Annotated in this window: 48 protein-coding genes and 1 pseudogene (2 of these 49 cut by a window edge); 41 read left to right on the forward strand and 8 right to left on the reverse strand. The window is 45.6% G+C overall.

What is annotated here, in order from left to right; all coding sequences use genetic code 11:
* The 6 genes and pseudogenes from CZ379_RS02125 to CZ379_RS02150 form a co-directional block, all read left to right on the forward strand.
* On the forward strand, window positions 1-572 hold the 3' portion of the coding sequence (locus tag CZ379_RS02125) for an ABC transporter permease (RefSeq protein ID WP_110930094.1). The gene continues 1,825 nt to the left of window position 1, outside the view; the window shows 572 of its 2,397 coding nt (coding positions 1,826-2,397); its start codon lies beyond the left edge, outside the window; it ends in the stop codon at window positions 570-572.
* 135 nt (window positions 573-707) lie between these two features.
* Complete coding sequence (locus CZ379_RS02130; RefSeq protein ID WP_110930095.1) at window positions 708-1,865, forward strand: radical SAM/SPASM domain-containing protein; 1,158 nt, start codon at window positions 708-710, stop codon at window positions 1,863-1,865.
* 18 nt (window positions 1,866-1,883) lie between these two features.
* Entirely contained in the window at window positions 1,884-2,984 is a 1,101-nt protein-coding gene (locus CZ379_RS02135) for a radical SAM/SPASM domain-containing protein (protein WP_110930096.1), read from the forward strand.
* 73 nt (window positions 2,985-3,057) lie between these two features.
* A complete protein-coding gene (locus CZ379_RS02140) occupies window positions 3,058-4,245 on the forward strand; it encodes a radical SAM/SPASM domain-containing protein (protein ID WP_267890468.1) in 1,188 nt (395 codons plus the stop codon).
* Window positions 4,246-4,287: 42 nt separating this feature from the next.
* Entirely contained in the window at window positions 4,288-5,982 is a 1,695-nt protein-coding gene (locus tag CZ379_RS02145) for an ABC transporter ATP-binding protein (RefSeq protein WP_110930098.1), read from the forward strand.
* 214 nt (window positions 5,983-6,196) lie between these two features.
* Window positions 6,197-7,146, forward strand: a pseudogene (locus CZ379_RS02150) (beta-ketoacyl-ACP synthase III).
* A 583-nt stretch (window positions 7,147-7,729) separates the two neighbouring features.
* Here the strand turns inward: CZ379_RS02150 and CZ379_RS25860 are convergent.
* On the reverse strand, window positions 7,730-8,587 hold the full coding sequence (locus tag CZ379_RS25860; RefSeq protein WP_199925412.1) for a hypothetical protein: 858 nt from the start codon (window positions 8,585-8,587) through the stop codon (window positions 7,730-7,732).
* Window positions 8,588-9,531: 944 nt separating this feature from the next.
* On the opposite strand from CZ379_RS25860, the gene CZ379_RS02160 reads away from it, so the two are divergent.
* From CZ379_RS02160 to CZ379_RS02215, 11 genes are all read left to right on the forward strand, one after another.
* The gene (locus CZ379_RS02160; protein WP_110930100.1) at window positions 9,532-10,524 is read left to right on the forward strand and encodes a beta-ketoacyl-ACP synthase III; all 993 of its coding nucleotides are present in this window, start codon (window positions 9,532-9,534) and stop codon (window positions 10,522-10,524) included.
* Window positions 10,514-11,914 carry a YheC/YheD family protein gene (locus tag CZ379_RS02165; protein ID WP_110930101.1) on the forward strand — a complete coding sequence of 467 codons (1,401 nt, stop codon included), beginning with the start codon at window positions 10,514-10,516 and terminating at the stop codon, window positions 11,912-11,914. Before CZ379_RS02160 ends, CZ379_RS02165 begins: the two co-directional genes overlap by 11 nt.
* The gene (locus tag CZ379_RS02170; protein WP_110930102.1) at window positions 11,911-12,915 is read left to right on the forward strand and encodes an NAD-dependent epimerase/dehydratase family protein; all 1,005 of its coding nucleotides are present in this window, start codon (window positions 11,911-11,913) and stop codon (window positions 12,913-12,915) included. Before CZ379_RS02165 ends, CZ379_RS02170 begins: the two co-directional genes overlap by 4 nt.
* Window positions 12,878-13,741: an MBL fold metallo-hydrolase gene (locus tag CZ379_RS02175; RefSeq protein WP_110930103.1), complete on the forward strand. Its 864-nt coding sequence runs from the start codon at window positions 12,878-12,880 to the stop codon at window positions 13,739-13,741. Before CZ379_RS02170 ends, CZ379_RS02175 begins: the two co-directional genes overlap by 38 nt.
* Before the next feature lie 11 nt (window positions 13,742-13,752).
* Entirely contained in the window at window positions 13,753-15,135 is a 1,383-nt protein-coding gene (locus tag CZ379_RS02180; RefSeq protein ID WP_110930104.1) for a F390 synthetase-related protein, read from the forward strand.
* Window positions 15,107-16,264, forward strand: coding sequence for a GNAT family N-acetyltransferase (locus tag CZ379_RS02185; protein WP_110930105.1), 1,158 nt, complete (start codon window positions 15,107-15,109; stop codon window positions 16,262-16,264). Before CZ379_RS02180 ends, CZ379_RS02185 begins: the two co-directional genes overlap by 29 nt.
* Window positions 16,265-16,285: 21 nt before the next feature.
* A complete protein-coding gene (locus CZ379_RS02190; protein WP_110930106.1) occupies window positions 16,286-17,137 on the forward strand; it encodes an SDR family oxidoreductase in 852 nt (283 codons plus the stop codon).
* The gene (locus tag CZ379_RS26520; protein WP_234404780.1) at window positions 17,092-17,547 is read left to right on the forward strand and encodes a DUF6508 domain-containing protein; all 456 of its coding nucleotides are present in this window, start codon (window positions 17,092-17,094) and stop codon (window positions 17,545-17,547) included. The genes CZ379_RS02190 and CZ379_RS26520 overlap by 46 nt, the downstream gene beginning before the upstream one ends.
* A 992-nt stretch (window positions 17,548-18,539) precedes the next feature.
* Complete coding sequence (locus CZ379_RS02205) at window positions 18,540-19,568, forward strand: hypothetical protein (RefSeq protein ID WP_234404781.1); 1,029 nt, start codon at window positions 18,540-18,542, stop codon at window positions 19,566-19,568.
* Window positions 19,569-19,622: 54 nt separating this feature from the next.
* A complete protein-coding gene (locus CZ379_RS02210) occupies window positions 19,623-19,838 on the forward strand; it encodes a hypothetical protein (RefSeq protein ID WP_110930110.1) in 216 nt (71 codons plus the stop codon).
* Between the two features lie 622 nt (window positions 19,839-20,460).
* Window positions 20,461-20,901, forward strand: a complete 441-nt coding sequence (locus tag CZ379_RS02215; RefSeq protein WP_110930111.1) for a DUF1569 domain-containing protein — start codon at window positions 20,461-20,463, stop codon at window positions 20,899-20,901.
* Window positions 20,902-21,089: 188 nt separating this feature from the next.
* On the opposite strand, the gene CZ379_RS02220 is transcribed toward CZ379_RS02215, so the two are convergent.
* Window positions 21,090-22,337 carry an erythromycin esterase family protein gene (locus CZ379_RS02220; RefSeq protein WP_110930112.1) on the reverse strand — a complete coding sequence of 416 codons (1,248 nt, stop codon included), beginning with the start codon at window positions 22,335-22,337 and terminating at the stop codon, window positions 21,090-21,092.
* Between the two features lie 200 nt (window positions 22,338-22,537).
* Here CZ379_RS02220 and comI point away from each other — a divergent pair, with 200 nt between their 5' ends.
* The 6 genes from comI (at window position 22,538) to CZ379_RS02245 (ending at window position 26,532) form a co-directional block, all read left to right on the forward strand.
* On the forward strand, window positions 22,538-22,633 hold the full coding sequence (comI, locus tag CZ379_RS26525) for a competence inhibitor ComI (RefSeq protein WP_019639195.1): 96 nt from the start codon (window positions 22,538-22,540) through the stop codon (window positions 22,631-22,633).
* A gap of 337 nt (window positions 22,634-22,970) precedes the next feature.
* Window positions 22,971-23,585: a bis(5'-nucleosyl)-tetraphosphatase (symmetrical) YqeK gene (gene yqeK / locus CZ379_RS02225; RefSeq protein WP_110930113.1), complete on the forward strand. Its 615-nt coding sequence runs from the start codon at window positions 22,971-22,973 to the stop codon at window positions 23,583-23,585.
* Window positions 23,586-23,623: 38 nt separating this feature from the next.
* Entirely contained in the window at window positions 23,624-24,541 is a 918-nt protein-coding gene (locus tag CZ379_RS02230; protein WP_110930114.1) for an AraC family transcriptional regulator, read from the forward strand.
* A gap of 315 nt (window positions 24,542-24,856) precedes the next feature.
* Window positions 24,857-25,558: a DUF2628 domain-containing protein gene (locus tag CZ379_RS27115; RefSeq protein WP_199925414.1), complete on the forward strand. Its 702-nt coding sequence runs from the start codon at window positions 24,857-24,859 to the stop codon at window positions 25,556-25,558.
* A gap of 104 nt (window positions 25,559-25,662) precedes the next feature.
* Window positions 25,663-25,872 (forward strand): hypothetical protein, encoded by a 210-nt coding sequence (locus CZ379_RS02240; RefSeq protein ID WP_110930116.1) that lies wholly within the window; start codon window positions 25,663-25,665, stop codon window positions 25,870-25,872.
* A gap of 129 nt (window positions 25,873-26,001) precedes the next feature.
* Window positions 26,002-26,532: a hypothetical protein gene (locus CZ379_RS02245; protein WP_110930117.1), complete on the forward strand. Its 531-nt coding sequence runs from the start codon at window positions 26,002-26,004 to the stop codon at window positions 26,530-26,532.
* Between the two features lie 65 nt (window positions 26,533-26,597).
* Here the strand turns inward: CZ379_RS02245 and CZ379_RS02250 are convergent, their stop codons facing one another.
* Together CZ379_RS02250 and CZ379_RS02255 are read right to left on the reverse strand one after the other, a co-directional pair.
* Entirely contained in the window at window positions 26,598-27,332 is a 735-nt protein-coding gene (locus tag CZ379_RS02250; RefSeq protein WP_110930118.1) for a GTP cyclohydrolase II, read from the reverse strand.
* Between the two features lie 32 nt (window positions 27,333-27,364).
* A complete protein-coding gene (locus CZ379_RS02255; RefSeq protein WP_110930119.1) occupies window positions 27,365-28,459 on the reverse strand; it encodes an LLM class flavin-dependent oxidoreductase in 1,095 nt (364 codons plus the stop codon).
* Between the two features lie 261 nt (window positions 28,460-28,720).
* Between CZ379_RS02255 and CZ379_RS02260 the strand changes: the two genes are divergently transcribed.
* Both CZ379_RS02260 and CZ379_RS02265 read left to right on the forward strand, forming a co-directional pair.
* Window positions 28,721-29,233, forward strand: a complete 513-nt coding sequence (locus tag CZ379_RS02260) for a GNAT family N-acetyltransferase (protein ID WP_110930465.1) — start codon at window positions 28,721-28,723, stop codon at window positions 29,231-29,233.
* 43 nt (window positions 29,234-29,276) lie between these two features.
* Window positions 29,277-29,570: a hypothetical protein gene (locus tag CZ379_RS02265; RefSeq protein ID WP_110930120.1), complete on the forward strand. Its 294-nt coding sequence runs from the start codon at window positions 29,277-29,279 to the stop codon at window positions 29,568-29,570.
* A 147-nt stretch (window positions 29,571-29,717) separates the two neighbouring features.
* Here the strand turns inward: CZ379_RS02265 and CZ379_RS02270 are convergent, their stop codons facing one another.
* Window positions 29,718-30,860, reverse strand: a complete 1,143-nt coding sequence (locus tag CZ379_RS02270; RefSeq protein WP_110930121.1) for a family 8 glycosyl hydrolase — start codon at window positions 30,858-30,860, stop codon at window positions 29,718-29,720.
* Window positions 30,861-31,239: 379 nt separating this feature from the next.
* Between CZ379_RS02270 and CZ379_RS02275 the strand changes: the two genes are divergently transcribed.
* From CZ379_RS02275 to CZ379_RS02295, 5 genes are all read left to right on the forward strand, one after another.
* A complete protein-coding gene (locus CZ379_RS02275; protein WP_110930122.1) occupies window positions 31,240-33,282 on the forward strand; it encodes an RICIN domain-containing protein in 2,043 nt (680 codons plus the stop codon).
* A gap of 62 nt (window positions 33,283-33,344) precedes the next feature.
* Window positions 33,345-35,339, forward strand: coding sequence for an RICIN domain-containing protein (locus CZ379_RS02280; RefSeq protein ID WP_110930123.1), 1,995 nt, complete (start codon window positions 33,345-33,347; stop codon window positions 35,337-35,339).
* 614 nt (window positions 35,340-35,953) lie between these two features.
* Entirely contained in the window at window positions 35,954-37,498 is a 1,545-nt protein-coding gene (locus CZ379_RS26535; RefSeq protein WP_234404782.1) for a xanthine permease, read from the forward strand.
* 18 nt (window positions 37,499-37,516) lie between these two features.
* The gene (locus CZ379_RS02290; RefSeq protein WP_110930125.1) at window positions 37,517-38,680 is read left to right on the forward strand and encodes an ankyrin repeat domain-containing protein; all 1,164 of its coding nucleotides are present in this window, start codon (window positions 37,517-37,519) and stop codon (window positions 38,678-38,680) included.
* 7 nt (window positions 38,681-38,687) lie between these two features.
* Entirely contained in the window at window positions 38,688-39,932 is a 1,245-nt protein-coding gene (locus tag CZ379_RS02295) for a Zn-dependent hydrolase (protein WP_110930126.1), read from the forward strand.
* A 65-nt stretch (window positions 39,933-39,997) separates the two neighbouring features.
* Here CZ379_RS02295 and CZ379_RS02300 read toward each other — a convergent pair whose 3' ends face one another.
* Both CZ379_RS02300 and CZ379_RS02305 read right to left on the reverse strand, forming a co-directional pair.
* Window positions 39,998-41,611 (reverse strand): response regulator, encoded by a 1,614-nt coding sequence (locus CZ379_RS02300; RefSeq protein ID WP_110930127.1) that lies wholly within the window; start codon window positions 41,609-41,611, stop codon window positions 39,998-40,000.
* A gap of 39 nt (window positions 41,612-41,650) precedes the next feature.
* The gene (locus tag CZ379_RS02305; protein ID WP_110930128.1) at window positions 41,651-43,447 is read right to left on the reverse strand and encodes a sensor histidine kinase; all 1,797 of its coding nucleotides are present in this window, start codon (window positions 43,445-43,447) and stop codon (window positions 41,651-41,653) included.
* Between the two features lie 281 nt (window positions 43,448-43,728).
* On the opposite strand from CZ379_RS02305, the gene CZ379_RS02310 reads away from it, so the two are divergent.
* The 7 genes from CZ379_RS02310 (at window position 43,729) to CZ379_RS02340 (ending at window position 53,679) form a co-directional block, all read left to right on the forward strand.
* Window positions 43,729-45,072, forward strand: a complete 1,344-nt coding sequence (locus CZ379_RS02310; protein ID WP_110930129.1) for an ABC transporter substrate-binding protein — start codon at window positions 43,729-43,731, stop codon at window positions 45,070-45,072.
* Window positions 45,073-45,163: 91 nt separating this feature from the next.
* On the forward strand, window positions 45,164-46,102 hold the full coding sequence (locus tag CZ379_RS02315; protein ID WP_110930130.1) for a carbohydrate ABC transporter permease: 939 nt from the start codon (window positions 45,164-45,166) through the stop codon (window positions 46,100-46,102).
* Window positions 46,103-46,116: 14 nt separating this feature from the next.
* Window positions 46,117-46,956 (forward strand): carbohydrate ABC transporter permease, encoded by an 840-nt coding sequence (locus CZ379_RS02320; protein ID WP_110930131.1) that lies wholly within the window; start codon window positions 46,117-46,119, stop codon window positions 46,954-46,956.
* Window positions 46,957-47,201: 245 nt separating this feature from the next.
* Window positions 47,202-49,085 carry a DUF2264 domain-containing protein gene (locus CZ379_RS02325; protein WP_110930132.1) on the forward strand — a complete coding sequence of 628 codons (1,884 nt, stop codon included), beginning with the start codon at window positions 47,202-47,204 and terminating at the stop codon, window positions 49,083-49,085.
* A gap of 578 nt (window positions 49,086-49,663) precedes the next feature.
* On the forward strand, window positions 49,664-51,628 hold the full coding sequence (locus CZ379_RS02330; RefSeq protein ID WP_324616330.1) for a hypothetical protein: 1,965 nt from the start codon (window positions 49,664-49,666) through the stop codon (window positions 51,626-51,628).
* Window positions 51,629-51,727: 99 nt separating this feature from the next.
* Window positions 51,728-52,858 (forward strand): glycoside hydrolase family 88 protein, encoded by a 1,131-nt coding sequence (locus CZ379_RS02335; RefSeq protein ID WP_110930133.1) that lies wholly within the window; start codon window positions 51,728-51,730, stop codon window positions 52,856-52,858.
* 353 nt (window positions 52,859-53,211) lie between these two features.
* Window positions 53,212-53,679 carry a DUF2691 family protein gene (locus tag CZ379_RS02340; protein WP_110930134.1) on the forward strand — a complete coding sequence of 156 codons (468 nt, stop codon included), beginning with the start codon at window positions 53,212-53,214 and terminating at the stop codon, window positions 53,677-53,679.
* A 125-nt stretch (window positions 53,680-53,804) separates the two neighbouring features.
* Here the strand turns inward: CZ379_RS02340 and CZ379_RS02345 are convergent, their stop codons facing one another.
* On the reverse strand, window positions 53,805-53,978 hold the full coding sequence (locus CZ379_RS02345; RefSeq protein ID WP_407668590.1) for a hypothetical protein: 174 nt from the start codon (window positions 53,976-53,978) through the stop codon (window positions 53,805-53,807).
* A gap of 305 nt (window positions 53,979-54,283) precedes the next feature.
* On the opposite strand from CZ379_RS02345, the gene CZ379_RS02350 reads away from it, so the two are divergent.
* The 4 genes from CZ379_RS02350 to CZ379_RS02365 form a co-directional block, all read left to right on the forward strand.
* Window positions 54,284-54,523, forward strand: coding sequence for a thioredoxin family protein (locus CZ379_RS02350; RefSeq protein ID WP_110930135.1), 240 nt, complete (start codon window positions 54,284-54,286; stop codon window positions 54,521-54,523).
* 118 nt (window positions 54,524-54,641) lie between these two features.
* A complete protein-coding gene (locus tag CZ379_RS02355; protein WP_110930136.1) occupies window positions 54,642-55,256 on the forward strand; it encodes a MarR family winged helix-turn-helix transcriptional regulator in 615 nt (204 codons plus the stop codon).
* 175 nt (window positions 55,257-55,431) lie between these two features.
* Window positions 55,432-56,904 (forward strand): aminotransferase class I/II-fold pyridoxal phosphate-dependent enzyme, encoded by a 1,473-nt coding sequence (locus CZ379_RS02360; RefSeq protein WP_110930137.1) that lies wholly within the window; start codon window positions 55,432-55,434, stop codon window positions 56,902-56,904.
* Between the two features lie 15 nt (window positions 56,905-56,919).
* Window positions 56,920-57,671, forward strand: partial view of a serine hydroxymethyltransferase gene (locus tag CZ379_RS02365; protein WP_110930138.1) — the 5' portion only. It continues 496 nt past the right edge of the window; 752 of the gene's 1,248 nt are visible here — the first part of the coding sequence; the start codon lies at window positions 56,920-56,922; its stop codon lies beyond the right edge, outside the window.

A 57,671-nucleotide genomic window follows, 5' to 3' on the forward strand; every position in this document is an offset into this window, starting at 1 on the left:
TGGAGTCAATCACCCCCTTTAATCCGAATCAAAGCTATGAAGTGATTCTTACAGAAGATACGAATGAACAATTGGTGAAGGATGAACTACAGAAATTAATTCAAAATAAGGACACTTTAAAGTTAAATTCATTTTCTGACATGGCGAAGTCCAATAAGGCGGCTTTTCGGACGATCACGATTGTTGTGTACACTTTTATGATATTTATAGCTTTATTTAGTGTTATTAATTTGTTGAACACGGTGATGACCTCAATTAATGCGAGAAAAGTCGAATTGGGAATCATGCAGGCCATAGGTATGGAATATAAGCAATTATCCGCCATGTTAGGTTACGAAGCTGGCTTTTTCATTATGGGGAGTTTCGTGATTTCTCTTATTATAGGGAACCTTGTTGGATATGGGCTAAGCGAATCTTTAGGAGACGTGGGGGGGCTTTCTTTTATACAATATCATTTTCCGTGGAGTCCCATTCTCATGTATTTATTAGTTATGCTGCTGATTCAAGCTGTTGTCCTTAAATTCGTGAGAATTTCAACAGCGAAGAAGACGGTAGTCGAAAGATTACGGTAAGGGAGGCTTGAGCCTAAAGCATAGGATTTGCACTAACCAACTAGACCGCCTTTGGGTACATTTAAACAAAAACTATTTCTCCTAGCACAATACAGGCATACACTTAAAACAAACTCGAATGATAGGAGAATGCATATGGAGTGCACCTTAAATCTGGCGGATAGCTGCAATCTTCAATGTACTTATTGTTATGAGGGCAATGATAAACGAGCTGCGGTTCTAAGCGAAGCAGTGATGCGGGAAGCCATCGATTTTATGGTGATGAATAACCCTGCGGAAGAAAAAATTCACCTAAGTTTATTGGGGGGGGAACCGTTATTAAACAAAAAGGTTTTCCTCCGGCTCTTCGAATATATAGACCAGAAGCATCGTGAATACAAAAAAATGTTTGAGTTCGAGATGACGACCAATGGCATTTTGCTCGACGATAGTATCATTGAAATTGTGAAAAATAACAACTTCAAGCTTTTCGTCAGCATTGATGGAGATCAAGAGACGCATGATTTAAACCGAGTGAGCCGGAGCAAGAAAAACTATTACGATACGATTTTGCGCAATATTCGCAAGCTTATCGAGCAAAAGGTACCCTTTGGCGTTCGGATGACGGTCACTTGCAACAATGTTCATTCTTTCCACCGGAATGTTCTTTATTTTCACCATATGGGCGTAAAACGAATCCATGCCGCTTACGATGATTTCGGAGCATGGACGCCGGAAACAATCCAGGAATTGGACGAACAGATGGAGCTTCTGGATGACTTTTACCTGAATTCGGTAGTAAGCAGCCCCGATTGTGTCTTTAATCTGCATGATCTTAAACTAACGACGTTTTTTGCTCACAGGAAGCCTTTGTTTTGCTCGGCAGGCTCGATCGGGCACTTTACAGTGAACAGCAGTGGAGACATATTTCCGTGTGGGTATGTGTTAAATGATATGAAATGGAACATCGGAAATTTTAAGGAAGGGCTAGATCGAGCAAAACTAATTCGTTGTATCAAGGCAGCCGTAAAGCCTTCGGAAAAATGCAAGGAGTGCGATATCGCCTTTACGTGCAGCGGACGGAAATGCGGATTCCAAAACTACCGGCTAACGGGTTCATTAAACATTCCGTCGGATATTACGTGCGAATTGGAACGAATTCTGTTTAAACATAATTACCGAGTCATAAAAAAGATGTATGAGCTGAAAATCCCCAGATTGATGAAATACTTTGAAATCGCAGAGGCCCATCAAATCAAAATTGGAAAAACGATGGAAAGGATTATTCAGGAAGCTGTGGCTGCCAAATTATAAACAAAGGGGTATTCTGCCATGTATTCAATGACGCTGGAGGTTAATCAGAAATGCAATCTGAAGTGCAAATACTGTTACTTAGGTGATAAAGCAGGATCGGTTATGACTTTGGACACGGCTAAAAAAAGCGTGGATTTGGCCTTTGCACAGATGGATGTTCATCGAGATCGTAAAATCTGGTTTGACTTTATCGGCGGGGAAGCGCTGATCGATTTTCCTCTGCTGAATGAAATCCTGCTGTATATCCAGGATAAAAACAAGGACAAGCAGTATCATGTGAAATTGTCGATGACATCGAACGCCACCCTTCTCAATTCTGAAATTATTGAATGGCTGGTAGACAACAGCTTTGATCTAAAAGTAAGTATTGACGGGAACAAGGAAGTCCATGATCTGAACCGGATTACGATTCATAACCGGGGATCATTCGATGCTATTTTGAATAACTGGCAGTATATCCGGGAATTTGAACGAAAATCGGGCAAATATACTCAGGCGACCAATGTCATTTCAAGAAATAATTATATACACTACGGTGAATCCGTAAAGTTTCTGGTTGAACAGTTAGGTATAAAAATCGTCGATACAGCCATCGATTTGTTCGTTGACTGGACAGAGGAAGAACTGGCTGTGATTGGAGAGGAAATCTACAAGGTATTCGCCTTTTATGAACAATGCGCTGGAGAGAATAGAGCTTTTGGATGGAGTTTTATCGATGAAGTATTTAGTTCCGTTCAAAAAAGGCGGAAGTTTTATAGTTGCGGGGCCGGGATCATTAGCCTGTATGTTAGAACAGACGGAACCTTTTACCCGTGCCACGCCTATATGGTTGAAGAAGAAAGCCTGGGAAGTGTTCATCAAGGCCTGAACCGAAGTAAAATCAATGACCTGAAGAATTTGAACAATATTGACAACGAGACCTGCCATAGATGTGACATTTACGACATATGCGGGGCAAAAAGCTGTATCATGCAAAGCCTAGAGACGAATGGCAATGTGAACATGCCGGATCCTACACTTTGTTATATGCAAAAATTCAAAACTTCTTTCTATTATGACAACATTGACCGTTTGAAAAAAATAGTCGAAGGAAGTCATGCCTATGAACACGAGCTATAACACCCCAATCAAAATCGTTAGGAAGAACGGGAAAGTGCTGCTGCTAAATCCCGAAAATTCACATTGGGTCAAAATGAGCGGGCACGTATTTGATAAATATAGCACCGATTGGGATTACTTTAGCGAACAGCTAAGCCAAAGATTTGGATTATTCGAACCAAAATCCAAAACACAGTCGATTAATAACGTATATTACTCGGTAACGGGCAAGTGCAATTTGAATTGTGATTTTTGCAGTATGAAATCAGGAACCCATGTCAGCACTGATGAGGATCTTTCCTTGGAAGAGATATGCACGGTCATGATTCCTAGAATCCGGGAAATTAACCCTAAAGTAGTCATCATCACTGGAGGGGAGCCTTTTATAAGAAAGGATATCCTCGATATAATAAAGGCTTTTAGCAATACCTTTGGAAAGGAACGCATCCTTCTTCAAACCAATGGTTTGCTGCTTCATAAGAAGCTTATTCATAGCTTCACACCTTACGTTGGAGCCGTAGAGATTAGCATAGAAAATATTTTCGAAAACGAAAAATTAATGAAGCGGATGATTAACAACTTTGACCATATTATTGATAATGGCTGCGGTCTGAAGTTCTCCTTCGTTATTAACCAACATACCGCACCGTATCTACGAAATGCGATTGCTATGATATATAAGTATGACGCGGCGTGCCTGATCAGATTTGTAAGCAACGTTGGCCGTGCTGCAGACTCCCCTAACACCATGAGTTACGCTGAAAAAATAGATATTTATCGGGATATGGTCGAATACATCTTGGAGCAGGAGTATTTTAACGAAAACATCAGCAACATGTTTTTTAGCACGATTCAAATCAAAACGGAGTGTGGAGGTTACGGGCGAACATGGGGGATTCACGCGAACGGTGAAATCCGAATGTGTTCAAACCTTCATGATGCGGACTTTAATATTGGCAACATCAGGGAGCATACTCCTGATCAAATCGCTGAACAGTTAAGTCTTAAGAAACGGAATGAGAGCATGCAGGCTCTCTTCCTTGTCAACAAACGGGAAAGGTGCAACATTTGCGATATCCAATATTTTTGTACGGGTCCCTGTGCCGCCGAAATCGTGGAAAAGGAGAAACAAGCTGAAGACCTCTATGACGATTGCCAATTAAAAAGTTTACTAGTCAATTTTATGTTGTATCACTATGATCGAACGAAAGCGAGCAAGGAGAATTTTAGTACTTTCCTAAATTATTTAGACGAGGAAAGAAAGGCTCAAGCAATAACGTAAACGGAAGTATTCGCTACTTATAGAGGAAAGGTTGTTTCTTCTATGAACAATTCCTATATCGCTTTTTTAAACAAATATTTGTTTAGAGAGAAAAAGATCATCTTGATCGTATTGACCGTTACGGTACTTCAAAGCTTGATTACCGTTTGCATTCCACTAACATATAAAGAGCTGATTGATCAAGCATTTCCGAAACGGGACTTTCATTTGTTCATCGTTTGCGTTTCGGTTATGCTTATTTTATTTTTTGTGAACTGTTTTCTCAATATTGTGAAGGATTTCTTATTGGCCAAGATCGTTGAACAATTGAGCTTTTCCTTGCGTAGAGAACTTAATGACAAGCTCAGTCGGTTGCCCTATTCATTTTTTGATGACTACAAGCTTAGTGACATCCTGTCCCGGTATAATAAAGAGATCGATACGATCAAACAGAATTGCGGATATATGACCGTTAGCATTTTCAGTAATGCGCTGACCGCGATTTTTGCTTGCGGGATGATCCTGTTTTTTGATTGGAAACTGCTCGCCGTTTCTGTGCTTATCATTGCGTTTTATGTCTGGGTGAATAGATATTTCGGAAAAAAAGTGAAGGATTATGCGGAAAAAGCGATGCAAAGCAATGAGCAGTCTATGAATCATATGGTGGAAACATATAACAATGTGTTGATTACGAAAATTTACAACGTCTTTAGATATATCGAAAAAAAATATGTCACGGCCTACCAGAGGCAATATGACCATCAAATGAAGCTAGAATTAGCTTATTCGATGAATGTAAATATAAGCAGTATCATGGTATATCTGTTATCTGGAGCCATCTGGTTGATTGGCGGATTAGGAATTTTTGCGAATAAATATACAATTGGTTTGATTGTTTCGCTTATTAATTATCAAAATATGCTGCTAGGAGCAACGCGTTTTTTTAGTGAATTCAACAACAGTTATCAAGGGGCAATCACCGCGATTGGAAGATTGGAGGAAATTTTGAACAAAGCCGAAGAGAAGACGGGAGGAGCCGCTCCGCCTCAGCATATTTCCGAAATTATCATTGACCAGGTGTCCTTTGCTTACGATGGGATAGAGAAGCAGGTACTGACGAATGCTAGCGGCATAATAAAGAGGGGCGAAATTACGGCTTTTGTTGGGCCAAGCGGATGCGGGAAATCAACCGTGACCAAGCTGCTGCTAGGGCTATATCAACCACAGCAAGGCTGCATTCGGATTAATCAGGACAGGCTAGATGACCTCGATTTAAGTCTATATCGTAAACGGACAGCGTATATACCGCAGGACTCCTTATTTTTCCATGATTCGGTACTTAACAATATTAGCTTTGGAGCAGACATTCCTTTAGATTTGCTGGAGAAATACAGCAAAACAATAGATTTGTTTGACGAAATCATGGAATTTCCCGACCGATGGGATACGGTTTTGAGCGCCGGGGGCAACAATATTTCGGGCGGGCAAAAAAAACGTCTCGATATTTTAAGGGCTTTAGTAAGAAATGCCGACATCATCATTTTTGATGAGCCGACCGCATCTTTAGATTTGGATAGAAGGACTGCATTCTTAGACCTCCTTAAAGCGATTAAAAAAGAGAAAATCATTATTTTGATAACGCATAACATGGATGAGGCATATTACTTTGATAAAGTTTATAGTGTAGTGGAGAGAGGTATTTTGAATTATGCATTGGAAGAATTAGAAATAAAGACTGCGGGAATGAGTACCACTTGAGCATTCGGGTTCATTTCCTGCCTATGAAGACCTTTTCGGAGACTCCACTTTCGTGGAGTCTCCTTTTGTCGTTTCCTCCATTTTACAAATAGGCTATAATCTTGGGAAGGGTGTAGAAAATTGTAGAAAGTTGTAGGAATATAGTCGGGCCTGAGCGGGTCTAATTTGAATTTCATAGAGTAGCTACAAGTTCTAGCAACAGGAGGTTGATGTGATGCAGGTTCGGAAGATTAAGATTGTAGGAACCGGTAAATATTTGCCGGAGCAAGTGATCACAGCAGAAGATATAGATAAGAAATTAGGGGTGCCCAGCGGATGGGTGCTGAAGAAAACAGATGTTAGAGTTAGACATGTTGTACAAGACGAAACCGCTTCTCTCATGGGAGCAAGGGCAGCGGAGGCTGCATTAGAAGATGCTGGGCTTACTTTTTCGGATATCGACTGTCTTGTATCCACGAGCGGCACCGTGGAGCAGTCCATTCCGTGCACGGCTTCTTTAATCCAAAAGGCATTGGGGCAAGAGCATTCTGGGGTTCCTGCATTTGATATAAACTCCACATGTTTAAGCTTTTTAACTGGACTGGATGTTATGTCTTATATGGTAGCGGCAGGGCGTTATCAACGTGTTCTGCTCGTAGCGTCTGAAATTGCTTCGATTGGCTTGGATTGGTCTCATAAAGAAAGCGCAGCTTTGTTTGGGGATGGGGCTGCGGCCGTGGTGATCAGTAGGGCAGAGGAGGATGAACCCTCTCAGATTATCTGTTCCTCGATGCAAACGTTCAGTGCGGGAGCTCATCTCTCCCAGATTAGAGGCGGAGGGACGAAAATTCATCGCCGGCATACCGATCAGCTAGAGCCGGATGGACGAGCGATTTATAAAATGGCGTCACAAATAATGCCGGATTTTGTCAGATGGCAGATCTGAAGCTTGTCATTCCACATCAAGGCAGCGCCATGGCTATGCGGTTGATATCGAAGAAGCTAGGGATAGCGGAACACCAATTAGTGAATATTTCACCAACGCACGGAAATACGATTGCAGCATCGATTCCGATGGCATTGCATGAAGCCATCAAGCAAGGGCGGATCAAGCGGGGAGAGCGGATGTTATTGTTAGGCACATCCGCAGGCTTCTCTGTCGGAGGAATGATCCTTAAATACTAGCTCAAGGCAAAGAAGGAGAGCTGAAGAATAAGGGCGGTATCAGCGTATTTTGCTGACAGTTGTCACTGGACTAATTGTTGTCTGGAGCTAAGGTGGAGTGAGATAAAAATACAAAAACAGTAATAGGAATAGTGAACATCTCTAATAGAATGTTCATTATTATTTAATCGTTGCTGTTTAGTATTCTCTTAAACAGAAAGAGTGTGAAAGCTATTAATGCTAAACCTAAAGATATTTTAAAGTATGGATATATTTGACTTGCCTTTAAAGTGAAAATACTGAGATATGATACATCTGTCGCCCCTTGTATTGTCTGCACGTATCCAAATAATAGTAAAATTGAGTTTAAAACAAATAAATAACTCATCATTAATAGTAAATCTCTGATTTTGTCATTACTTCTGAATAAAAAGATTAATTGAAAAAAAAGGCATATAAATATCACAAAAAAACCCAACATATTTAAATATCTCCTTTATCATTTTTGTGACTATGATACTTGTAATGAAATATAAAGGTAGAATAACAATTATGTTATTCTACCTTTGCTTATTCTAATTATAGTAATAGTTTTTATAAAATATCAATTGGAAGATCCATATGAAAAATACATATTACTAGTTTTTTGCCCTACCGCAGAACTATAAATACTTTGGGCATTCCAAACATAATATGTCCATTTTAGATTAAGTTTCTTTTGAGCATTAGTACTATAATGACCAACGCTAAAATTTACGTCAAATGTATGCGAAGGAGTTTTAAGTATATTATTTTTTGATAATTGAACCTTTGTTTGTCTTACCTTATTTGTTCCACTATTATCAAAGTTTTTAAGAGGTTTTGAAGTATATTGAGTGGTATTCGTATAAGTTGGCGAGAACGATAAACCAGTCCCTGGAAGTGAATAACTCCAACTTAATCCGAGATTAATACTACTAGAATTTTGCCAGCTTCCATCCCATTGCTGATATCTGAAAACATCACCAGGATCTGTATATGCTTCTAGAACAGTATCTTGAGACACACCAATTTCAAAGTTAGACGTGTTAGAATTAACATTTGGGACTTGAGTTGAATATGTTCTTGTTGATAGTGGGTATATTTTTGTACTAAATACCCCATCACTACTTATTGAAGCTGGTCCTTCAACGTATGTTCTTACTACCATTTCTTCATTTACAGTACCGACTCCAATAGCATAGCTTAATGAGTATGTTTTATCGGATACACCGCTTGTTACAGCAAATTTAGCAATGGGGCTACTTTCGGAAGATTTAATTGGATTTAGAATTTTACTGAACCAAAATATATCAGTGTATTCTCCTTGATTTAATTCTGACACATTATTAAATTGTTCAGATAAATTAAGAGTACTGTTATCAATAGTTGATTCAACTACTGTAAAATTACGAGTGCCTTTTTCAAGTAAGTATAGTTTCAAGAGAGTATCATTATCAGAATATTGTCCATAATTAAGAGTGATGTTAGAATTTGGTGCACTATCTATTCCAAAAAAGATAACATCATAATTTCCTGAGGTATCTACTAAATTTCCAACAATTAATGTATTAGTGTAGTCAGCTTTCTTTAGAGTACCATCTAAATTAAGCTAGTAAAGTACTGACTGTAATTTTTATTGTTCTCATATAAAACTCCTCCTTTTTCTACCTCCACCCAATATTTTGTGGTAATGGAAATATTATTACAGACTATAACATATATGTTTATTCTTGTATATAGATTAATTAGAAGAATATGGGTGATTACCGCAGTTTGTTGTCAGAAGGGGGATATTGTTTATATTTCAGATAAATATTGTAAATACACTAGTGGCACACTACGTCGTAGAAAATCCCACTTAACTTAATTGGTAGGTAGGATATTTTGTATATGTCTTACTTGTCCACAAAACATATCCACTTTTACACTCTTCACAAACCTTGTGAAAGTGTGAAAGCCTTATGGATAAAGGATCTCATGTTTTTTTAACGAATTATACATATTACCTTAAGAGTTATCTAAGCAGGTCGCGTTATAGATACAACAACGTTATGTGAAACCTCCGAAAATTAGAAACTAAAGGAGGATATAATGGAAAATTTGAACTTTATTGTCATGGTAGCAGAATTTACTTACTAGTTTTTTCGGAAGGTAATGGCGCTGGCTGGTTAGTATCATGTAAAAAAATTTTAACAAACAACTTAAATCCGAGACTCCACTTTCGTGGAGTCTCCTTTTGTCGTTTCCTCCATTTTACAAATAGGCTATAATCTTGGGAAGGGTGTAGAAAGTTGTAGAAAGTTGTAGGAATATAGTCGGGCCTGAGCGGGTCTAATTTGAATTTCATAGAGTAGTTACAAGTTCTAGCAACAGGAGGTTGATGTGATGCAGGTTCGGAAGATTAAGATTGTAGGAACGGGTAAATATTTGCCGGAGCAAGTGATCACAGCAGAAGATTTAGACAAGAAATTAGGTGTGCCGAGCGGATGGGTGCTGAAGAAAACAGATGTTAGAGTTAGACATGTTGTAAAAGACGAAACAGCTTCTTTCATGGGGGCAAGGGCAGCGGAGGCTGCGTTAGAGGATGCTGGGCTTGCTTTTTCAGATATTGACTGTCTTGTATCTACGAGCGGTACCGTGGAGCAATCCATTCCATGCACGGCTTCTTTAATCCAAAAGGCATTGGGACAAGAGTATTCTGGAGTTCCTGCATTTGATATAAACTCCACATGTTTAAGTTTTTTAACTGGACTGGATGTTATGTCTTATATGGTAGCGGCAGGGCGTTATCAACGTGTTCTGCTCGTAGCGACGGAAGTGGCTTCGGTTGGCTTGGATTGGTCTCATAAAGAAAGTGCGGCTTTGTTTGGGGATGGGGCTGCGGCTGTGGTGATCAGTAGGGCAGAGGAGGATGAACCCTCTCAGATTATCTGTTCCTCGATGCAAACGTTCAGTGCGGGAGCTCATCTCTCCCAGATTAGAGGCGGGGGGACGAAAATTCATCGCCGGCATACCGATCAGGTAGAGCCATTCTTATTTGAAATGGATGGACGAGCGATATATAAAATGGCGTCACAAATCATGCCTGACTTTGTCGATGCTTTATTCCAAGCAGGGAGCTGTCAGATGGCAGATCTGAAGCTTGTCATTCCACATCAAGGCAGCGCGATGGCTATGCGATTGATATCAAAGAAGCTAGGGATAGCGGAGCACCAATTAATGAATATTTCGCCAACGCACGGAAATACGATTGCAGCATCGATTCCGATGGCTTTGCATGAAGCCATCCAGCAAGGGCGGATCCAGCGGGGAGAGCGGCTGTTATTGTTAGGAACATCCGCAGGCTTCTCTGTCGGAGGAATGATCCTTGAATACTAACTCAAGGCCAAGAATACGAGAGGAAGAAGAGCGGCAAGGGTGGCAGGGAGAACTAGAAGGGGCGGAAAGGCAAGCAGGCCAAGAGAGGCAAGGAAAGCAAGAAAGAGAAAAAAGCCAAGAAAGGCAAGGAGGGCAAGCAGGACAAGAAGGACAGCATCAGCGGATTTTGCTGACAGGCGGAAGAGCGCCGGCTACCTTGGATTTAGCTCGTCAGTTTACTGCGGCGGGGCATAAGGTGTACATGGCCGAGAGTTGTCCGGTACACCTTGGTTATCATTCGCGCGCGATCGTTCGAAACTATGGTGTGCCTAAGCCTAATGAGGATCCAGATGGATATATTAGCGCACTCCTAGAAATTATTATGCTAGAAAAGATAGATTGGCTGATTCCAACTTGCGAGGAGATATTTTTTGTTGCCCGAGGCTTAGAGCGTTTAAGCCAGCATTGCCTAGTTTTTACGGACTCACTAAACAAGCTGCGGCGCTTACATAGTAAATGGGAATTTATTGGCCAGGCGAGGGAGTATGGCTTATTGGTACCGGAAACAAGCCTATTAACCTCTCAAGAAGATGTGGAGGCCGCCTTGGCTGTCCCGGGGAAATGGGTTTTTAAGCCGGTTTACTCCCGTTTTGCGGCAAAGGTTTTCATGGTGCAAACGAGGGTAGCGAGTACAGTTGCTAAGGGCGAGAAGAACAAGGAGCCAGATGATACAGAAATACCAGATGAAGCTGAAGTATTGGAAAAAATAAAGCATCTCTCTCCACAGCAGCCTTGGGTTGTACAGCAATTTATAGAAGGAACAGCCTATTGCAGCTACAGTATAGCCAAGCAAGGGAAACTGACGGCTCATGCGGTTTATCCCGTGAGATTTACGGCTGGGCCTGGTGCTTGTATTAGCTTCGAGGCTGTACATCACCCAGACATTGACCGCTGGGTACAACACTTCGTTCGTTTGGAACAATTTACGGGGCAAATTTCTTTTGATTTTATCGTCACCGATGCTGGCCAAGTCTACTCTATTGAATGCAACCCAAGAGCAACAAGCGGAATACACCTATTCGGAGCGGAGGATCAGCTTGATCAGGCGTTTTTTCATCATAAAGAGGGGTCAGAGCAGATTATCACCCCGCGCCCGGGTCATAAAGCCATCATTTCCTTAGCGATGTTGTCCTATGGATTGTTGTCGATTCGTTCCTGGTCAAGATTCAAGGAGTGGCTTCGTTTGTTCATGGGTGGTAAAGACGTGGTGTTCCAATTTCGAGATCCGCAGCCGTTTTTTCAGCAGTTTAGGCTTCTTTGGTGGAATGTAAAGGTAAGCAGGCAGCAGCATATCTCGATATTAGAAGCATCAACGAATGATATTGAATGGAATGGTGAGGAAGAGAAATGAGTTCAAGCGTATTAGTGACAGGCGGGACGGGATTTCTCGGCAGGAGCTTGGCACAAACCTTAAGTAAGCTGGGTTATCAGGTTACAGCGACTGGACGAAATGAATCCATAGGGGAGGAATTGAAAAACGAAGGTATCGCTTTCATCCCCTGTGATCTTGCGGACACCGAGCGTATCGTCCAGCTATGTGCTGGACAAGACTTTGTGTTTCATTGCGGTGCATTGTCTTCTCCTTGGGGGAAATACAGTCACTTTTATGATAGTAATGTGATCGGTACCCGAAATATATTGGAAGGCTGCCGGCAGCATCAGGTGGGCAGGTTGATCTATGTGTCGACACCGAGCTTATATTTTGATTATACCGATCGCTTGAACGTATCAGAGTCAGCTCCGCTTCCGGATCAAGCTGTGAATGCGTATGCCGCAACGAAGCGTTTGGCCGAAGAAGAAGTGGATCTTGCCTTTGAGGCAGGACTTCCCGTGATTACCATCCGTCCTCGTGCGATCTTTGGCCCGGGGGATCAGGCGATACTTCCGCGGCTGCTTCAAGCGAACCGCAAAGGACGCGTTCCCTTAATTCATGGCGGCCAGGCTCTGATGGATTTGACCTACATCGATAATGTGGTTGATGCGCTAATCCAATGCATGTCCTCCCCTACATCGACGCTAGGCAAAAAGTACAATATTACCAATGGCGAGCCGGTAGCTTTGATGGATTTACTTCAGCACTTATTTGCTAAGCTGGAGGAACCATTTCGCGGAAAACATATTTCCTATCCTCTGGCCTACGGGGCAGCCGCCTTGCTAGAGTGGAAAGCCAACCTGACAAGGAGTAAAAAGGAACCTCTGCTCACTCGCTACACGGTGGGTCTATTAGGGAGGACGCTTACGCTGGATATATCTGCGGCGAAAAAAGATCTGAACTATACACCACTTAAAAGTATTGATGAAGGGATATCCGAATATGTCACATGGATCAAACAACGAGACTCACTTATTTAGCACCCGCGTCAAATTGACCCTGTTTTCGGCGGGGAGTTGCTCCCAATCTGAAAAAATAACGATCCGTGGCGGAGAGCGGCGGACGATTCAAATTCCTGCCCTGTTTGCCTGCATGGAGCATCCGAGGCTAGGCCCGATCTTATTTGACACGGGGTATTCGGAACGATTCTTCGAAGCAGCAGGTCGTTTTCCTTATTCGCTATATCGAAGGGCGACCCCTGTTTCTATCACAGAAAGGGAGACGGCGGTCTATCAATTACAAGAAGCGGGGATTCAATTAAGTGACATTAAGTATGTCGTTCTATCCCACCTTCATGCAGATCATATTGGCGGGGTTTGTGATTTTCCTGGGGCTTCGTTTATTTATTTAAAAGCAGCTTACGATAAAATGAAGCACCGCAGAGGATTAGCGGCGGTTCGGGCAGGCTTCCTGCCGGACTTATTACCGAGTGATTTTGAGGAGCGTTCTCTACCGGTAGATGAACAACAACGAATCTCGCTGCCCTCTAGTTTTCCATTTGAGCGGGGCTTAGATCTTTTTGGCGATGGAAGTGTGATTGCCGTGGACTTGCCAGGACATGCTGCCGGTCAAATTGGCGTTCTACTTCATACTGGGGATCAGCCATATTTTTTATGTGCGGATGCGGTATGGTCCAGTCGAGCGTATCGTGAATCCCGGCCTCCACATTGGCTTGCTGGCCTGATTATGGATGATCGTCAGCAGTATCAAGAAAGCTTCCAGCGCATATGCCAATTCCACAAGCAGCACCCAGAATATCGAATTATTCCATCCCATTGCAGCGAAATCGGGGAATCTCTTAAATAGGGGAGGGAGTCATGTTGATTGACAAAGGAGCTATTGTATACCACTACTTGCGGACAAAATTTCGTCAATGGCCAGCCAGTCGTCAAGGGGTTGAACAGTGGCAGGAGGAGAGAGTACGAAGCCATGTTCGTTTTGTCCGCAAGCATTCTGCTTTTTATCGCGAGCTTTGGAAGGATTATACGGATGCCCAGTGGCGGCAATTTCCGATCATGGATAAAGAGCTGATGATGGAGCATTTTGACCCTTTAAATACGGTGGGAATCACGAAAGAAGAAGCTTTTGCCGTTGCGTATCAAGCGGAAAACAGTCGGGATTTTGCACCTACCATCGGTTCGATTACGGTCGGACTCTCATCGGGGACATCTGGAAATCGCGGTATTTTCCTTGTCAGTCCTCAAGAAAGAAGGGCATGGGCTGGAACAGTCCTCGCTAAAATGCTGCCTAATTCATTGCTGCAAAAGGAGAGTATTGCTTTTTTCCTGCGGGCGAATAGCAATTTATATGGCAGTGTCGGCAGTAATCGGCTTCAATTTCATTATTATGATTTGTTAAGTCCAGTTCAGGAGCATATTGAACGATTGAACGAGCAGCGTCCAGGATTAATAGTCGCTCCGCCATCGATGCTCCGGATTTTGGCTCAAGCTAGACAACAAGGGAATTTGCGAATCAACCCCCATAAAATCATCTCTGTTGCTGAAGTGCTGGATCCGTTGGATCGGAAGCCAATAGAGACGCAGTTCGAACAAAGGGTTCATCAAGTCTATCAATGCACGGAAGGTTTTCTGGCTTGTACTTGCTCACATGGTACTCTTCACCTGAACGAGGATATTGTTATCATTGAAAAAGAATATTTAGATCGGAAGCTTGGTCGATTTGTTCCGATTATTACTGACTTTTCGCGAAGGACTCAACCGATCGTGCGCTACCGCTTAAATGATGTTCTCACCGAACGTGCGGAGCCTTGTCCGTGTGGTTCTCCTTTTCTAGCATTGGAGTCCATAGAAGGACGCTGTGATGATATATTTTATGGCTACAGTTTGCATGACAACAGGCTAAAGCCGATATTTCCTGACTTTATTAGCAGAGCGATTATTCATGCCTCCGAGCAAGTGCTTGAATATTTAGCGATTCAACATACGCCTGACCGCGTTGAAATTTTCTTGAGGGTCGATGAGGCGGGCTCCAGGTCTGCACAAATTGAAGAGCACATCACTCATGCCATGAATGATTTACTTCTTAAAATGAATTGCAAGCCGCCGACCATTGAATTTAGTGTATATGATCAGGATGTTTACGCTAGATACGATAAGCAGGGAGAGCTGACAGAGTTGAAAAAACTGCGCCGAGTGGAAAGGAGATTTCAGCTTGGAGAGGATACAGATCCGTTTATATGATGCAGATACCATAGACGATCTGCCATGGCCGGACACCGAAGATGGGCAGTACGCTAAACAGTTTCTTTTGCCGTTCGTGAAGCGCCAGCCCTCGCATTATATGAACAATGTTCAAGCTAAATATATGGCGGTATCTCTTGATGGTATCGTGCTTCCTATTTCAATAACCGAAACACAATATGACAATTCCTATGTATGCTCTCCTTATACGCATTATGTAAGCTATGCTAAGCAAGAGCTCGTACTGCTCCAAAGTGCACTGCTGCGTAAAGGTTTGTCAGCCCTGCTCGGCGGATTAGGGCAATTTTTTAAAGCGAGCCAGATCAATAAGGCGGTTCATGTAAATAACTGGTTGGTCTCAACGAATTTATATCCCCAATTAACACCTGATCAACTAAGGGCGCTTCATTCTTTTTTAACAGAGCAGTTCCCTGACTATGCGATCATCTATCGATCCCTTAATGAAGCGAACCATGAGGAGTTTATTCAGGAGTTACGCCGATTAAATTATAAAATGGTAGCCTCCCGCCAAATCTATCTCGTTCATCCTAGCCAGTCTGCCTCGTTAAGTTCCAAGTCACGCAAGCTGTTAAAAAAGGACTATGCATTGATCGATCGTCATGGCTATGAGATGTTAGATAATGATCAGTTGTCAGATCAAGATATTTCGCGAATATTGGAGCTGTACAGTGCTTTGTATTTGCAAAAATATTCGATGTACAATCCACAATTTAACGAAGATTTTATCGCTCTCGCGATTAAGAATAAAATTCTTCATCTTCAGGCGCTTCGGAAAAATGACCGCATTGATGCCGTGATAGGTTATTTTTGCCGCAACGGAGTCATGACTACCCCATTGCTTGGTTACGATCTTTCTTTGCCAAGAGAAGTTGGTTTGTACCGAATGTTGTCTGCACTTTTATTCTACATTGCGCTAGAGAACGGTCATTTATTAAACAGAAGCTCTGGTGCTGCTCATTTCAAAAGGAATCGAGGTGCTGCGGCTGAGATCGAGTACTCGGCTGTTTACGATAGACACTTACCGTTTCGCCGGCGGCTTTGCTGGTCCTTCCTGCAAACCGTTATTAACAAAATTGGAATTCCTTTGATTCGAAAATATAAACTCTAACTATAAAGGAGGCTGCAGGACATGATGCATAACAGACCGATTGCCTTGGTGACGGGAACATCCAGCGGCTTTGGGTTACTGATCACGCTGGCATTAGCCGGAAGCGGCTACCATGTCATTGCCACGATGCGCAATATCACGAAGCAGGATGCATTGATGCAAGCTGCTGAACAAGACGGTCTAAGCCAGCATATAGAGTGCTTACCCCTTGATGTGAGCGATCAGCAAGCGATTCGTATGACCGTGGATGAAGTAACGAAGCGTCATGGGCGCATTGATGTGCTTGTGAATAATGCCGGCATTTCACTTGGCGGCTTTGTGGAAGAGGTTCCGCTAGAGGACTGGATGCATGCCATGGACACCAACTTTTTCGGTCTTGTTGCTCTGACTCAAGAGGTATTGCCACATATGCGATCGAGAAAATACGGGAAAATTATTAACATCAGCAGCATTAGCGGCAGACTTGGCTTTCCAGGTTACGGGCCTTACGCGGCTTCAAAGTTTGCAGTGGAGGGATTCAGTGAATCGCTTCGATTAGAAATGCTGCCGTACGGCGTTTACGTTTCCTTAGTTGAACCAGGCGCATACAAAACCGCGATTTGGTCCAAAGGCTTCGATTATATTTCGATGAGGGCAAGGAAAGATTCACCCTATCAGGAGCCTCTTGCAGCCATTCTGGCCTACAGCAACAACGTAGCTAACAACGCCAGCGATCCGCAGGATGTGGCTAGGACGGTGGTGCGGATCGCTCAAGCTCGCTACCCCAAATTGCGTTACGTGTTAGGAAAGGGAGCATGGACTGCGATATGGGGGAAGGCGCTTCTACCTTGGAAATGGTTCGAACAAATTGTATTGCGCCAACTCCGGAAATAGAAGTTAAGAATATCCAGATTGGAGACGACACTTGGGTGGAGTCTCTTTTTTTGTGGTTTCCTCTATTTTACAAATGGGCTATAATCTTTGATGAAGAAGGTACTTTATTCACTTTCCTTACAACACAGGCACAACTATTCTCTTACAACCAAATAAAGTGGTTTGCGAATCTCACGCAATTATGGGGAAAGGTAAACTATCTTGAGTTCTTTCAGAATGCTAGTAGTATTTTTTTTACTGAAATAAAGGGTTATAGGGTAGAAAGCCCAGAAGTCAGAAAGTTTAGAAAAGAGCTAAGTGATACCAAATATTTATTGGTTTTTGATTGGGTTCGATGGATAACTGAAAATAATAAATTTAGAGGCCCACAGATGGAGAAATCTTTTTTGGCCATATTTATGTATTGTTAATGCAAGGAGGAACCAATATTGTACTAGACAGTAAGATATATTCACCAGACAACGTATATAAAATTCCCGTTATCCAATTGGCAACAAATGACATTGATAAGTCATTTGATTTTATAAAATCACTGAATATTGAAATAATTACTGAAATTCAGAATGGTCATTGGTTTAATATTAAAGATCCTGACGGGAATGTATTAATGATATGTAGATAAGAAATTTGTGGGCGTATTTAAAGATGTCGTCAGCACCAGAAAACACCATATTCACGGGGCCTTACGGCCCCTAGGTCTCCAGATGCCTTGATCAGCAATTATTAATAAATCGAGCAATAAAAGAAGGATGGATAATGATTTCCATATATTTCGTCCAAATAGTCTCCCATGGATTTATAACCAAAGGCGGCGGATGTTTTTTCAATGTGTCCGTTATGTGCAGAGATGAATAATTTATCGGATATATATTTTATAGATTGCCTCCATGTCCTGTCTGTTGCATCTGTCTGCAAGAAATTCTTCATCGACCAACACGATGTTTAACGGGTCATTATTAATAAATTCCTTCCCGTATTTTAGTATACAGGTATAGAATCGCTAGGTTTAACATTCGATGGTTTTTCCGTCCAGGTCGCTGGGCAGCTTAAATCAGATCAAACGAATAGGTAAGCTCTATAATATAGGGTTTTATAATATAATCTATATAAAATACAATATATGGTATATTTGTGTTGATTACACTATTTTAGGAGGTAATGATTATGAAGAAGGTAAGAGTTAGCTTTTTTACTAGCTACAACCTTGCATATCCCCAACACGTATGCTACACCTTCTGACATATCATCTTCTGTGTTAACATCTGATATTGTGTCAGAAGGAATGTCTACTATCGCTAAAGGACAATTGCTTGTAGATGAGTCCTTGATATTAGTCGAGCAGGAAAAAATTAAGGAATTTTTGAAATAAGATGGAAGAAGTGTAACTTTTTATGGTGTGGGGTTGGAGAAGGATGTTATCTACGAGACTTTTCTCCAAGATAAGAAAGTGCCTAAATTCTCTAGTATTTCGTCAATTGTCGATATGGATCATCAAGGTAAGGAGGTTGTAAGTCCTGACGAAATTGAACAAAGTGCTATTGATGGATTAAACGTTGAAAACATGACGTTCGCTCCAGCCCAAAGTGAGACTGTTTCAACGGATCTTACTATTATTAATAACAATGGTGAGTACTATATTATTGATGGAGACATGACTATTCCGTCAAACTCCAAATCATCCTTCACAAATGCTAAACTCAAAGGGCTTTTTACTAGAGAATTAAAAGTTAAGGAAGTTTTGGATTTTAAAACGAAAATTAACAATATTTACAGTAACCAAAAAATGTTGATTAGTCCGGCAGCTACAACACCCACCACCATTTTGACAAGCATAACTAAAAGCAATTGGTTTTATGATGACAGCTTATTTTATGATTTAGATACATTTGAAGTTGCACGTTCGATTACAGAATATACAATTTACAAGTCTCAAGATGCAGATCCAAATTATGATTATCTTACCGTTGATGCATTTACAACATGGTATCCAGCATATGATAATCGTAATATCATTAATGGTATTCAAGGTACAATTGATAACCAATACAACGGGGATGAGTTAATTAGTTACTATCCTAATACAGGATCTATTGATACTCAACTGCAGAATAATACACAGTATCAAATTGGAATAGGGTACCCGTTTGCAGTAACTGCGAATGTAACATGGTCATCAGGAGCAAAAGTAAAAATGCAGGCGAGAGGTGATCAGGAAACTGAAAGATACTATCAGTTTTTTTACGGAACCGATGGAAGTAGATACAATTGGATTGGAAGCGGTGCTCCAGTAGATACTAGATATACTGCTACTTACAAAAGTGCTGGAACACTTCTAGGACTTTATGTAACCTCAAGTGTACGTCATCAATGGTTTAATGAAAGTACGTCGGAGTGGAAAAATAATACTGAAGTCTTAAGTTACGATTATTAATTATGTGAACTCCTAGCCATACTGGTTAGGAGTTTAATCTCTCAGGAGGTTCAGATGAAACAAGTTTTATTAGGTTCAACTTTATGTCTTTCGGGGGTTATTCTATATGGTATGAGTCTTATAGCTGCAAGTATTTACACGAAATATGGAGCAATTCACACAAAAGATTTTGGCAATCAGATGCTAGGATCTTTTCCAATTGTACTATCAATTATTCTTTTTATTGCAGGAATAGTGATATCAACAATTGGACTAAGGAAAGATAGTTAATAAAGGTTAAGCCTCTTAGTATATGTTAAAAGAGAGTCAATGTAGACGTTAGAGAAGTCCATTTGCGGTGGTATCCATCGTAGAAAGATTGAGCATCTTGAGTAGAACTTCATCCGTGGGACATGTCCGGTTTCAATCAACTGGTATTTAATGCATAAGTAAGTAGGCAGGGGCTATTCGAGCCCCGCCTATTTTTATTTTAGATTAACCACTTTATCAGCGGTTGGGGAGTTTCTGTATGATATCAGAGTAGATATTCATTGTTGTATCAATATCCACTCGCTTCTTATTATCATTGGTGTAACCTGCTCTAGCTGTACCATCAGTGTAATCATAAAGGATGATGTTACCATGATTGTAAGGCCCCATAATTATATAAATGGATTACAAATAATTGTATTCATATATAAATAAAGGTAAAATATAAGTAAGAGTCAAATCTCGCAAACCTAGAAAAGCGACGGGATTCATAAGATCATATGCGTAGCTGAAAGTTACGTGCGTACGTAAGTAGATGCGAATTATTATTCGAACGCAGCCGCTAAACTAACTGGCAGGCTCGGAGGGAAATTATCTACAATGGAATAGCAATCCCGAAGTCATTAAATTAAAGGAGTTTGTTTTGAAAGATATCTTTAATCAAGTGGACACAATGGAGATCTTGAACCAAATAGACAAATTGAGTCCAAGTTCACGCTCTCAATGGGGTAAGATGGACGTTGCCCAATTGCTAGCTCATTGCTCAGCGTTTAATGACATTGCAATGGGAGAAACCTTTCCCCCAAGAGGTTGGTTAGGCATATTAATTGGAACGTTTGTGAAACCATTTTTCTTCAATGACAAGCCACCTGCCCGCAACATGTCTACAATTATGATTGTAGAAGAAAAAGAATTTGAAACAGAAAAAGTAAAACTAAAACAAAAAAATATAACATCCCAGAACAATGGGCCGGAAAAATGTACGTCTCATCCACATCCCTTTTTTGGAAAACTGACTCCTGAGCAATGGGGAATAGGATTATATAAGCACCTAAACCATCATTTAAATCAGTTTGGTGTTTAGTCATTAACTGAAGTATTAAGGGCTACAAAGATAGCAACCATTGCAAGGCTAAAATATAACAACAAGAGAAAGTAAAAACCCACCCAAAGGTAGGTTTTGTTCCTATGCGACTTAGAAGGGAATAAACCATCCAAGCCAATTGTACTGACCAGTGTTCGCAGCAATTGGTCTTTATTACATCATGGACTTTATTCCATAACCGTCGTCGGTGTTGCCTCTTTTACGATGATCATCCCATCGTATGCCTCATTTGGTACCATTTCAAGGGTATATAATTTTTTTGAAGCTTTATACCAGGTGCTGAAGTCATCACCAATGTTCGGCATTCTCTGTTTTTGCGATATAATTTCGGCTATTTCTTTTGAATTAATTGCTAGTTCAAAGTCAACGTAAAAAATATTGCTTTCGACTTCACTAAATGCCTTCACCAAGGGATCACTATTATTAATGGTATGGTTCTCTCTTTTATTAGCTCCGTTATTTGCCTGAAATGTGTTGTTGATAAAGTCAGTCCCAATTGCGAAATAGTGATTTCCATACATTTCGTCCAAGTAGTCTCCCATGGATTTATAACCAAAGGCAGCGGATGTTTTTTCAATATGTCCGTTATGCGCAGAGATGAATAATTTATCGTGTCCACGTTGTGCTTCAAACTCCACAATCCACTTTACATTTTCCGCTAAGTATTCATCCCGCAGCATCGTATATTGCTTGTCATTCCCCAGCAGGCTGGTACGCTGTTTCATGACATTAGCATACTGCAAAGCAAACGCATAGGATTCTTGGGATGTCTGTTCTGAGTATTCCTCTTCATTGGTTTGGAGATCCGTGATAATATCATCGATGATTCCGTGAAGTTCCTCTAACTGTTCGGCTGTTAAATTACGCATGGTATCATTAGATACATGTTGTAATTGTGCAGTATATTTTTTGGCCATTTCCTCATTCACCGTTTCATAAAAAGCCAGCAACCCTTTTTTACTAGCATCATATCGCTGCATATCATTGCCATAAAAATATACTCTATCATTCTCATTTGCAGTTTCATTATATTCATGCAGCCATTCTACCAAATCGATCATTTGCTGCGTTTTATAAATGCCGTAGTCAAGAGCAAATACCGCCTCTTTCGCTGTTCCATTTCCATGCAGTATATAGTCATTAATTTGCTGACCTGCTCCAAAATCGCCTTCTAAAACAAAGATCCGCACATTTTCATTTTTAATTAATGCTTCGAACACAGTCTTTTTCAATTCCTGAAATTCCACATTCCCATGTGTGGCTTCTCCTAAGCCGATAATCGTTACATCATTAGGAACATCCATATTTTCCACAGGGCTAACATACTTCTCTGCCACATCCCCCCCTACAGCTCCGCAACCTGTAATGAAGGTTAGTAAAATAACAGCAGATAAAAAAAGTCTAGCAACACTCATAGGTATCCCCCTTTCTTTCTAATTTTCTTTGAATGCTGCGTATTGTCGGTAGGCTTTGAACAGAAAATTGAGAACGCTTGTACGCAGATGTAAATAAAGGTAAAATATAACTACAATTGAATCTTGGGTGGGCGTGGTTTCCCTTCGAGCAGATGCTTTCAAAGTAAGTTTCCTTCGGAAGCTTTGGAGGAGGTGAAGCCATGGAAGTAAAGGATGCATTAACGATCATGTTCCTGTTTGGAACATTCATTCTTGCTCTTTTAACATACATCAATAATAACAACAAGAGAAAGTAAAAACCCACCCAAAGGTTGAGGCCGAAGGTGGGTTTGTTCCTATACGACTTAGAAGGGAATAAACCATCCAAGCCAATTGTACTGACCAAGTGTTCGCAGCACTTGGTCTTTATTACATATATAATAACACAAAGAAAAAAATGTATCAAAACGTGAAAAAAATTGAAAGTGCTGCGGGCTGCGCTCTTGGTTCCCAGGGAAGAGTGGTAGAGAAGTAGAATCAGCTTACAACCCATCTTATGCAGAATATGTTATTGCCTAAAGGCCATTATTGAAGATATAAGAGTGAACACGTTATATACGTGAACAAAAATTAATGCGAAGGAATGGTGAAAACATGAATGATATTTTCAGCTGTTATACAGAGAAACTCATACTCTCCGGTAATATAAGGGAGGATATTCATGCCTTCTTTAGTCAGAATAATGATCTCAGGACATTAAATCATACATTGGAGGTTGCTAACGAGGCTATTCGAATAACTAAACTGTTTGATCTTGATCCTCAGAAGATCGAGTGTGCGGCTCTATTACATGATATAAGCAATGTAGTTCCAATCTCTAAAATGCTCGAAGTAGCAGAACAGTTATCTATTGAAGTCCTCGAGGAAGAGTACAAATACGATAGAAGTGTTCATCAGAAACTATCCAGATATATGGCTCAAGATATCTTTGGAATACATGATGAAGAGATATTAAGTGCCATAGAAAGTCATACGACTCATAAACCAAGCTCTAGTATGACTGATAAGATTTTGTTTGTTTCAGATAAGATCTCATGGAATTTACCTGGAGAGCATCCTTACTTGCACAGGATGAGGAAAGAAGTAGATAGACTTGAAATTGATAAGGCAGTATTAATATATCTTGATCATATTTGGGGTCAGCGGGATATTTTAAAGCTTGTACACCCATGGCTAATAAAGGCGCGAGAAGAACTTTTAGAAGCTTAATATAAGAACGTTATATCGGCGAAAGGACAAAAAATGATATGAATCATTACTCTGACCGAATGGATCAAGTAATTCAATACATTGAAGATAATCTGTCCAGGAAGATTAGCCTTAAGGAATTGGCTGAGGTTTCCAACTTCTCTAAGTATCACTTTACGCGGGTTTTTTCGTCGATGGTTGGAATGACGCCATATGCTTTCTTGAATACTAAACGGTTGAACAAATCCGTAGAGTATCTTGTTGGTACGAATAAGACTGTACTAGAAATATCCATGTTATGTGGCTTTGATTCAGTATCCAATTTTAATCAAGCCTTTAAAAAACTTTATGACCATACTCCCAGTGATGTTAGAAGAAATCCGAAAGTAATTAGCAATAATTCTGTACAATATGGCAATAACCAGAAAGAAACAGAACAACCTTCTCGTTATGCTGGAAGTGGAGTAAAAAACCACTTTTTGAGGAGGATTTGGGAGATGAATATTATCATTAAGGAACTGCCAGATTACGAGGTTGCTTATGTCAGGCACACTGGAAGTTATCTTGAAACTCATAAAGCATGGGGGAAAATAGGCGAGTGGGCAGCGAAGAATAATTTCTTCCCACCAGAACACTATTTTATCGGAATCTCACTTGACGATCCAAGTTCAACCGAAGAATACGAATGCCGTTATGATGCATGCGTAACAATCCATGGTGTATTCAATCAAAATATCGATCGTGATATTGAGTATAGAACGCTGAGTGGTGGCCTTTATGCATTGTATTCGTTTTATGACACCATTGATAAATTTGCTATTGCATATCAAGTTGTGTATGGACAGTGGTTACCGAATAGCGAGTATGAACCTGACAATAAGTACTGTCTCGAGTTTTGCATGAATAATCCTTCAGATGACCCTGAAGGAAAAGCAAAGATTGATCTATATGTACCTATTAGAAAGAGAGTGATTTGATTGCCTAAGTTAAGAGTTATCCAAGCCAGTTGTGCGTATTGTAAACGGCAAGTTAGTCCTTGTTGATTGCTATACGAGTGCAAAAGATAGTTATGATTTCATGGAGCGTGGAGAGAATATAACGATTGACAATCCCAACATTTGGAATGAGGGTGGATTCTAGACATGCCTTCTTGCCTATTTCGATTTACTGTTAGATAACATGCCAGTTCCCTACTCCCAGCCGATTTGGTATGATTTTACTAGACTCATATTCATGTTTAAAGTTTGATATCCCTTACTAGCTATAGATGCATAAAGGAAGGACTGAACAGATTGGATTACAAATTTTGTTCTTCATGTGGGAGACGACTAAATGCTTCGGCTCGATTTTGTGAGCATTGTGGTATGAATCTTATGCCACAGGGGGGAGGGCAGATACCACCGTCACCATCACAAGTGCCGCCGCCACCATCGCGAGTGCCAGCCTCAGGGCCACCGCCCGTACCACGATTGCCAGGTCAGCCACCCGTACCGTCATCAGCGCCATCATACATGCCACCATCACCGCCATATGGTACATATCAGCAATCTAGCGAGGATGAACTAACTTACCTATTAAGATTACATACGAAGAATGATAAATACTTTGAAAAAATGATGAGAAAATCGAAATGGAATTGGCCTATGTTCCTACTCGGTCCCTTTTGGCTGGGTTATCGAAAAATGTATGCGGAGTTCGCAATGTATGTTGGAGTTTTATCTCTGATGTCCATTTTTTTAATGCTGCTAGGTTCAGAGTCGAGTGGTGGATTTGCAGGAATGGGTATTGGTATGGCGATCTTGGCTAATCAAATGTATTACAATAAATCCAAAAAAGCGGTGGATAAGATCATGCAATACTACAGTGACCCTGAAGTACGCCGTAATCTAGTTATCCAAAAAGGTGGAACCTCTGGATGGGGAATCGTGTATGCCATCGTAATTTTGATTGTATCGCTTGCTGTAGAATTCATTATCGAGGAAGCATTGCTATAGGATCTTTGTGATGATGCTCTGCACCTTACATAACATTGCATAGCTACCGGACCTCTAAAGAAGTATGTAGAATTATTATGTATAAAAACGAGTAGGAGAATGGAATGGATGTAAAAGCGATTTTGTTAACGATTGCTTCTATATTAATTTATATTATAGTCGCTTCGATTCTGAGTGCTTTAGCTGGTGGAAGCATGCTTAAATTAATAAATTGGTCTATATGGATGTTTTATGTTTTAATACCAATTAGTTTTGTTCTTTCTTTATACATTAAATTAAATTCAAATAGGACTAAAGAAAATAAAATCTATTGAATCATATATACAAACAAGAATGATGATGTTTATAGTAATGTGCTTAGTTGGTTTTCCAGTTTTAAATATTTTTTTATTTATAGAAGTGTTCAAGAGGCTAACAAATGTGTCTTAGATGAGGATGGAAATATGAAGAATTGTTCAGCCTGTCGAAGTGTTCATGTCCAACAAAAAAGTTCTGTTTTTGCGAGACTCTTTATCTCTATCTACATGGTGTTGGCCTTTTACTTTTTTACTGGTGAAATGAGTTATGGTGCGTTGATTGTATTCATTTCACTGGTGATACCTTATTGGCATGTTTGCAGTGACTGCAATAAATCATTTGTCGGAAGGCCCAGAATTCATTGGAATAGCTTGTGGGTGGGCAGCTATCTAGAAAAATACTTACTAGCTCTGTTGCCTTCAATACTTACGATGACGGCGTTGATACTTAACTTCCCCCATACGGGTCTGGAGCGAATTGCGTATTTGCCAGCAATTTTCTTTATGAACAGTTTGATGATCGTTATTTATTTATATCAATCTAAGCGATTTAGTAAGACTTTGAACCTTGTTTTTGGGGTGATCCTCCTGATAATTACTGTAGCTTTATCTGTACTGACTTACCCGCAAGAGCATGGGGAAGGTATTCTAGAATTATTATTCTCTAAGCAATCATGACCCGATCCTAGATAAATAATCTAAGGCCGGGTCTTTTCATATCTACGCATATGGCGCTCTGCATCCTATTCCTCCAAGTGCCCCGAACGCTGTACCTTGGTCTGAAGGTAAAACTCGTTGAAGGCGGATTCTCCGCCCCAAATCGGTTCTCTTCCGGATAAGGCGAGTCCAGCCTTTTGCAGGGCTTCGAGCTTCTTTGGATTGTTGGTCATGAGCGTCACTGGCTTGGTGCGAAGGGTTCGCAGCACGCTTAGCGCGTCGGTGTAGCTTCTTGAATCGTCAACGAATCCGAGGCTCAAGTTAGCCTCAACGGTATCGTATCCGTTCTCTTGCAGCACGTAAGCCATGGCTTTGCTGAATAATCCAATGCCGCGCCCCTCGTGATTGGCCAGGTAGAAAAGCGCACCAGTCCCATGCTCCACGATATTTTTCATGGATTTCTTCAGCTGGTAACCACAATCGCATTTTTGGCTGCCGAAGATGTCGCCCGTGTGGCAAATCGAATGCATGCGGATCAAGGCTTCGTCGGCATTTTTGAAATCACCGTACACAAGCACGCTCGATTGTTGGTACTCGGCTAAGCTTGCAGATGACAGTTGATCGATGATTTCTTGAAAGTTATCTGTAACTTGGCAGCGGCTCAGCCAGCAATACCATTGGAAGATGACAGTATCTCCGTCCAGGTCGACGGGGAGCTTAATCGGTCCAACGAGGTAAATGCCGCCTTCCTCCGCTTGAATGAGTTGAATTTTATCTTTTAAAACATCCAGCGCTTTAGAGTCTAGTTTTGTATCTGACATTAGCTCATTCCTTTATCTCATAGTATATTAGGTCAGACAATCGGCTTCGTGGCTGCTTTGCTTGTTTCTTGGCGAACGACCGGGGCAACCCTTGTTGCTAGCAATTCTATGCTTCGTGCAACCTTAGAAAAGGGGATGCCGCCCACATCAAGCTGGAGCATGAACCGCTGGTGACCAAACAGCTCGTATTGGTGCATCATTTTGTCGATGATTAATTGCGGATCGCCTACGAATAATGCCGTTTCCGGGCTGCTCATTTGTTCGAAATCCTCGCGGGACAGGCTCGAGCCGCTTCTTCCAAGCTGCTGATCTACATATTGCCGATAATTGGCGTAGTAAGGGTAATACTCGTCTTTGGCCTGTTGTATTGTGGTGGAGATGTAGCCATGACCAGTAATAGCTACTTGAAGTTCCGATAGTTTGTAGCCCGCCGCCAATCCAGTTTCACGGTAGGCTTCCACCAAGGCTTGAAAACGATTAGGAGCACCGCCAAGGATCGCCAAAGCCATACCAGTTCCAAGCTTTCCTGCACGCTCCGCGCTAATAAGCGATCCCCCGGAACCAATCCACATGGGAATTTGCTGCTGAACGGGCCGTGGTGCAATTTCCGCTTCTTGTAGTGGGGGACGAAATTTGCCTTGCCAAGAAACTCTCTCCTGTTGATTTAATTGCTGGAATAGCTCAAAGTTCTCCATGAACAATTCATCATAGTCATTCAGGTCATAGCCGAATAGGGGAAAAGATTCCAGAAAAGCACCGCGCCCAGCAATAATTTCAGCTCGTCCATTCGATAATAAGTCTAGCGTGGCATACTCTTCAAATAGTCGCACAGGATCTGTCGTGGTCAGGACAGTTGTCGCACTCGTTAGCTTGATTTGCTTTGTTGCCTGAGCGATGGCCGCTAAAATAACCGAGGTTGCCGATGCCGCATAATCTAGACGATGATGTTCACCGACTCCGAATATATCTAGTCCGGCCTCATCGGCCAGCTTTGCTGCTTCGATCATTTCCTGCAGGCGCTGCCGACTGCTAATAGTTTCTCTATGATATGGCCCAGGCACAAGATCGCCGAGGGTATAAATTCCAATTTCAATTCCTTGATGTTCTTTCTGTATGCTGTTGCTCATTGCAGGAACTCCTTTATGATTAGAATTACCTTGTATTCGAATTGTTTGCAATCCATGGCTGGATAATTCAAGAACTGCATAATTCTATAATAATATAAAGAAGTTAATATAGGAACTAACTACTATAAAGTACCCTTCCACGCATGTTATTTCTAAGGCTTGGAAAGAGAAGCTGGACATTTCTTAGCTTATTGTATTTTTGCCACGGATAACACCCTTTGGGTTTTAGGATGTATAATAATGGAAGGGGGCGAACGAGCGATGAAATCTACAATTTCTATGAGATCGGAAAGGCTGACATACAGGCTAACCACTGTTCGTGATCTAGAGATGGTTTTAACCCAAGAAAACGATCGCGAGAACATATCCTATATTATTCCCTGGTCAAGGGATGGACACGTTACCACGTTAAGCGACTCTGATAAGAGGCATATTGTGATAGAGGATGAAGATATGAACCAGGTTGGCTATATTATTTTGGCTGGCTTGGAGAGTCCACATCAGAATATAGAGCTGGTCAGAATCGTGATTTCTAAGAAAAATAACGGTTACGGGAGAGAAGCAATCAAGGCGATTTTGCAATATGTATTTGAAGGGCTAGGTGCTCATCGTATATGGCTCGATGTTAAGGAACATAACGAAAGGGCGAAGCAGCTTTACTTATCCCTAGGGTTCAAGCAGGAAGGAATATTAAGAGAGTGCATTAAGAATGGCGATAACTACAAATCTCTGATCTTAATGTCCATGTTGAGGCAGGAATTTACTACTCCATGAGTGGATGTCTAGAGAACTTAAATGGAATGTGAAGGGGGATCGCATGAAAAAATTTAGATTTAATCGGTCGACGGAAATAGGGGTCTTCATGACTCTTTTTGGAGCATGTATTAAGTTGGCTGTTCATTTGTACGCTGTATTAATGAGTATTGGACTCACAGAAGCTGTCATCACAAATGTAGAGTACAATATATATCGCTTAAAAATCTTTACAACCATAGAACAGTATGAGGTACACATTTTACCAACGTATGGGATTTCGATGATGCTGATTATATATTTTATAAAGCTTGTAGTTGACTATTTCAAATACCAGAAGCAAGAAAATAAGGGGTAGGAAAATATATCGGGTATTATAAAGGCGCGTGGATTCAAATTAGATATAAGTGTTTATAGAAACCGCAGTAACGTAATCATCATATTAAAGGCTGGGCATCATTGCGATGACCAGCCTCTTTATATGCTCTGCCACTAACCACTGCCATCAGTAAATCCGATAGTTCCCGCTCAAAGCCAGTAGACTGAAAAAGTACAGACAATTGTCGTAATAACGCCGTTCGCCTGTACGAAGCGGCGTATTCCAGAACAAGCGGACGAAATGCTCCGCGTCAGGGCCGTCAGCGGCCAGGGATGCTGACGCTAGGGTTGCCAGAAGTCCGATCGGGTGCAGCGATAGCTCGTCAAAAGGCTTCCCGTCAATAGTATATCGGCGGTAGTCGGAGACCTCGATGTCCCGGAAAAATGCCTGGATTCGATTGGATTGTTCGACCTGCCAAGGATCTTGGCAGAACCATACCCAATCCAGGCCGATATTGGCGGCTACCCGGTAAGAGTCGCTGAAGAAATGACGGAAGTCGCCATGAGGCTGTGGATCGGCTGGTGTTCCGTCATAATTAGCGTATTCCGGAGCGAGACCGGTTTGGGGATGGCATGCTGTATGCAAATAGGCTCGGCTGGCCTTAGCAGCCTCCCGCCAAAACGCGGCGTCTCGCTCATCGGCCAGCAGGGCGAACAAGTCGTAAAAATGAGGGAGATGGTATGACGGATCGCTAAACGTAGACTCCGGTATAAATTTGATGAGTTTCGTTGCCGGATCCCACATCGGATCGCCTTCACCGCCCTCGCCTTGATGCAGGCATGCTCTTAAAATCGTCTTAGCCTGTTCGGAATAGTTAAAGGGTTCCGGCCCGTCTCCCCAACGGTTTGCAGCGAAGAATAGAGCCATGGCATAAAACTCTTCCCCGTCCGGGGCAGGCCCCTGAGAGATGCGGGTACCGTCCGGTTTGCAGTGCCAGGCGAAGTAGTTGGCGTAGCGGCCTTCTTTATGCTGCATAAACGTTTTCGAGAAATTCCACAGTCGGTCAAACTCCTCCTTTTTGTCCATTTGCACAGCCATCATCATCCCGTAAGACATACCTTCCGTCCGCACATCCAAATTTCCGGTATCTAGAATATAGCCTTTATCGTCGCCCATCGGATAATAAATTCGCACATCTGGATCCCCGTAGAACAAATCGTTCCATGCCTGTTCCAGCCTGGCTTCGATGTCCGTCTCAGAATAGCCGAGCTCATCGAACAAGTTCCTATATTTTTTTGTATGGAAAGCGCCTAATCTACTTGTAGACATAAAAAAACCTCCCTATATCGTCAGTTTGCTCTATCATAGCACGACAACGGGTGAGTAAATTAAAGCGCTTTCCCTAATTATCTTAGAACTTCTCTTGGTAAGAGAAAGAAAGTATGGTGGTCTAATTTTCCTAAGAAAACCAAAAAAGAAACTCCAACAAAATCACAAAAAATTCCATTTATATTTTTCGAAAGCAACTATAAAATTAACTTGTGCAAATGTAATTTATTGCTAAAAATAACAGAAGGGAGGAGAAATGGGATGGGAATTTGCATGAAGGGAGGAAAAGGCTCGGATTATCAAGACAATCTTTCGGACTTCCAGGAGGTAGCAGTTTCCGTTGGTGCTATTTTAAGAAGATGTAGAAAGGAGACGTATCATGATATGGAAAAAAAACTACTTGATTTTGATAGCGCTTGCAATGGTGGCGATACTCATGTCCCCCGGCTCGTATGCTGCGCAGAATGAGAACCATTTTGAAAACCCTATCCTTTGGGCAGACGTACCTGATCCCGACGTCATCAGAGTTGGCAATGCTTATTATATGACAAGCACAACGATGCATATGAACCCAGGCGTGCCGATCATGAAATCTTATGACCTCGTTAATTGGGAGATTGTGAATTATGTTTACGATACGCTTGGGGATTCGGACGCACAGGCGCTGAGGAACGGTCAAAACGAGTATGGCAAAGGCTCATGGGCCAGCAGTTTAAGATATCATAACGGTACTTATTATGTGGTCTTTTCTTCTAGCACAGCGGGCAATACATTTATCTACAAGACGCGGGATATTGAAAAAGGGCCCTGGATACGCTCCACGATCGGCTTTTACCATGACATGTCCTTGCTATTTGATGACGATGGGCGTGTCTATCTGGTTCATGGCAGCGGTGATATCCGGATTACGGAACTTAATTCTGACGCCAGCGCCGTCAAGGCGGGTGGACTAAATCAGATTATTATCCCCAATGCGAGCCAGGTTGCAGGCTCTAATATAGGGCTTCCAGCTGAGGGAGCGCATATTCAAAAAATTAATGGCAAGTATTACATCTTCCTAATCACCTGGCCGCAGGGAAAAGGCCGTACGCAATTGGTTTATAGAGCGGATCGCATTACGGGGCCTTATGAAGGACGGGTTGCTCTGGACTATGCGGGTGTAGCTCAAGGCGGAATCGTGGATACGCCGGATGGCAAATGGTACGGCATGCTCTTTCAGGATCATGGATCTGTAGGGCGCACTCCCTTCCTTGTTCCAGTTGTCTGGCAAGACGCTTGGCCGGTATTCGGCGTGAATGGCCAGATTCCCGCGCAAATGCCAAAGCCGGTTCTCGACGTGAATGCCAATAATAAAATCGTGGCTTCTGATGAATTTAATCAGACCCGGCTTCCGCTCGTATGGCAGTGGAATCACAATCCCGACAACAATCTTTGGTCTCTGACGGAGCGCTCGGGTTTTATACGGTTGAAGACCGGACGAACCAGCACGAGTATTCTGGACGCACGCAACTCATTGACGCAAAGAAGCATCGGGCCGGAAAGCTCAGGACGGATTGCGATTGATGTAAGCCGAATGAAAAGCGGAGACTATGCAGGGCTTGCAGCTTTGCAGAAAAACTATGGGTTCGTCGGCGTAAAAATGTCCGGGAATTCCAAATCAATCGTCATGGTCAACGGGAGCGGGACAGCTCCGGTGGAAGTCGCGAGCGTACCTCTTGCTCAGGACAATGTGTACTTAAAGGTTGAAATGGACTTTAAAAATAAAACCGATAAAGCCTATTTCTATTACAGCCTGGACGGCAACCGGTGGACAGCTATTGGCAACACGCTGCAAATGAGCTACACCCTGCCGCATTTTATGGGCTATCGATTTGCCTTGTTTAATTATGCGACGCAATCGGCTGGAGGGTACGTGGATTTCGATTATTTTAGGATTGAGAATCGGATGACCGGGACGGAGGGATCGGGAGAATCGCCACCGTCACCTGTACAAAGCGGGTCGGTGTATAAGCTGAGAAATGCGCATAGCAGCATGGTTATCGGTATCTCCTCCATGTCCATGGCGAATGGAGGACAAGCCGTCCAATGGAACGATAATGGCAGTGCAGATCATCAGTGGCGGTTTGATCGTTTAAGCAGCGGCTACTACAAGCTGACGAATATCCATAGCGGCAAGGTGCTAGGGATTGAGAACATGTCCACAGCGAATGGCGCTTCCGCCGTACAATGGGATGACAATGGCACGGCGGATCATGAGTGGCAGCTCGCGCCCGTGGGCGACGGCAGCTACAAATTGTTGAATCGCCATAGCGGCAAGGTTCTCGGCGTGGACGGCATGTCCAAGACGGCTGGTGCAAAAATCGTGCAGTGGGACGATAACGGCACGGCGGATCACAATTGGAGCCTCGCATTCATTAGGTAACGAATATGCGAAAAGTACGAATGCACGGAGAATTTATTTTTAACAATGAGGAGGGAATTGAAATGAAGAAGGGTAAGAGAAGCATAGTTTTACTATTAACCTTTGTGCTGCTGGGGATGGGGATGTTCCAAGGCCAAGCGGTCCACGCGGAAACGCCGGCGATCGCCAAAACTCCCGGCAACGCCAATCCGCTGATGGATCATAAGCTTGGTGCGGATCCGTTTGCGATGACTTACAACGGCAGGGTCTATCTTTACATGTCCAGCGACGCTTATGAATACGATAGCAACGGAAATATTAAATCGAATTCGTTCAGCAATTTGAACAAGGTGCACGTGATTTCTTCGGACGACATGATGAACTGGACGGATCACGGCGCTATTCCTGTCGCAGGGCCTAATGGCATCGCCAAGTGGGCCAACGGTTCCTGGGCCCCGTCTGCCGCCCATAAGAAGATCAACGGACAGGACAAGTTTTTTCTTTACTTCTCCAATAGTGCAGGAGGGCTTGGCGTACTCACCGCGGATAGTCCGATCGGGCCGTGGACAGATCCGCTTGGAAAAGCGCTGGTGACTCTGAACACACCTGGAGTTGCGGGGGTTGTATGGCTGTTTGATCCGGCCGTATTAGTCGATGATGATGGCACGGGTTATCTGTATTTCGGCGGTGGAGTCCCTGGCGGTAACAATCCGACACAGCAGCAATGGGCGAGTCCTAAGACAGCCCGCGTCATCAAACTAAGTAATGATATGATTCATACGGAGGGCAGCGCGCAGGTCATTGACGCTCCGTTCTTTTTTGAAGACTCGGGAATCCACAAATACAACGGCAAATATTATTACTCTTACTGCTCCAACTTTGGTGGAACTCATCCGCCAGGAACGCCTCCTCCTGGAGAAATCGCTTATATGGTGAGCGACAACCCGATGGGGCCGTTTACTTATGTAAAATCGATCTTAAAAAATCCGTATGAGTTTTTCGGCGTTGGGGGCAATAACCACCATTCCATCTTCCCATTCAACAATAAGTGGTATATCGCTTACCATGCCCAGACCGTCAGTAAAGCCATACTTGGCGATGGACTTGGATACCGCTCTCCTCATATTAATGAGCTGACGTATGCGGGAAATGGAGAGATTAACCCGATTCAGGGAACGATGAAAGGCGTTTCGCAGATCAAAAATCTAAATCCATATCTACGGACGGAGGCTGAGACGATCGCCTGGCAGGGCGGCATTTTGACGGAGGTTGCTCAGGCGCCAGGCGGCATGGTGCCAAGCGTAAACATGAACGTGACCGATATTCACAACGGCGACTGGATTGCCGTCGCTAATGCCGACTTTGGTTCGGAAGGCGCAACAAGCTTCAAAGCGAATGTGGCCTCGACGGTTAGTGGGCAAATTGAAATTCGGCTTGGCAGTCCAACGGGACAGGTAGTCGGCACGCTCCAAGTGAACCCGACAGGCGGTAATCAAACATGGAGCCTCCAAGAAACTACGATAAACCGCGTGACTGGCGTTCATCACGTATACTTGATGTTTAAAGGCGCAAATGACCAACGTCTGTTTAACCTGGATTACTGGCAGTTCGGCAACTCCTCGGGCGGAGGGCAGCCATCCGATATTGAGAACGGCCGCGTATACACGCTGAAGAACGAGCACAGTGGTCTGATGATCGGTATAGCAGGCGCATCTACAGCCGATGGCGCACAGGCCCTGCAATCGAACAATTTTGGTGCGACGGATCACGAATGGCGGGTGGACAGCTTGAATAATGGCTATTACAAGCTGACGAATATGCGCAGTGGTAAGGTGCTTGGCATCGAGAACATGTCCACCGCAAATGGGGCCAAAGCTGTCCAATGGAATGATAATGGCACAGCGGATCATGATTGGCAAATCGTTCCGGTGGGCAATGGCAGCTACAAGATCGTCAACCGCCATAGCGGCAAGGTGCTCGGCGTGGACGGCATGGCCACGACATCAGGAGCGAACATTGTACAATGGGATGATAACGGAACGGCAGACCATAACTGGAGATTCGTATTTGTAAGATAAGGCCGGATAATTGTTTCAATCTCGTCAAGCTCCTCTTAAAGGCAGATAGATTAAACTCTGCTTGAAGAGGAGCTGTTAATTTTTCAGCTACTAAATTGAATGCGAATCCTTGTTTTTTTATGGGAAAGAACCGACATTCATCCTGCCCGTTGTGCATCCTGCCTAATCAATGTCCTCTTTTTTGTACAATGAGTACAATGACGAAAAAGTGAAAAAGGAACATAATAAAGGTGTAAAGCGCGCTTACCCAAATACCCCGCAATAACACAATGCCTCAAAACGTCCACCGCTCTATAGTGGAGAAATGTTCACGAATTTGCCATAGCCTAGTTATTGATCCGAGTAGGGAAGTTTTCTAAATTTGCTTCGCGGCTTTTAATATGGCTATAAATGATAGCGCTTACTTGTGTGCTGAGGTTTGAGCTATCTGTTATTATGCATATTTTTCCCTTAGCCAAGAAATGCTAAATCAAGCACCTCAATACACTTAGTTAAGCCTTGAGCCTTCTTCCTATGCGGATGTTGAGTGGGAATTTGTCTATGAAAGCGGTGTTCAAGCCGAATACAAATTTCGATATTGTGTGCCAAATTACATGCTTAGAGGTGAACGGAAAGTGGATAAAGTAAAAACGGATCTTTGGCGGAAGGGCGACTGGGCCGCATATTTCGGCCTGCTGGCTAACAACTTGACTAACCTGTTGACCATGAGCTCGCTGCTGCTGTTTGTGGTTGGATTTCCTAAAGAGATGGTATATGGTAGAATCGTTCCCGCTTTTGGACTATCCATCTTTATCGCCAGCTTATGTTATTTCTGGTTTGCGATCCAGCTTGCCAAGAAAACAGGAAGAAGCGACGTGACCGCTCTTCCCTCGGGCCCTAGCGCGCCATCCATCTTCACAGTTACTTTCCTGGTAATCCTGCCAGTCTTTAAAACGACGAACAATGCCGAGTTCGCATTTCAAATCGGGCTGGTATGGTGCTTGTTTGAAGCGGCCATCCTCATCGTGGGAGCATTCCTCGGTGACACCATCCGACGTTTGGTGCCAAGAACCGTTCTGTTGTCTACCTTGGGCGGTTTGGGACTCTTGCTGCTTGCGATGAACCCGATGCTGCAGTCGTTTGAAACACCGATTGTCGCATTTGTGGTGCTGATCATTATTTTCATTAACTGGTTCGGCAAATCGCCGGTATTCAAAAGAATCCCCACCGGATTTCTGCTGCTCCTCGTGGGGACTGCCTTAGCTTGGATCTTCGGCTTGCAGAACCCTGAAGCAGTAACCGCTGCATTAGGCACGATCGGCTTCAACCCGCCGGAAGTGCATGTGACCAGCTTGATCCAAGGCATCCCAAATGCATTGCCGTACCTGGCATCTGCAGTACCGCTTGGACTGGCCAACTATGTCTTTGATTTAGAAAACATCGAGGCCGCGCATGCTGCAGGCGACCCCTATAAAACACGTCGTGTTATGCTGGCTAACGGGATCGCTTCCAGTATCGGTGCATTCTGCGGAAATCCCTATCCGGTAACGGTTTACATCGGGCACACCGGCTGGAAGTCGATGGGGGCGGGGATCGGCTACTCGATCGCCACGGGGGCTTCGATGCTGATCATTGCCTTGTTTGGGCTAGGAGCATTGCTGCTATCCATCATACCGGTCGTCGCGATCGTACCGATTCTGGTCTACGTCGGCATCGTGTCCGCGAATCAAGCTGTAAGGGAAACGCCGAAAGTGGAGGTGCCCGTCGTCTTCATTGCCATGTTTCCGTGGATTGCCAACTGGGCATTGACGATGGTTAATAATATTTTTAGTGCGGCAGGTACCGATGCAGCGAGTGTCGGCATCGATGTGCTTCTCTCGAAAGGCGTGTATTACAACGGCTTGTTCCATCTGGGCAATGGCGCGCCTCTGAGCAGCTTGCTGTGGGGTATGCTGACCATATTCGCCATACAGAACAAACCGCTTAGCGGCCTTATTGCGGCCTGCCTCGCTTCCCTGCTGTCCTTGTTCGGAATTATCCATTCGGCCATGGTCGAATTTGCCAATCCTGGGATAATGCCGTTCGTATGGGCGTATCTTATGGTAGCTGCAATATTTGCGTATAAGTATTTTACGGATCGCAATACTCCGAAGCTCGAAGAGCCGGTCAATGCGAAGTAAAAAAGGAGTGAATACGTCATGGATCAACCATTGAATGAGAAGCTTATTACTGCCAGTGAACAAGGCGATTTGCCCACTGTCGAACAGCTTTTAAATGAAGGGGCGAGCGTGGATTATAAAGATGCGGGCGGTCGAACTGCGCTGATGGCGGCCGTGCAAAAAAACCAAATCCCCGTTGCAAAGCGGCTGATTGAAGCGAACAGCGATGTCAACACTAGAGACGTCACGCAGTTGACCCCGTATTTATGTGCGGGCGCCAACGGATTTCATGAAATCTTGAAGCTGACGATAGCGGCAGGTGCCGATATCAAGAGCGTAAATCGTTTCGGAGGAACCGCCTTGCTGCCCTCGAGTGAGAAGGGCTACTTAAGAACTGTTCGGGTATGCCTGGACAGCGGCGTTGCAGTGAATCACATAAATGACCTGGGTTGGTCGGCTTTGCTGGAAGCGGTCATTCTCGGCAATGGCGGCCGCTTGTACTCCGATATTATTGAACTGCTGGTCGCAGCGGGAGCCGATCCCCATCTACAGGATCGGGACGGGAAGTCGTCACTGGAGCATGCGCAAGCTATGGGCCAGACGGAAGTCGTCAAAATCCTGAAGAACGAAGACAGAGAGCAGCATGAGGCGATTCTACAGGCAAAATCCCTGATCAAGGCGGACAACTATGAGGAAGCGCTCGGTATTTTGGATGAGGCGCTCGACAAGGAAGGCAGCAATGCCGATTTGATCTATTATAAAGCTTACTTTTTAAGCGAGCTGGAACGTTATGGCGAAGCACTTGAGCAGTACCGCAAAGGACTTGCGCTGAATCCGCACGATCTCGACTTTTATTTCTACACCGCGAATACGTTGCGGATGATGAGGAAGCCGGAGGAGGCGCTTGCTGAATACGACAAGGCCATAGAGCTCGATCCCGAAGAAACCTTCTATAGATATCACAAATCCAATTACTTAAGAGAATTGGGGAGACACGAGGCTGCTGTAGCAGAAATGGACAAGCTGCTGGCTCAGCAGCCGCACCGTTACGATTTCTCTTTTCATAAAGCAAACAGCCTGCGCTCCTTGGGCAGACATCAAGAAGCGATCGATGCGATCGAGAATGCCATTAAGCACGATCCGGCGAATCCGCTGTATCAAAAGCATAAAGCTCAGTCGCAAGAGCTGCTGGACAAGGTGTGAGGCGGATATGGCTAACATTCAAAGGCTGCTAGCTACATTGTCCAGAATCAATCAGTTTGGAGCCGATCCGCAGGGAAAGGGAATCACTAGGCTTGCCTATTCCGAAACCTACACGGATGCGTTGGCTGATTTCAAGGAGTTATGCGAAGCCGAACAGATGGCTGTACGGGTAGACGCATTCGGCAATCTGATTGCCAGACGGGAAGGCAAGAACCCCCATCTTCCCGTCGTTGCTCTTGGCTCCCATATGGATACTGTCATTCACGGCGGGGAATATGATGGCACATTAGGCGTAGCCGCTGCTTTGGAAGTGATCAGGAGCCTGAACGAGGAGCGGGTGGAAACCGTTCATCCCATTGAGCTCATTGCATTCGCTTGCGAGGAATCGGCCCGATTCGGGGCTTCTACGCTTGGAAGCAAAGCAATGACGGGTCTCCTGGATACTTATGCCGTGTCTAATTTACGGGATAAGAACGGCATTACCATTCAAGAGGCCTTCCGTGAATGTTCCTTGGACTTTCACAAGATTGGCGAAGCTCTAAGAAGACGAGAGGAGTTCAAGGTATTCCTTGAACTCCATATTGAGCAGGGGCCCTTGCTGGAAGCCCAACGACAGCAAATAGGTATTGTTACCGGCATTGCCTCCCCTACCCGTATTCAGGTGCATGTGAGTGGGAAAGCGTCGCATTCCGGCACGACGCCGATGAATGATAGACAGGATGCGTTGGCGGCAGCCGCTGAAATTATCCTGGAGGTGGAGAGTGCGGCGAAGAAGGAAGCCGCCTTTGGGACTGTGGGAACGGTAGGAGTATGCATGGTTCAACCCGGAGCTATGAATGTGATTCCGGATTCCGTTACGCTTCAACTAGAGGTGCGCGGCACGTCGGAGCAATCGAAAAATAACGTGCTCGATTCCCTGTTCCGTTTGTTTCGTGAACTGGAGAGCCAGCGCGGAGTCATCATAAATCCAGCAGTGATCAATGTAGAGCGTCCCGTGCTTCTCTCCGAGGAGGTTGTAGCGAAATTAACGGAATGCTCTGAATCATTGGACTTAAGCTATATTCGTATGACAAGTGGCGCAGGCCATGACGCGATGAGCATGGCGCATATTTGCCCGACTGGACTCATTTTTATTCCTTGCAGGGAGGGATTGAGCCATCATCCCGACGAATTTGCAGCAGTCGAGCATATCGAGGCAGGGCTGCGACTGTTGAAAGAGGCGGTATTGGCTTTTGCCATCCCATCTTCTTAAATAGAACAAGCCGAGCGGTATGCGGGGGTTGAACCCCAAAGGCCGCTCGGCTTGTTCATATATATTTACTTAGATTCTACCCGCTGCATGAACTCGCGAGGGGAAATGCCCTCGACCTTCTTGAACACTTTACTGAAATAGAAGGCGCTGTCGTAACCGAGCTTATGGGAAATTTCGTTGATCCGGCCCTCGCCGCGCAGCATCATTTCTTTGGCCGTCGCAATTTTGGTGTCGGTGACGTATTTGACGAAATTGACTTTGGCAGTTCTGGAGAACAGGTGACTCAAGTAATTAGGGCTAAAGTTGAAAATATCCGCGACCTGGTTCAAGGACAGCTTGCTGTCAAGGTTGCGCTTGATGTAATCCTGAACTTGCCGGATGACCTGCTCCTTGTAGCTCTGCTTCCTGGAGGAGAGTAGCTCGCAGCATCCGTCGCGGAATTGCACGAGCCAGCCGATTACGCCGTCGATGGAGCTCTGCTGATAGATGGCTCGGTAACCTTCAGGCTCCTGTTCGAAGATCTGCTCGACTAGATTCTCTCCATCGGCAAGCAGGGAGGTGGCCATATAGAGCACACTACAGGCCGCATCCGTTGCCGCAACGAGGAGATCGGGCCGCCCTTCGAAGGCCTCGATCATACTGGTAATAATACTGTGGAGCGCATCGGTATCCATCTCCTCGAACGCTCGGCGGATCTCGGAGCGAGAGGCCGAGTAATCGAAGAGGGGCTGCTCCAGATTAGAGCCTTTTTTATCATCCGCATAAAAGACAAAGCCTTGCTGCTCCAACGCGGCGGGCAAAGCCCGCCGGGCGGCAAGATAACTCTCATGAATCATGTATGGATCGTCTACGGCATGGCCAATTCCGCCCATAATCCTGACATTGAAATAATTATGCAGCACCTGGGCCATATCCGAGAGCAGTGACTCGATGTCAGGCCTCCATTGCAGCGAATGAGCATCATCGATCGGCAGAATGATGGTAAAATTGCGCAAATCGAGGCTGGTCACATAGCAGGGCCTGACCGAAATCAGCCGATCTCTTGCCATCTTCACGGTGCTGGTGCACAGGGTGACCAGCTTGTCGCCGCTCGGCGGAACGGTATCCGGGGCCATGATACGGCAGGTGCATACCAGGTAGGCCGGGGCGGACAGCTCAAGCTCCAGATCCTCCTTTTGCAGAAGGTACTGATTCTTGTTCTCGAACAGATTGTTGAACAGCCGGACGAAAAATTTCTCCCGAAGCTCGTGAAGCTTACTGCGATGCATCAGATCCGGGTAGCTTTCTACCGTTTTATGCTCCTCTAGCCGCTTCATTGCCTTCCTAATCGAGGCCTCCAGCGCTTCGGGCGTTAGCTCCAGCTTCACCAGATAATCGACCGCCTGCATCTCGATGGCCGTGCGGGCATACTCAAACTCCTCATAGCTGGTCAAAATAATGAAGAGCGGAACGCGACCGTATTTGCGGCGAACCGACTCGGCGACCTGCAGGCCGGTTTTGATCGGCATTTTAATATCAGTAATCACGATATCCGGTCGATAGGCTTCAATCAATTCCTCGGCCTGCCCTCCGTTATAGGCGACCCCAACAACTTCGATTCCGTATTCCTCCCATTTCAGCATGGACTGCAGGCCGATACAGACTAGGGCTTCATCATCGGCAATCAGCAATTTGATCAATGCAATCACTTCCTTACAAGTTTGCGATATATGCCAGCATCATTCCGTTGTCCGGTAAGGCAGCAAAATAAACATCTTCGTATATTGATCCTGCACGCTCTCGATCGATAATCCGTATTGCTCTCCATAGGTGAGCTTCAGCCGCTCATTGACATTGCGCAGTCCCATGCCCTCCAGCAATCCCTTCGCGGCGGAATCCTGATGCGAATCCTGCTTCCGAGGGGCTAGAACCTCGGTAATCTGCTCCTCGCTGATCCCAATTCCATTATCCTCCAGGGTGATCAGAATGTCGTTCCATCCGCTGCGTTCAATACTTAGCCTAAGACGGCCATGCCCCCTTGGCTCAATACCATGAAAAATCGCGTTTTCCGCCAGAGGCTGGAGGGTGAACCTGGGGATCAGCCCCGTCAGCAGCTGTTCATCATGGATCATCGTTTCCATCGTCACGTTGCTGCCATAGCGGTATTTTTGGATGAGAAAATAATCCTCCAGCAGACTTAACTCCTCCTGCAGCGGCACCAGCTTACGTCCATCCTTGGCAATGCTCCGCAGCAAGCGCGACAGCGAAGTGGTCATTTCCGCAATGCCCGTAGCATTCTGGATCGTCGCCATCCATTTGATCGAATTCAGTGTGTTATATAGGAAATGCGGGTTAATCTGGCTTTGCAGCATGCGGTACTCCAGCTCCTGCCGCTGCTTCTCGTCCGCGACCCGGGTTTCCATCAGGGAGAGGATGTCCTGGGAAAGGCGGTTGATGCCGCGCCCCACATCGCCAAGCTCGCTGTTCCATTCCATGTTCCGGTCGATGAGGAAGTTGCCTTGGGCGATTTTATCGATGCGCTTCTTGAGCTTCTCGACAGGCAGGCTGATCGTCTTGGTCAAATAGACCGTAATGACGCCGCTGGAGGCAATCACGAGCACGCAAACGCCCAGCATGAGCAGCAGCCATAGATTGAATTGCGGAGCAAACTGCTTCTCTGACAGTGTCTGGGATAGCGTCACTCCCTTGCGCACCGGATACGACACGGAAATCAGCTTCTCGCCTTCGTTCATTTCCAGCCAAGACAACGATGTGACGCTGCCGATGGCCGTCTCTTCATCATAAGGGGTCGCCTTATATCCCGCGGGGAGAGGAACAATCCGATCCCCCTGAATTTCATAGGGATGCTCCCCAAGGGTCAGCAGCAGCTTCGCATCCGCTGGCAGGCCGTAGCCCTTCAGCTTGTCGGTAATGACGGAGGTGTTGGCCAGCAGATACACGGTTCCGATCCGGTTGGCATTATCCCCGTAAATGGGCATGACGAAAGGGATCGTCTTGGTTAGGGAGAGCGGGTCCTGAATGACCCGTTCCCATTCCTCGGTAGCATCCGCAGCCAGTCCGGGCAGTTGATTAATGTTATGAATCGTTAACGGGACGGATGTGCTGACGGAGTTGTCCACTTGAAAAAATTTATCCTTATTATCGGTCACGATCAGCCGGCGCACATACCCGTTGGAGCGGTTCATCCGGAAATCCTCCTGCAGCGAGGTGAAGACATGAATTGCCTCCATAGAGCTCGGCTGATCGGACTTGAAATAATCATTCAGCATGCGATTGGTCGAGGAATTAGTACTGCAGGTCATCGCCAGAACCGACAGATTCATCAAATCCTGCTCAATGATATGGGATACGAGCTGCAGATTGAATTCGGTAGCCTGTATCGTTGTTTTCCTCTGAAAATAGGAAATGAGCTCATAGCTGAAAAAAGACAGCAGGGATGCAATCAGCAGAGCAAACACGGTCATGATCAGAATGATCCGGCTTTTGATGGTCGCCTTTCGTTTCGTAGAAACCACCTCTTCTTCGCAGAGTATTAAGCGCTTTCATTCGAGTGGGTAACACTACCATAACATGAACGCTAGTCCGCAGACATAGCAGGTTAGACAGAAACAACGATTTTTACAGGTTTTTATGAGAATTTTACAGCTTTCCGTGCCTACTGAAAAGAAGTGAACAGAAAAGTGAATGAACTGTGATAAAAAATGTATGCCCTTTCATTTTAAAATCAACTAGGATAAATGTAGAGATTCGAAATGCTGAATCCGGCATCAAAATTAGATGAAAAGGGGACAAAAACATGAGAATGCGAAAATGGTTAGGGATCACTCTTGCTGCCGTACTCTTGCTCAGCATGCTGGCCGGCTGCTCCGGGAACAGCGGAGGCAAGAATGCTAATGCGACGGAGCCGCCTGCCGCGAACAATAATGGAACCGCTGCCAATACGCCGTCTGAAAGCCCGATCACGTTGAAATGGGCTTTGTGGGATTGGGAAGCGACCGCTTATTACCAGCCGCTGATCGATGCATATAAAGCGAAGAACCCCAATGTGACGATCGAGTACGTGGATCTGGGCTCAACGGACTACATGACCATGCTCAGCACGCAGCTCTCCGGCGGAGCGGATCTCGATATTCTTACGGTAAAGGATATTCCGGGATATGCCAACCTCGTGAAACAGAACCATTTGGAGCCGCTGAAAAAGTTTATGAGCGAGCAAAGCATCGACGTATCGCTTTATGGCGGTACGGTCGAGCAAATTCAAATGAACGATGAAGTGTATGCGCTTCCTTTCCGCAGCGACTTCTGGCTGATTTATTACAACAAGGATCTGTTCGATCAGGCAGGTGTTCCTTATCCGACGAATGATATGACGCTGGAGCAGTACGATGAGCTGGCGCGGAAAATGACGTCAGGCAGCGGCGCGAACAAAGTGTACGGTGCCCATTACCACACATGGCGCAGTGCGGTACAACTGTTCGGCATTCTGGATGGCCAGAACACCGTCGTTGACGGCGAATACGACTTCCTGAAACCGACCTATGAGCGCATTCTCAAGCAGCAGGAAGACGGAATCGTCATGGATTACGCCACCTTGAAGACGTCCAGCACCCACTACTCTGGGGTGTTCTACAACAACTCTGTTGCCATGATGAATATGGGCAGCTGGTTTATTGCGACGCAAATCGAGAAGGTCAAGAGCGGCGAGTCGCAGGCGACGAACTGGGGCATCGTGAAATACCCGCATCCGGAAGGCGTAGAACCAGGCACTACGCTGGGAACGATTACTTCGCTGGCGGTGAATAAGAAGTCGGCCAACAAGGAAGCTGCGCTAGACTTCATGAAATTCGTCACAGGTGAAGAAGGCGCAGCCGTTATTGCCGCTACGGGCACCATTCCGGCGATCAAGAACGATGAAGTCGTCAATTCTATCGCTTCTGTCGAGGGATTCCCTGCGGATGAGGCGAGCAAGGAAGCGCTGACGACGGCGAAAACTTACTTGGAAATGCCGCTTCATGAGAAGAGTGCAGACATCGAGGTTATCTTGAACGAGGCGCATGACAGCATCATGACCAAAAATGCGACAATCGACAAAGGTCTCGCTGATATGAACACGCGGGTACAGCTTATTATAAACAATTAAGAATAGACACATAAATACCAGGGGGCGGGCTAATGGCCTGCCCTTTGCCAAACCTTTAGAAAGCTAGCAGGTTAGGAGGAGGAGAGATGCTATGCAGAACGAAACCGTAATACGAAACCATACGCCGAAAAAAAGCAGCATGACCAAGAAGGCGAAGGATCATCTGGTGGCCTACAGCTTTATCGCTCCCAATTTCATCGGCTTCGCCGTTTTTACGCTGGTGCCTATGGTCTTTGCCCTCATACTTGCCTTCGTGAAGTGGGACGGCGCCAATCCGATGGAATTCATCGGGATGAACAACTTCGTTCGTCTTTGGAAGGATCCCACCTTTCATAAATCGTTATGGAATACGGTGATCTACACTGTGGGTGTCGTGCCGCTGACGATGGTATGCGCACTAGGGCTCGCGATTCTGCTCAATCAGAAAATATTCGGGCGAAACTTCATGCGGACGGTGTTCTTTTTCCCTTATGTAGCTTCGCTCGTAGCCGTCGCTGCAGTATGGAATTTTATTTTTAGCCCGACGATGGGACCCGTCAACAATATTCTGCATGCGATAACCGGGATTCCGATTGAGGAGCTGCCGCGCTGGGCCGCGGATAAAGACTGGGCAATGTTCACGGTCGTGCTGTTTACTGTATGGAAGAACATGGGGTATTACATGGTGATTTATCTGGCTGGGCTTCAGGGCGTGAACCCCGAATTGTACGAAGCTGCCGAGCTGGACGGCGCGAACGCCTGGCAAAGATTCCGCAATGTAACGATTCCGCAGCTTGCGCCTACGACTTTCTTTGTACTGATGATCCTGGTCATTAACTCGTTTAAGGTCTACGATATTTTCATCAACCTGTTTGCCGGCGCGGATAATCAGTTGAATGACTCGACAAGGGTGCTCGTCTATCAAATTTACAACACGGCCTTCCGTTCCTTGGATTACGGCTATGCAAGCGCGATGGCGATCGTATTATTCCTGCTCGTCCTCGGCATCACGCTAGTGCAGTTCCAGGGCGAGAAGAAGTATGGACAATAGGGGGATTTACGGATATGGTAGGAGCAAATAAAGGAATTCAAATCGCTGCCAAAGCGTTTGCCTATGTCGTTCTGATCGTCGTCGTGTTGTGCATGCTTGTGCCTTACTTGTGGATGCTCTCATCCTCACTCAAGCTGAACAAGGACGTGTTCACCTTTCCGATGCAGTGGATTCCAGAGCTTCCGCGCTGGAGCAACTATCAGGAAATCTGGACGCGGATTCCGCTCGGCACGTTCATTTACAATACCGCCAAGCTGTCGATTATCGTCACGGTTTTGCAGATCCTGACATCGAGCTTTGCGGCCTATGCTTTCTCAAAACTGAATTTTACTGGTAAAAAAACGCTGTTCCTCGGGTACATTGCCACGATTGCGATTCCTTGGCAGGCTTACATGGTGCCGCAGTTCATCATGATGCGCTCAATGGGGCTGAACAACACCCACCTTGCGATCATCCTGCTCCAGGCGTTCTCGGCCTTCGGCGTCTTCCTGATGCGGCAGTTCTACCAGAGTATCCCGGATGAGCTGTGCGAAGCGGCCCGGATCGATGGTCTTAGCGAATATGGCATCTGGGCGCGGATCATGCTGCCGTTGTCGAAGCCGGCATTGTCGACCCTGACGATTTTTACCTTTGTGTCAACGTGGAATGACTTCCTGGGGCCTATGATTTATTTGACCAAAACCGAGCTGAAGACGATCCAAATCGGTCTGCGGATGTTCATCTCCCAGTATTCGGCGGAGTACGGCCTGATTATGGCCGCGAGCGTCGTGTCCATCATTCCGGTGCTGGTGGTGTTCCTGGCGCTGCAGAAATATTTCGTGCAGGGAGTCGCCTCTTCGGGCATTAAAGGATGATGGGGTTGTAAGCGAATTCAATCGTCTTCAAGTGAATACAAGTGAAGTACAAGTGAATACAAGCGGAATACAAGTGAGCACAAGTGAATATAAGCTAAATGTAATTGGGAAAAAGTGGATGCAAGCTAAATACAAGCTAAATACAAGCTAAATACAAGCTAAATACAAGATACAAGCGAAATACAAGCAAAAAAACACAGGCAAAATACAAGCAAATACCAGAGGAACGAAGGGGAAGATTGGTGATGGGGAACGTCTCTCTTGGATATGAAAAGCTGGCGGACAATCCGCTGAAGACGCGCGATGATCTGGCCGCCGCCTTACATCAGCTGCTTGCGCCGCTTCGGCCTTGCTATAGCAAGGGGAAGGCCAGGCTGGAGATCGGTGCAACCGGAGCAAGCTATCCGGCTGCGGTTGCCGGGATGGAGGGCTTCTCCCGGGTGCTGTGGGGGCTGGTTCCGCTCCTAGCTGGCGGGGGCTCGAGCGATTTATGGGATATCGTACTTGAAGGGATCGAGAACGGAACAGATCCGGGACATGAGGAATACTGGGGCAAGGTGGACGATTATGATCAGCGGCTGGTCGAGATGGCTGTGTTTGGCTACGCGCTGGCGCTGATCCCGGACAAAATCTGGGAGCCGCTTGATGTGGAGGCAAGGAATAATCTCTATGCCTGGCTGAATCAAATCAACTCGCATCCTTGTCATGACTGCAACTGGCTGTTCTTCAATGTACTCGTGAATATTGGCTTCCGCAAAGCGGGACTGCCGTACGATGCCGGGCAGCTGGAGCAGAACCTGAATCGGCTCGACGTTTTTTATCTGGAGGAAGGCTGGTATAGCGATGGGGTAGGGGGGCATTGCGATTACTATGTGCCGTTTGCTTTCCATTATTATGGGTTGCTCTATGCTGGGCTGATGGAGCGGGAAGACCCCGATCGCTCTCACAGGTTCAAGCAGCGCGCGAATGAGTTCGCGTCCAGTTTCCTGGCCTGGTTCTCCCCGGATGGCTCAGCAGTTCCTTATGGACGAAGCTTATCTTATCGCTTCTCCCAGTCGGCCTTCTGGGGCGCAATGGCTTTTGCTGGGGCGGATAGTCTGCCGCTGGGCGTATTGAAAGGGCTCCTGCTGCGCAATTTGCGCTGGTGGTTTAGCCAGAGGATGGTGGATGCGGGCGGCATTCTAACGATCGGCTACGCTTACCCGAACCTTGTGATGGCGGAGAACTACAATTCGCCGGGTTCGCCGTATTGGGCGCTGAAGACTTTTTTGCCGCTGGCTTTGCCTGCGGATCATCCTTTCTGGCAGGCCGAAGAGCTGCTGCTGCCGGAAATGGACGCATTGTCCGTTCAAAATCCGGCGCATCTCGTGCTGGCTCGGGACGAGGCGTCCGGGCATGTCGCGGCCTTTAACAGCGGTCATCGGGGCACGAACGAGCATACCCATACTTCGGCTAAATACGAAAAGTTTGTGTATTCTACCTGGTTTGGGTTCAGCGTGCCGCGTTCCGAATGGGGGTTGTCCCAAGGAGCCTTTGATTCCATGCTGGCTTTGAGTGAAGCCGGGGACAACCTCTACCGTGTCAGACGCCGCAACAACGAGACGATGATCCGGGATAATGTGCTCCATGCTGTGTGGAAGCCTTGGGCTGACGTCGAGGTCAGTACCTGGCTTGTGGCCGGGCTTCCATGGCATATCCGGATTCACCGGATCGAGACGCTGCGCAGCTTGGATGCCGCCGAAGGAGGGTTCGCCCTCGGTATCGAAGCGCCGCCGCTGCAGCGCGTTGAGGCAAGCGAGGCTGCTGCTTCTAGCCCTTGGGGGATTAGCGGCGTGCGGAGCCTGCTGGGCTATGAGTCGGCAGGGCTGGTGTGGCCGAACGCCAACACGAATTTGCTGCGGGCGCGCACGGTGATTCCGACGCTGACTGCTTCGCTTGCGCCAGGGGTGCACTGGCTCGTGTCGGCGGTGTATGGGGAGCCGGGTAAGGCGGGGGCAGTGGAAGAGTTGGATCAGGCGGATGCAAGCTTGGACGGCCTCCCGGAGATCGGGCTGAACGTCACGATCGGGGAAGGAGCTATTGCCATTCGGAGTCGCCGAGGGGAAGAGATCATAATCCCCCGTAATTGAGAATAAGCCCAGCGGCTAGAACGCAATGTTTGGATGAAGAGGATTCTATGATGCCATATAAGATGAACTAAGGAATGGGATGCAGACAAGGGAGAACAATGAATCCGAAGAAACGGAAAGCTTTCTGAGAGAAAGCGGGGCAATAGCGATTGCAGGAACATATGACGTAATTCCCCTACATCCATTTCAATAGTTCAACTTATATAAATGGATATATATAGCAGTTAGTTTCTATGACAAAGAAAAGAAAGCAGATTTAAATGGAATTCATGTTATTAGAAGAAGGGGAATTACCAATCATCCGCTGGGTTCTAGATTTTAGATGCATAAAATCCATCTACTCCCCTGAAACATTCGTTTAGAGCATAATTAGATACATGAATTCCATTTGATTTACGATACAGCTTATTAGGCATCTCAGTACGACAGCAGCTTGGTATACGCTTTTTAGTTTAAGGAATCTAAGTTTACGATATCTTGGTGTAAAACATACAAGTTCACGACATCTTGGTGCACGACAGCTAGGTGTACAGTTTATACAGATCTCAAATCCGTGTGATGGAAAGGAAAAGTGATGAATGAAGCGGGTTGAGAAGATAACCAAACTATTGCCGGGAGAGGGAGAGTCCCTAGAGAACGCAGAGGCTTCAGAGAACGAAGAGTCCCTAGAGAACGCAGTGTCCCCAGAGTACGTAAAGTTCCCGGAGTACGCAGAGTCCCCAAAGTACACAGAGGCTCCTGAGCTGACAGAAATCGTGAGCAGAATGTCTCCAACTGGACTGCATTTATATTTTCCGGATGGCGATGCTCGACGGTTTTGGCGCAATGTACGAAACGGCGAGGAATATGCTGCGGATCTCGCCGAAATTAGGGCAGAACGGGATAGGCTGCGGGGGGCGGCATGGCCTGATCTCACGTATTCGCTCTTCTCTCAGTTTGCGCAGACGGGCTCCAGGCTGGCATATGAGCGGGCTTATTTTGAGCGGAGAAGACGGTTGAATACCTATGCTTTGTTATCGTTGTTGGAGCCGGAGTGCGAGGAGCACCATACGGAGCTGCTGGAGGCCATTTGGGGAGTATGCAGCGAGGTGAGCTGGTGCCTGCCAGCGCATGTCAGCCCGGAGCGGCCGCTTGCGGAGACCATTGACCTGTTTGCGGCAGAAACGGGATATACGTTAGCTGAGCTGAGCGTGCTGTTGGGCGACAGGCTGCCGGAGATGCTCCATGTGCATATCGCTGAACTCGTTTATGGACGGCTCCTGAAGCCTTTCGTTGAGAGTGGCCCCTATGAATGGGAGGAGGCGGAGCATAACTGGTCTGCCGTATGCGCCGGATCCATCGGCTCGGCAGCTCTTCTGCTGCTGGATGAAAATCAGGATCGGGAGCTTCTGGCACGGATTTTGGAGAAAACCCAGCATAGTATGACCTGTTATCTAAAGGGCTTTGGGGATGACGGCGCCTGCCTGGAGGGGCTTGGATATTGGAACTATGGCTTCGGCTATTTCGTATATTACGCCGACCTGCTATACAAGCGCAGCAGGGGTGAATTGGACTGGTTTGCCCAGACAAAGGTTAAAACAATTGCCGGCTTCCAGCAGAAATGCTTCCTGGGCGGCAGCGCCGTAGTTAACTTCTCCGATGCATTGCCTTATGGAAGCGTGCATATCGGGCTTTCACGCTATATTTCCAGCACATATGCAAGCGTTCCGCCACCGCCATCCCGTCTGCGGGCGGACTACCGGGAGGATCATTGCAGCAGATGGGCGCCCGCGCTGCGGAATTTGCTCTGGCGGGGATTGTCAGCGGAAGTGCAGGACTGGGAACCGGGCGATTTTCTGCTGAAAGATGCAGGCTGGCTCATTTCCCGTACCGTCTCGCCGAAAGGTGTCTTTGGCTTTGCCGCCAAGGGAGGACATAACGATGAGCCGCATAACCATAACGACCTTGGCCAGTTCATGCTGGCGGGAGATGGAGAGTTCTTCCTGTCCGATCTTGGCTGCGGGGAATATACGAAGGACTATTTCGGCCTAGCCCGCTATACGTATGATTGCAACGGATCACAGGGTCATTCGGTTCCTATCATTAACGGCGGTCTGCAGATGGCCGGAAGAGCTAGAACCGCTTCTATACTGGAACAGACAAGCAGCGGGATGGAGACTCGGATGGCCGTAGAGCTGTCCAAGGCATATGATTGCGAGGCGTTGCTTTCCTTTAAGCGATCTTGGCTGTGGAGCAAGGAAGAGCTGCCGGATTTGGAGCTGCGAGATGTGTTTGCTTTTTCCAGCAAGCCGCTCACCTTAGTGGAACGATTTGTAACGCTGATTCAACCGGAAGAATTGGGGGAAGGGCGTCTCCTGTTATCCCGCAGTGATCTCGCTTTGGAACTGGTTTATGACCAGCGGCAGCTTCAGGCTGAAGTAAAGGAGCGGATCTATCGCGATCATTTTGGGAAGGATCAGGTATGGTATACGCTGGATTTCCATGTATTACAACCGGAGCGGCATCTTGAACTGAGCTTTCTTTTTCAATTTATACGACAGTAAGGCTGTTGGATTTGAAACTAAGCAGTGGCAAAAGCCCTCTTAGAGAAATAGCATCTAAATTATTAAAATGAAGCATCGAGGAGAGAGGAGAGCTACGGAATGAAAACGGAACAGGCTTGGATAAACGAGGCTTGGCATAAATCGCTGGAAAAAACGCTGCGGAATACCGCTCGAATCGGATCTGATTTTCCCCATGCGAGTCAAAATGGAGTATATCAACTGGCTGAGCCAAGCTGGTGGACAGCGGGCTTTTGGCCGGGGATGCTCTGGCTTCTGTATCAGGAGAGCGGAAAGGAAGAGCTGAAGGCGCTGGCCGAGGAATGTGAGGCTAAACTGGATGAAGTGCTTCACGGCTTTGTAAAGCTGGATCATGATATGGGGTTCATGTGGACATTGACCAGTATTGCAAACTACATGTTGACAGGCAACGAAACTTCGCGAATAAGAGCTATGAAGGCTGCGAACTATCTTGCTGCTCGTTTTAATTTGAAGGGGCAATTTATCCGGGCGTGGAATCCCTGGTCAGAAGGAGAGCGGAATGAAGGCCAGGCCATCATTGATTGCTGCATGAATATGCCGCTCCTGTTCTGGGCTTCGCGTGTCAGCGGCGATCCTCGTTTTGCCCACATTGCCGAGGCGCATATGGATACCGTGCTAAAGTATTTTATTCGAGATGACGGCTCGGTGTATCATATCGTCAATTTTGATCCGCAGACGGGTGAAATGCTGGAAGGGTTGGGCGGTCAGGGATATGCTCCTGAATCTGCCTGGTCGCGGGGCGCTGCTTGGGCCATCTACGGCCTGGCTTTGGCTTATCACCATACAGGTAAGGAGGATTATTTCCAAGCCGCGAAGCGAGTGGCGAATTTCTTTCTCAGCAGGCTGCCGGAGGATAGTGTGCCCGCTTGGGACTTTCGTGCTCCTGATGAGCTGCGCAGTCTTCGTGACAGTTCGGCCGGCTCCTGTGCGGCAAGCGGTCTTCTGCTGCTCGCGAATCAGAGTGAGGGAGGAGATGCGGATGTCTACCGTGCAGGCGGTGAGCGAATATTGAAGTCCCTGTACAAAAACTACGGCACCTGGAATCTCCCTGAAGAGGAAGGGCTGCTGCTGCATGGTACGAGCAACTATCCGCAGGGCACCAATATCGATGTCCCGTTGATTTACGGCGACTACTTCTTTGTAGAAGGCTTGGCTCGGCTGAAGGGCTGCGGGCCGTTTTATTGGGAGTAATCTTTTTAAGGCGGTGCATGGGTATCGATTTCGGCGGATTGCTATCGAGCTCTAGCATTTCTTGTATCGTGTATGTATAATTGTGGAATATCCTCTAACCGCATCGCCCCAGCCTAAGATAAGAGCGATCTTAAGCTGGGGCGTTTTGTTGGATAGAGGAGTATGGGCAATATCAACTATACATATAAGGAGAAGATGACTTATGGATACTGCTGCGAATGTTGGCATATTTGGCATTTTTCCAATTTTGGCTATTCTAATTTACTTAGCATTGATCGGACTAAGCGTTTACTGCTTGATTTTATTTATTAAGCTTGCTCATAGAGGAATTAAGGCCCTAGACATTTACATTCATGAAAAGGGGCGTTAGTCTCGAAATTCCAAACAAACATGGAAGTTATCTTGGCGAGATATTAGAGCCCCTTGATGTCTCAGCCTTCCATTGGCGTACTGGCGGTGAGGAGTCTTATTTAATAAATGCGGAAGGACTGGGGCCTCCCCTTTTTATAGAACAGGCAAGTGGCATGGAGGGCGAGCTTCTAAAGGATCTTATAGAAAATAAATCATATTATTTAATATTTGCAGATCTCAAAGCTTATCCCAAGGGGCAAAACATAACGAATGTGGAAACGTACGAGGATTTTTTACATAGTGGTTGTCAACTATGCCTGCTTGTCGTGGATAGCGTATATATCACGATATTTTGTAAGAGCAATGTGCAACTTGAAAGTCTATATCAAAATGCAAGCGAAAAAGGATTTTGCCATGTCCAATATATCACCGATGAAAATGACTTTAGAACTAGACTGTCCGTATGGTAGTCCGGTGGTAGCTTAATAGTCACGGAAACCTTCTCGTCTACATCTAGCGAGAGCCATTAAAATCACCGTCTTCCGAGGGAAGACGGTGATTTGTTTTAATGAGTAACACCTATAACTAAAGGCGATTAATCGACGTTCCAGTTGGCCATCATGCCTCTCGCCATTTCCATGTCGGCCTCTTTTCCTGTGGTAAGGGCGAACTTGGCGACTAAAGCCGGATAAGCAGCCCATTGCTCCGCGATGTGCTCATGCATACGGGGCCAGGTTTTGCCCCCAGCCTTTTCATAACGTCTAAGCAAATCCCGCAATCTATCTTGGCCAAAAAGGGCATATAGAATGCCCCGAGCCTACCACTGAACCATTCGGTATGCGTGTCTGTTATATCGCTGACCCCGAAGGAAACCTTATAGAAATATGTTCAGGAAATGACAATAGCAATCAAGCCAAATAATATAATATGATTTTTTAGTCGGCTGCTGAATGGCATAGTCGATTATTATTACCTATCATAATCATAAGAAATCTGTAATTGATCATGGATCATGGCCTCTCCTATACTATAACTAAGTAGCAATGCTACATAATTTCTGAGGAGATGATCGTAATGTCAAAAGCGGTTTTTTATCATGCGGGTTGTCCGATTTGCGTGGATGCGGAGCAGGTGGTGCTCAGGTATCTTGACGAATCAAAACTTAATACGGAGATCGTGCATCTGGGCACGGCCCGGAATCGCATTGAAGAAGCGGAGAGTGCCGGGGTTCAATCTGTTCCTGCTTTGGTGATCGATGGTAATGTGTATCACATCAACTATGGCGCGAGCCTGGAGGATGTCAAAAAAGGTTAACTTTACCTATAGGAAAGGTGCCTGTCTAGGCGCCTTTTCCTTTTTTAAATCAGCTTTTATCTGACCATGTTTACATGTAAAATGGATACAAGAATGAACATGGAAGGTACGAATAGCTATGATATTTGATCCCCAGCACCGCAAAGACAATCGTTCAGCCCGCGTCAGCATGGCTCTCTTTCGGATTTCGCAGGCTATCAAAAAGGTGACACAAGCAGAGAGCGACGCACTGGGGTTATCGCCCGTACAGATTCAAGCGCTGCTGTTTGCGGCATATACCCGAAGCGATGTGGCTACCGTGGGTAATTTTGCTGGCGCCATCGGTACGACCCATGTAACTGCGGTGAAGATTATCAATGGATTGGTCGGTAAAGGGCTAGTCAGCAAAGCGCAAAAGCCCGAGGATCGCCGAGTAACCTTGCTCAATTTGACTGCAGAAGGTAGAGTCATCGTTTCGCAGCTGAACCATTGGGGACGCTCCCTCGAAGAAGCGCTCGGCTCTATTCCGGATGAAGCTTTGGCGGATTTCGAGCTGGGGCTCGGCGCTATTATTTCGGCCATGCAGCAGCGCGGCCAGCTTGTGGTTGCTGAACCCTGCTTAGGCTGCATGCATTTTCATCCGAATGCCGGCGATGCCGCAGCACCTCATTATTGCGGACTTGTCCAAAAATATCTTACCCACGAAGCCTCTCTCCAAGAGTGCCCCGAACATACTCCTTCTATCGAAGTCTGAAAGGAAATGGGTCGACTTTCGTCTCCCCCTTGCCTTATACAGGACTTCATTCCCCTTAAACCATAGGGATAACCTATCAAAATGATATAAATTATTGAATTGAACGATCGATTCCTGCGCTCTATACTAGAGCGAAATACGGAAACCGTCTCCTGAAAGGAATTGAACAAAAATTATGGTTCATCACCGTACCCCCTTATTTACTGCTTTAACCGAGCATGCCAAGCGCAATCCAATTCCGTTCCATATACCCGGCCACAAAAAAGGCGAGGGCATGGAAAACGGGTTTAAAACCTTTTTGGGCGACAATGCCTTGTCCATTGATCTAATCAATATTGCGCCTTTGGATGATTTGCACCAGCCCACCGGAGTGATTGATGAAGCACAGCGCTTGGCTGCATATGCTTTTGGTGCGGATTATTCTTTGTTTTCCGTGCAGGGTACAAGTACCGCGATTATGACGATGATCATGTCGGTTTGCGGCCCGGGCGATAAAATTATCGTGCCGCGGAACCTGCATAAGTCGATTTTGTCGGCGATCATTTTCGCCGGAGCAAAGCCGATCTTTGTTACCCCGGAGCGGGATGCAGATTGGGGCATCGATCATGGTATTTCCGTTCGCTCGGTCAAGAAGGCAATTGAAAGGCATCCGGATGCCAAGGCCGTACTGGTGATCAATCCGACGTATTTCGGGGTATGCACGAATTTAAAGGCGATCGTTGATCTGGCTCACCATTACGGCATACCCGTACTCGTCGACGAGGCGCATGGAGCGCTGCTGCATTTTCACGACAAGCTTCCGTTATCGGCGATGCAGGCCGGCGCAGATATGGCGGCGACAAGCATGCACAAGCTTGGTGGATCATTGACCCAAAGCTCGCTTCTTCACATCAAGAAGGGCATTGTGCAACCGGAAAAAGTACAGGCGATGTTCAGTATGCTGACAACGACCTCCACTTCTTACATTCTGTTAGCCTCCTTGGATGCAGCACGCAAGCAGCTCGCCCTGCAAGGCTGCGAGATGTCGAGTAAAGCAATTCGATTGGCGGAGTACGCCAGAAACCGGATCAATGAAATTCCCGGTCTGTCTTCCTTTGGGAGAGAGATTTTGTGGACGGACGCGGCGTTTGATTTCGATCCTACCAAGCTTACGGTGCATGTTCGGGAGCTTGGAATTACCGGATATGATGCGGAGCAATGGCTGCGAGACCATTACAACATCGAAGTGGAGCTGAGCGATTTATACAATATTCTGTGCTTAATCACGCCGGGCGACTCGAAAGAAACCATAGACTGTCTACTGAACGCTTTAGCTGAGCTCGCTAACGAGCACTACAAGCAACAAGCGGATCTTCAAGCTGTGGATGTCAAATTACCCGAGATTCCGCAGCTGGCCTTAACGCCAAGAGACGCTTTTTACGGGGATGTCGAGCTTATACCTATCGCCCAATCCGCTGGACGCATCATTGCAGAGTCCATCTATGTTTATCCTCCGGGCATTCCTATTTTGCTGCCGGGGGAAGTGATTGCAGAGCAGCATATCCGTTACATTCTGGAGCATTTGGAAGTCGGTCTTCCTGTAAAGGGGCCCGAGGATTTGACGGTTCAAAACGTTAAGGTTGTGGTCGAAGTGAAGGCTATTTTTTAAAGGGAGGAATTGGGAATGAAACACCTGCTCAAACAAGATCCGGCTATAGCCAAAGTGATTCAGCAGGAACTGGAACGACAACGCGACAAAATTGAATTGATTGCTTCGGAGAATTTTGTCAGTGGAGCGATTATGGAGGCGATGGGTACTGTTTTAACCAATAAATACGCGGAAGGCTACCCTGGAAAAAGATTTTACGGCGGCTGTCAGTACGTGGACAGGGTAGAGGATTTGGCCAGGCAAAGAGTGAAGGAACTGTTCGGGGCAGAGCATGCCAACGTGCAGCCCCATTCAGGAGCACAGGCCAATATGGCCGTTTACTTTGCCGCTGTAAACGCCGGGGATACGATTCTCGGCATGAATCTATCGCATGGCGGCCATTTGACGCATGGAAGTCCCGTCAATGCTTCTGGAAAATTATATAACTTTATTCCGTATGGAGTTAATGCTCAGACCTCTCGCATTGATTTTGATGAGGTGCGAAAGTTGGCCCATAAACACAAGCCGCGCATGATCGTCGTAGGGGCAAGCGCCTATCCGCGGACGATTGATTTTGAGCCTTTTGCCCAGATTGCTGAAGAAGTAGGCGCGCTGTTCCTTGTTGATATGGCCCACATTGCGGGGATCGTTGCGGCAGGCTTGCATCCGAATCCAGTGCCCCACGCTCACTTTGTGACAACGACCACTCATAAAACATTGCGCGGGCCGAGAGGCGGGGTTATTTTATGCAAGGAATCGTGGGCGCAAGCCATTGATAAAGCGGTCTT

The sequence above is a fragment of the Paenibacillus bouchesdurhonensis genome (genome assembly GCF_900155685.1).
Classification (GTDB): Bacteria; Bacillota; Bacilli; order Paenibacillales; family Paenibacillaceae; genus Fontibacillus; species Fontibacillus bouchesdurhonensis.

Excerpts from the sequence above, each read along its gene's own strand:
- CZ379_RS02130 (WP_110930095.1), top strand. The coding sequence starts at position 708 with ATGGAGTGCACCTTAAATCTGGCGGATAGCTGCAATCTTCAATGTACT.
- CZ379_RS02135 (WP_110930096.1), top strand. The coding sequence starts at position 1,884 with ATGTATTCAATGACGCTGGAGGTTAATCAGAAATGCAATCTGAAGTGC.
- CZ379_RS02140 (WP_267890468.1), top strand. The coding sequence starts at position 3,058 with ATGAGCGGGCACGTATTTGATAAATATAGCACCGATTGGGATTACTTT.
- CZ379_RS02145 (WP_110930098.1), top strand. The coding sequence starts at position 4,288 with ATGAACAATTCCTATATCGCTTTTTTAAACAAATATTTGTTTAGAGAG.
- CZ379_RS02160 (WP_110930100.1), top strand. The coding sequence starts at position 9,532 with ATGCAGGTTCGGAAGATTAAGATTGTAGGAACGGGTAAATATTTGCCG.
- CZ379_RS02170 (WP_110930102.1), top strand. The coding sequence starts at position 11,911 with ATGAGTTCAAGCGTATTAGTGACAGGCGGGACGGGATTTCTCGGCAGG.
- CZ379_RS02175 (WP_110930103.1), top strand. The coding sequence starts at position 12,878 with ATGTCACATGGATCAAACAACGAGACTCACTTATTTAGCACCCGCGTC.
- CZ379_RS02180 (WP_110930104.1), top strand. The coding sequence starts at position 13,753 with ATGTTGATTGACAAAGGAGCTATTGTATACCACTACTTGCGGACAAAA.
- CZ379_RS02190 (WP_110930106.1), top strand. The coding sequence starts at position 16,286 with ATGATGCATAACAGACCGATTGCCTTGGTGACGGGAACATCCAGCGGC.
- CZ379_RS02210 (WP_110930110.1), top strand. The coding sequence starts at position 19,623 with ATGAAACAAGTTTTATTAGGTTCAACTTTATGTCTTTCGGGGGTTATT.
- CZ379_RS02220 (WP_110930112.1), bottom strand. The coding sequence starts at position 22,337 with ATGAGTGTTGCTAGACTTTTTTTATCTGCTGTTATTTTACTAACCTTC.
- comI (WP_019639195.1), top strand. The coding sequence starts at position 22,538 with ATGGAAGTAAAGGATGCATTAACGATCATGTTCCTGTTTGGAACATTC.
- yqeK (WP_110930113.1), top strand. The coding sequence starts at position 22,971 with ATGAATGATATTTTCAGCTGTTATACAGAGAAACTCATACTCTCCGGT.
- CZ379_RS02230 (WP_110930114.1), top strand. The coding sequence starts at position 23,624 with ATGAATCATTACTCTGACCGAATGGATCAAGTAATTCAATACATTGAA.
- CZ379_RS02240 (WP_110930116.1), top strand. The coding sequence starts at position 25,663 with ATGGATGTAAAAGCGATTTTGTTAACGATTGCTTCTATATTAATTTAT.
- CZ379_RS02245 (WP_110930117.1), top strand. The coding sequence starts at position 26,002 with ATGAAGAATTGTTCAGCCTGTCGAAGTGTTCATGTCCAACAAAAAAGT.
- CZ379_RS02250 (WP_110930118.1), bottom strand. The coding sequence starts at position 27,332 with ATGTCAGATACAAAACTAGACTCTAAAGCGCTGGATGTTTTAAAAGAT.
- CZ379_RS02255 (WP_110930119.1), bottom strand. The coding sequence starts at position 28,459 with ATGAGCAACAGCATACAGAAAGAACATCAAGGAATTGAAATTGGAATT.
- CZ379_RS02260 (WP_110930465.1), top strand. The coding sequence starts at position 28,721 with ATGAAATCTACAATTTCTATGAGATCGGAAAGGCTGACATACAGGCTA.
- CZ379_RS02265 (WP_110930120.1), top strand. The coding sequence starts at position 29,277 with ATGAAAAAATTTAGATTTAATCGGTCGACGGAAATAGGGGTCTTCATG.
- CZ379_RS02270 (WP_110930121.1), bottom strand. The coding sequence starts at position 30,860 with ATGTCTACAAGTAGATTAGGCGCTTTCCATACAAAAAAATATAGGAAC.
- CZ379_RS02275 (WP_110930122.1), top strand. The coding sequence starts at position 31,240 with ATGATATGGAAAAAAAACTACTTGATTTTGATAGCGCTTGCAATGGTG.
- CZ379_RS02280 (WP_110930123.1), top strand. The coding sequence starts at position 33,345 with ATGAAGAAGGGTAAGAGAAGCATAGTTTTACTATTAACCTTTGTGCTG.
- CZ379_RS02290 (WP_110930125.1), top strand. The coding sequence starts at position 37,517 with ATGGATCAACCATTGAATGAGAAGCTTATTACTGCCAGTGAACAAGGC.
- CZ379_RS02295 (WP_110930126.1), top strand. The coding sequence starts at position 38,688 with ATGGCTAACATTCAAAGGCTGCTAGCTACATTGTCCAGAATCAATCAG.
- CZ379_RS02310 (WP_110930129.1), top strand. The coding sequence starts at position 43,729 with ATGAGAATGCGAAAATGGTTAGGGATCACTCTTGCTGCCGTACTCTTG.
- CZ379_RS02315 (WP_110930130.1), top strand. The coding sequence starts at position 45,164 with ATGCAGAACGAAACCGTAATACGAAACCATACGCCGAAAAAAAGCAGC.
- CZ379_RS02320 (WP_110930131.1), top strand. The coding sequence starts at position 46,117 with ATGGTAGGAGCAAATAAAGGAATTCAAATCGCTGCCAAAGCGTTTGCC.
- CZ379_RS02325 (WP_110930132.1), top strand. The coding sequence starts at position 47,202 with ATGGGGAACGTCTCTCTTGGATATGAAAAGCTGGCGGACAATCCGCTG.
- CZ379_RS02330 (WP_324616330.1), top strand. The coding sequence starts at position 49,664 with ATGAAGCGGGTTGAGAAGATAACCAAACTATTGCCGGGAGAGGGAGAG.
- CZ379_RS02335 (WP_110930133.1), top strand. The coding sequence starts at position 51,728 with ATGAAAACGGAACAGGCTTGGATAAACGAGGCTTGGCATAAATCGCTG.
- CZ379_RS02340 (WP_110930134.1), top strand. The coding sequence starts at position 53,212 with ATGAAAAGGGGCGTTAGTCTCGAAATTCCAAACAAACATGGAAGTTAT.
- CZ379_RS02350 (WP_110930135.1), top strand. The coding sequence starts at position 54,284 with ATGTCAAAAGCGGTTTTTTATCATGCGGGTTGTCCGATTTGCGTGGAT.
- CZ379_RS02355 (WP_110930136.1), top strand. The coding sequence starts at position 54,642 with ATGATATTTGATCCCCAGCACCGCAAAGACAATCGTTCAGCCCGCGTC.
- CZ379_RS02360 (WP_110930137.1), top strand. The coding sequence starts at position 55,432 with ATGGTTCATCACCGTACCCCCTTATTTACTGCTTTAACCGAGCATGCC.